The organism is Gelidibacter salicanalis (assembly GCF_007997285.1).
Classification (GTDB): domain Bacteria; phylum Bacteroidota; class Bacteroidia; order Flavobacteriales; family Flavobacteriaceae; genus Gelidibacter; species Gelidibacter salicanalis.
On sequence record NZ_VORX01000002.1, the window covers coordinates 288358 to 346028 of the forward strand.

Here is a 57671-nt window from a genome sequence, read left to right on the forward strand (position 1 = left end):
TTTAATAAAGATAAGTTTTGAGAAACTCCTAAATTACTATGAGCAACTCGCCGAAAGCAAGGATCCATTTTTGGCGGCAAAAGCACAGCGCGTTTTGGAAGCGGGAAATGCAGCTCCAGAACTTAGGGAGGGCTTTGAGAATGCCGATTTGCTCTATACCTATCAGAAGGAAATCAGTATTATTTTAGAGGATTCCTTTAATGACTTACTTACTAAAAACGAAATCAAAACGGCTTCAGTGGTGCTTCATAGCTTGATTTTTAACGCTTCTAAAAGATTCAAAACAATTATTGAAAATGCCGGAGATGATTTTGAATTAGAGATTACCAATCAGCCGCAAGATGATATGTATAGAGAGGCTTGTGCCATTATCCTAAAATTTCATTATGGATATAATATCAATTTTAGGCGCTCATTTTTTTATGAAATCCCTGACACCAACGGCATTTTAAGAACTTACAAAATTTTGTACAATGCAGATTTTGTAGATATTCTAAAAACAGAAAATGCACCAGAAATAACCGATGCCGATTATGAATTGTTGTTGGAAAGCTACGATGACATGGCCTTATGGAAATCGAAATTCCCGCCACAAAGTTATATTTTTAAAGGTTTCACCATAAATAATATATTTGATGTGACGGAAGATCGGTCTATCTCAGAGATCAAATCCAGTTTGTTATCATCACCAAGTAATCAGAAGCATAAATTTACTGAGGATTTTAAACATTTATTTGAATCCTTGTTAAGTCTTAAAGATGTAAAAGTTGGATTTGTAGCCTTTAATCAATCTGAAGAGCAATTTGAACGCATTGCGGGTGATGGGATAGAGAGTTTTTTACTTTTTAATCAAGATGTCGGGTCGTGTAAAACCTTACTTTGTGAAGCGTCCTATAAAGCGCTCATCACTGAAAATGCTTATTTTTCCATCCCTGATGTTGAGAAATATTACCTACTTTCCAATGGGGAAGCACAGTATAAAACCTTGCACGACCACGGCATAAAAAGTGCAGTTTTGGCACCTATTGCCAGCAACGGCGAACTGTTGGGCGTTTTGGAAGTAGTTTCGACTAAAGTGCATGCGTTAAACAGCATTAATGCCAATATTTTAATTGATGTGATGCCCTTTATCGTGGCCTCAGTATTACGAGCCAAAGAAGGCGAAGAAAACTTAATTGAAGCTGTCATTCAGCAAGAATGCACTTCTATCCATCCCAGCGTACGGTGGAAGTTTGAAAAGGAAGCTCGTATTTTTCTCGATAAAAGGCGAACAGAGGCTCATAATGTCTCCTTTGGTGAAATTGCCTTTACAGACGTTTATCCCTTATTTGGTCAGATTGATGTAAAAGGTTCTTCAAATGCTAGAAATCTAGCCACCCGAAAGGACTTAGCCCTGCAAATAAGCTTGGTGAGAAAACTTTTGGCGACGGTATCAGAAACGGAAGGATTGCCAATTTATGAACAGCTCAACTATCAAATGGATGCGCTTTCGCAACAAATGGAAGATCATTTTAAGGTGGATACCGAGCAGGAAATTGTTAAATTTTTTGAAAACGAAATCCATCCCTTGTTTGAATTTATGAAAACTAAGAACGGTGCTATTGCAGATGCCGTAGAAGATTATTTTAAAAAAATAAATGAGAAATTAGGTCTGATATATTACTACCGTAAAAACTACGACGACACGATTGCATTGATCAATAAAAAAATGTCATTTGTTATAGATCAAAAACAAGTGGATGCCCAAAATATGTATCCGCATTATTTTGAACGCTATAAAACTGATGGCGTTGAACATAATATGTATATCGGTGAGTCTATCACCAAACACCAAAGTTTTAATGAAGTGTATTTGTATAATTTAAGATTATGGCAGCTTCAGGTCATGGCAGAAATGGAGAATGAATTTTACAAAAATCAGCACGAATTTCCAGCCACGGTTGATGTCGCGTCGATGATTTTAGTTTACCACCAGCCGTTATCCATTCACTTCAGAATGGACGAAAAACAATTTGATGTTGATGGCACCTACAATGCGCGTTATGAAGTTGTAAAGAAACGCGTAGACAAGGCTTTAATTAAAGATACTGATGAACGCGTTACTACCAAGGGGAAATTGACCATTATTTATTCCCAAAAGGAAGATGAAGAAGCCTACCTTAATTATATCAAGTTTTTACAATTCAAAAAAGTGTTCGACTCGGAAGTCGAGCTTTTGGAATTGGAAGAATTGCAGGGAGTCACAGGGCTAAAAGCCATACGTGTACCTATCTTATATCATAAGGATAAAGATTCAGCTGGCCAACACTACTACACTTATGAGGATCTTATGAGTGAAGTCAAGTCCTAAACGAAGTAATCGTGAGAATGGTTAGCTTCGGGCTGAATGATTAGCATTGCTTTCTCTTCAGATTTTAAGACTTCATCAATATTTGCCGTTGGTGAAAATTTAAAGGACACCGCAAAAGCAATGACCGAGATAATCATTCCCGTCATAAACACAGTATATGTAACTCTCAAGATGCGGTATTTTCTATCCAAAACTTTACCTAAGAAATACAAATCTTTCGTGAGTGAACTATATACATAGTCTTTGTCCTTTAAAAGTTCGTTGATGGCCCATTCAAAATCTTCCAACTTCATTTTATGAAAATTTCCAAAGAAAGTTAAATTGACTTTTTGATTCTCAACATCTTCCTTGGTAAACTCACCACTAGTAATGTTAGGACGTGTGGCAACGATGGATAAAATCATTGAAGTGATGCTCGAAAGCATTAAAATAATGGTAGGAACAATCAAGAATTGATTGGCCGGGTTGTCAAATTTCGCAAACAGGGTAGAAAGCATCAACGAAATAATGATGGCATTTACCGAGAGCAAAATATTTGCTTTGGTATCCGCAATATCGCTCAATTTGATATGGTTTCGAAGTGCCGTTCTGTAAAAAGATTGAATCGCGCGCTCCGGACTGGCATCCTTTGCTTTCGCTTTTAATTGCGCCTTCATTTTTTCTTTCTGACGCCTCTTCTTTTCTTTCTTATTGGATTGAATTAAATCCGCTAAGTTGTCTTCTTTTTGAACCTGCCAATTTTTTAAGGCATAATCCGTGTAGAATTGATGTTTTTGAGAAAGTACTTCTATATTTTCTTTAAGCCATTCTGAAGGAGAATAGGTGCGGACATTCTGTAATTCAAGTTCCTTTCTTAAAAATTCACTGGCTTCATTAAAATAGGATTTTCCAAAGTGTGAGGCATCGGCATCTCGGATAATTTTTGCCAATTCATTTTGAGGCGTATCTTTAAATTTCGTCGCCATGATGCATTGGTTAACCGCATCGATAATCGTTTGATCTACATCTTGTTGTTGTAAAAAGGTAGTCGCAATGCGCACACTTTCTTCTTCATGGCCATCTCTAATTTTGGTATAGCCTGTATCGTGAAGCAAGGCAGCAAGCTGTAATATGGTCGCTTCCTCAGTGCTGATATCTGAATTTTGAATGATTTCATTCGTGCTTTTTAAAACCCTCTTTGTATGCGTAAAATTATGATAAAGAAAAGTGTTAGGTAATTCTTCCTTAAAAAGATTGAATACAAATTCTTCAGTTTTTTTGATGATATCAGTCATAAAATGTCTTGTAAAGTTGGTGACACAAATTACTAAAAAATAAATGAAGTAAATGAACACATTGACGAGTATTTGTAATGCAAAACGTTAAAATCCGTCCAACTACCTGTTATAATTTTTAACTTTAAGAAAAATTTGAGAACGTTATGCTTAGATGGAAAAATGTGATGGATTTTGCCGTTAACGGAAATCCGGAACCCGATAGAAGAGTAGAAAAAACGGACGCTGAGTGGCGTGCGCAATTAACCCCAGAACAATTCAAGATTGCTCGCGGCAAAGGCACGGAAGCTCCAGGAACTGGTGCACTTTGTAGCGTTTATGAAGAAGGTCAGTACAATTGTGTGTGTTGTGATACTCCCTTATTTGATTCGACCATAAAATTTAAATCCAGCTCAGGTTGGCCAAGCTTTACACAGCCCATCAAGGAAAATGCAATTAAATATGAAAAGGATACCGCATTTGGGATGGTGCGGGTGGAAGTGATGTGCAATGTGTGCGACGGACATTTAGGGCATGTATTTCCTGATGGACCAGAACCAAGTGGATTGCGCTATTGCGTTAATTCAGAATCGATGACTATGGACACTTCCAAAAAAATAGTGTAGTTTTATGGAGCAAGCGATGTCAGATATCCCAATGGAAACAATGTTTGTGGGCGGTGGCTGTTTCTGGTGTGTTGAAGCGGTTTTTAATGAGCTTAAAGGCGTTACCAAAGTTGTGTCAGGGTACATGGGCGGGACGGTACCGGGAACGCCAACCTACCGCGAAGTCTGTTCTGGTTTAACCGGACATGCTGAAGTGGTTGAAGTGACCTTTGACCCGACACTAATTTCTTATGAAGATCTACTAGTTGTCTTTATGACTAGTCACGATCCAACCACCTTAAATAAGCAGGGAGGCGATGTGGGCACCCAATATCGTTCTGTTGTTTTTTACAAAGACGCAGAGCAAAAAGGCATTGCTGAGTTAGTGGCTGAAGAGATTGCGCCTTATTATGACGATCCTATCGTGACCGAAATCAGTCCTGCGGAAAAGTTTCATGAAGCCGTTGAAGAGCATCAAAATTACTACAGCAATAATATTACCGAACGCTATTGTAGCCTCGTCATTTCTCCAAAATTGGAGAAATTACGTCAAATGCATGCTGACAAAATAAAAAGTGTAACTAAAATCAAAACAAATATGGAAGTAATTCATAATAAAGAGCAACAGCAATTTACCATGGAAGTAGATGGCGAAACCGCAAAAATAGATTATAAGATGCAAGACGGAAAGATGCATTTGGTGTATAGTGAAGTACCGTTTAATATTCGCGGCCAAGGCATCGGGAAAATCCTTGTAGAAAAAACTTTTGAAAAACTCACCACTGAAGGATATCAGGCAGTAGCCGTTTGTGGCTACATCAAATCAGTAGCTAAAGGCAGTGAAGAATGGAATGAGATCATAGGCTAAACAGTCATTTTACAACACATGAAATTAAACTTAAATAATAAATTCACCACACAATTACCTTCAGATCCCAATCTTGAAAACTCAAGGCGTCAGGTAACGGAAGCTTGCTTTTCCTTTGTTACCCCAAAAAAAACTTCAAATCCTGAATTGGTGCATGTGTCCCAAGACATGCTTCATGCTTTAGGATTTACTCAAGAGGATGCAGCTACTCAAGAATTCTTAGAAGTCGTTACAGGAAATAAGGTTTTAGAGACTACGACACCTTATGCCATGTGTTACGCGGGACATCAATTTGGAAATTGGGCAGGACAGTTGGGAGACGGCCGGGCGATTAATTTATTTGAGGTAACCCATGACGATAAAAATTGGGTGGTTCAGCTAAAGGGCGCTGGAGAAACACCATATTCCCGCTCTGCTGATGGTTTGGCCGTATTGCGATCTTCCATTAGAGAATATTTGTGTAGTGAAGCCATGTACCATTTAGGAGTACCCACCACCAGGGCTTTATCCTTGGCATTAACAGGAGATCGAGTGTTGCGCGATGTCATGTACAACGGAAATCCGGAATACGAAAAAGGTGCAATTGTGAGTCGGGTATCACCCAGTTTTTTAAGGTTTGGCAGTTACGAAATTTTCGCAGCACGTCAGGATCATAAAAATTTAAAAGTTTTGGTCGATTTTACCATAAGAGAACATTTCCCACACTTAGGAGCGCCTTCCAGAGAAACTTACATTCAATTTTTTGCTGAGGTGTGCGCCCGCACGCTCGAGATGATTATCCATTGGCAACGCGTTGGCTTTGTACACGGCGTGATGAATACGGATAATATGTCCATTCTTGGGCTGACTATAGATTATGGACCATATGGCTGGCTCGAAGGTTTTGAATACGGATGGACTCCAAATACCACTGATAATCAACATAAGCGTTACCGCTATGGCAACCAACCCAATATTGGACTTTGGAATTTGTACCAACTCGCCAATGCCTTGTACCCATTAATTGAGGATGCTAAAGCAATGGAAACCATATTGGAAACTTACACCACCAATTTTGAAATACAATCCTTCGCGATGATGCGGGGCAAGTTGGGGTTGCAATCAGATAATGCGTCTGATGTAACGCTAATTCAAGCTTTGGAAGATGCCTTGCAATTGACCGAAACGGATATGACCATTTTTTTTAGAAAATTGAGCGGTTTTAAACCAGATCAACCTTCTGAAGGTTTGCTTTTGGTTACCGATGCGTTTTATGAACTAACCCAAGTTTCTGACAAAATCAGAGCCCAATGGAACGCTTGGTTTGAACGCTATGCTGAACGCTTATTAGCGGAATCTGTTTCAAATTCAGAGCGGGCAGAACACATGAACACCGTCAATCCTAAATACGTATTGCGCAATTATATGGCACAACTCGCCATTGATGCTGCAGATAAAGGTGATTATAAACTCATTGATGAGTTGTTTCAAATGTTGAAAAAACCGTATGATGAACAGCCTCAGTATGAGCGATGGTTTGCAAAACGACCGGAATGGGCCCGCGACAAAGTAGGATGCAGCATGTTGTCCTGCAGTTCATAAGGGGTCTGCGTACATGCCACCATTAAAGTCAACAAAAATATTGAATTTAATTACAGACTAATTTATAAAAATATACAAATGAACACTTATAAAAAAGCATATATAGCCGGCGGATGTTTCTGGGGGATGGAAGATCTTTTCAGAGGCCGTCCAGGAATTAAAGACACAGAAGTAGGATATATTGGTGGAGAAAATGAGCACCCAACCTACAGCGACCATCCGGGACATGCGGAGGGGATTGAAATTACTTACGATCCTGAAACAACATCATTTAAGCAAATTTTAGATTATTTTTTCAGGATTCACAATCCCACCACCGTTGATCGTCAAGGTAATGATGTTGGATCAAGTTACCGTTCTGCCATATTTTTTCAAAATGATGAAGAAAAAGCTGAAGCTGAGGACGTCATCAGCATTGTGAATGCCTCTCATAAATGGGATGGCAAAGTAGCGACCACCTTAGAGCCGTATTCTACCTTTTGGGTGGCGGAACCTGAGCATCAAGATTATTTAGTTAAAAAGCCAAATGGGTATACGTGTCATTTTGAGAGATTTGATCAGCCTTTTATTTGATATTCTAATTAAAAGGGCTTCTATTTGTTAAATGAGCTTAAAAAAGCCCATTAAATATACATGTAATAAAACCTTGTTATAACGTATGCGCAAATTTTTTATGTTAATGGTTCTTTGCAACATCGGTTTTTTAAATGCACAACAACAAGTCGCAAATCCTCCAGGAACTATTAAGCTGAATGATAGTGTTTACATTGATGCTATTCCTGTATCGAATTTAATGTTTGAAGAGTATCTCGTGGTGAAAATGGAGTTAGATGCAAAGGGCTATGCCTCATTTCAAAAATATGCAGAAAACACACCTGATACCGAAATAATAAAGAAATTTCCCATAAATTATATAATACCAAATTTGACTTTGTTATATCAGCATTCTCCTGCATTACTTAAACTTGGTTATGACAACAACTTTCGTTTTAGTGAGCATCCGGTTTTAAATGTACCAAAAATACTTGCCACTGATTTTTGTAATTGGAGGACGGAAATGGTTGCTTATTTATGGCAAAATAATGGTTTTGATTCTGCTCTTGCAGAAATGTCAGATAAAATAAGCTATCGATTAGCAACTAAAACTGAACTTATAGAAGCCTTTGATTTCTTCTCAGAATCAAAATCAACAGTTGATTTTAAAAGAAAATTATTTAAAATAAAAAAAGACGATATCGCTGATAAATATACGCGATTTCCTATTCAGGAAATGACGTTATCCGATGAAGTATATCAAGATGATTCAGGGTATCAGTATACAGGTTTTAGATGTGTATGTGAGGTGAAGCGCTAATTATACAATACACTAAACTGTGCTTTTCTCAGCTTTAGATGGTTGCTTATAAATAGTGTTGTATTTTAGAAGTGATATAAAAAGCGAAGTTATGAAAGCCATTTGGAACAATACCATTTTAGCAGAAAGTGATGCGACTGTCGTGATAGAAAACAATCATTATTTTCCCCACAGCAGCCTCTTTAAAGACTATTTTAAAAAAAGTGAAACCCAGAGCACCTGTCCTTGGAAAGGTGTCGCATCCTATTATACCATAGAAGTTGATGGGAAGCAAAATAAAGATGCCGCTTGGTTTTATCCTGAGGTTTCTGAGAATGCTATAACCATCAAAAACCATGTTGCTTTTTGGAAAGGTATTGACATCCAGCCGTAATGATTTCTCAAACCTCAAAAATCGGATTTGGCGGCGGCTGTCACTGGTGTACGGAAGCCGTATTCCAATCGGTAAAAGGTGTGGCATTGGTAGAACAAGGTTTTGTGGCTTCCACCAATACTGATAGTGGCCTTTCTGAAGCTGTTATCGTTCATTTTAATGGTAAATGCGTTACGCTAAACACTTTGATTGAGATACATTTGCTTACCCATAACAGTAAATCTGACCATTCCATGAGGGGGAAATACCGTTCTGCTATTTACACTTTTGACACTGTTCAGCATAAAAGAGTAGAGGAGATAATGGACGTATTCCAAAATGAGCATGACTACAAATTCATCACCCGGGTTTTACCGTTTCAGTTTTTTGAACCCTCTCGAGAAGAGATCACCAATTACTATTATAAGAATCCTTGGAAACCGTTTTGTGAAACCTACATCAATCCAAAACTTAAATTACTTTTAGAGGAGTTTTCAGAATTTGTTGACCACGAGAAAACGAGTCATTTAAAAGCTTAAAAAAAAACGTATCATGCAAAGCACTAAACTTAATATAAAAAATTCTAAAGGCTTACAATTGCAAGCGTATTTGGAAATTCCTGCCAATCAGAAGCCTCATAATTATGTTATTTTTGCCCACTGTTTTACCTGTAGTAGTTCTTTAAAACCAGTTAAAAATATCAGTAGGGCTTTAACTACACATGGTTTTGCGGTAGTCCGCTTTGATTTTACGGGCTTGGGAAGAAGTGAAGGTGAATTTGCTGACAGTCATTTCTCGGCAAATGTGGAGGATCTATTGGCGGTTAATGCCTATATGGCTGAACATTTTGAAGCACCATCCTTATTGGTGGGTCACTCTTTGGGTGGTGCCGCAGTGATTGTGGCCGCATCACAGCTTGACACAGTAAAAGCGGTCGCTACTATTGGGGCTCCCGCAACTACAGAGCATGTGAAGCGTCATTTTTCGCACCAATTTGATGAAATTGCTGAAAAGGGCGATGTTGAAGTGAATATTGGTGGACGTCCATTTAAAATCAATCAAGAGTTTGTAGAAGATTTTGATAAAACTGATTTGCCTGAAATTACCAAACAACTTCGCAAACCTATTCTGATCATGCATGCCCCCTTTGACAAAACTGTGGGAATTGACAATGCCCAACAGTTATTTGTAAATGCCTTCCATCCCAAAAGTTTTATCAGTCTTAATGATGCCGATCATTTATTATTGAAGGAAAAGGATAGTATGTATGTGGGCAACATGATTGGAGCGTGGGTACAACGCTATTTTGACACTCATGACAACAAGATTTTGGACACTGAAGATCAGCAATTGGTCGCCCATTTAAATTTAAAAGAAGATAATTTTACAACCTTCATTCAAACTAAGAATCATAATTTTGTTGCTGATGAACCTGTTTCTTTTGGGGGCGATGATTTTGGACCATCACCTTACGATTTTTTAAGCGCCGGATTGGCTGCTTGTACAGCCATGACTTTAAAACTCTATGCTGAACGAAAGGAATGGGATTTACAGGAAGTGTTTGTGTACATCACCTATTCTAAAAAACATAGTGAAGATTTAATGCAAGGTCGAGAGAAACCAACGCGGTTTGATCATCTTTTAAAGAAGCTCAAATTTGTTGGAGAATTGGATGAAACCAAAAAAGCGAAATTGGCCGAGATTGCGTCCAAATGCCCGGTACATAAAACCCTGTTAAATGATATTGTTATAGACACAGAAGTCATCGCATAAATAATACAGTTGTTCCGTTCGAGTTGTGACGATAATAAAATACATTTGTAAATAGTACCATAAGAACGATTCTTTCAAAAAATTTAATTTAAAAAAGTGGACAGTTAGCTCATTTAAAAAAGAAGCCATTGAACACGCCTCACATCCCTAAAGTTTTTAAAAACACCAATTGTTAATGAATACGATTAAAAACCTCTCAATCCTCCTTTTTGTTGCTTTGTTATTTAATGCCTGTGCCTCCTATCAGGCACAATATCTCGATAGGGCAGACCAACAAAACGTGTTTCCCGATAAAGAAGTGGACAAAGTATTCTATTTGGTAGGGGATGCTGGTTTATCTCCCATGAATGGTTTGTCTCAAGGCTTGACCGCTTTTAAAAAGTACATTGCAGACAAGGACACTAAAGGTGATTACACCTTGTTTTTGGGAGATAACATCTATCCCGCAGGACTTCCACAAATAGAACATAAATACAGAGGTTCAGCTGAAAATATGCTCAATGCGCAAGTCAAATCTGTAGAAAATTTTGAAGGTCAGACCATTTTTATACCTGGAAATCACGAATGGTATTCTGGAGGCGTTACGGGTGTGCGCTTGCAAGAGCAATATATTAAAGAGGCCCTTGATGAAAACAGTTTTTTTCCTGAAGATGGGTGCCCGCTTAAGAGTATAGATGTTAGTGAAACTATTCAATTACTTATTGTAGACACCCAATGGTATCTTGAAAATTGGGACCGGCATCCGACCATTAATGAAGGTTGTGTCATTAAAACCCGGGAGCGTTTGATGCTCGAATTGGAAGGCGAAATTAAAAAGGCCCAAGGTAAAACCATCGTTTTTGCCATGCACCATCCCATGTACACCAATAGTACCCATGGGGGGCAATTTGCCTTAGAAAAACATTTGTACCCAATGCAAAAACGAATTCCTATGCCCGGATTGGCTTCTTTGGTTACTCAAATTAGGTCGCAAGGGGGCGTGTCTATTCAAGACAGGTATAATGAGCTTTATAACAATTTAATGGATCGGTTGGAAAACTTAGCTACTGAAAATGGCAATATTGTTTTTGTATCTGGGCATGAACACACTGTACAATATATTGACAATGGAAATATCAAACAGATCGTTTCTGGCTCAGGTTCTAAAACTGGGCAAGTAAACCTTAAGACACACGGCGTATTTGCCTACGGGCTTCAAGGGTTTGCTGTGATGACTGTATTTAAGGATGGCAGCAGTTGGGTACAGGCTTTTGGTTCAGAAAATAATACCCCACATTTATTGTTTCAAAAGGAAATATATCCACCAACCAAACCTTACGATTACTCCATTTTACCGGACACATTTCCGAAAGAGGTTGAGGTTTCCATCTATTCAGATGAAGAAACCGATAAGTCGTCAGTCTATAAAATGCTGTTGGGAGACCGTTACCGCAGTGTGTATAGCAAGGCCATCAAAGTTCCGGTTGCCACCTTAGATACGCTGTATGGCGGATTGGAAGTGGTGAGAGCAGGAGGAGGGCATCAAACAAAATCGTTGCGACTTAAAACTAAAGACGGGAGAGAACTAAACATGCGGGCTTTGCGTAAAAGTCCTACCCAATATTTAGAGAAAGTACTCTTTAAAAATTCCTATGTCGCTGATGCCTACGAACAAACGGAAATTGAAAGTCTCATTTTAGATTTTTATACTGCTGCGCATCCCTATGCTTTTATGGCTATTCCTGATTTATCTGATGCGGCTAAAATTTACCATACCAATCCTAAAATTTACTACATCCCCAAGCATAAGTATTTGGAGGAGTTTAACGCGGGTTATGGAGGTCAATTATACATGATAGAAGAGCGTCCAGAAGAGAATTATACAGACGAACGCAATTTTGGATACGCTGATGATATTGAAAGTACTTATGATATTATTGAAAAAGTCCGCAAGGATGAAAAATATAAGATTGATGAAAACGCTTACATCAGGGCGCGCTTATTTGATATGCTGATTGGCGATTGGGACAGGCACCAAGATCAGTGGCGTTGGGCACAATTTAACCAAGAAAATGGCGATAAGTTGTATAAACCCATCCCTAGGGATCGTGATCAGGTGTTTTCTAATTTTGACGGGTCCTTGTTGGATTTTGTAAGAGTCATTTCAGGATCCTCCAGACAGTTACAAGTATATGATGAGAAGCTTAAGGATGTGAAGTGGATGAACAGCGCAGGGGTTAAACTAGATCGGGTTATTTTACAACAATGCACTAGGGAAGCTTGGATTGAGCAGGCCAAATTCTTAGAAGAACATATAACGGATGAGGTTATTGAAAGCGCTTTTAACAATGTGCCCCTTGAAGTTCAGGATAGCATTATTGAAGATATAAAGGTAAAATTGAAAGGCCGTCGCAGCAATATGCAAGACATTGCCAACCGCTATTATAATTATTTAAATGAATTGGTGGTACTGAGCGGAACAGATAAAGATGATTATTTTGAAATTACCCGTTTAGGTAAAAATCTCACCCAAGTTAAAGTATCCCGATTGAAAGATGGTGGCATTAGTGAACCGTTTATTGACCAAACTTTTGATAGTAACATTACCAAAGAACTCTGGATTTACGGCTTAAATGATGATGATCAATTTATAGTTGATGGCAAAGGAAGTAATTTGATTTTTACAAGAATAGTAGGCGGGCAGGGAAATGATATTTATGATATCAAAGAAGGCCGCCGTATTAAAGTATATGACCACAAATCAAAAGAAAATACAGTGTTGGCCAAAAATGGAGCAACCATAAAATTCACTGATGTATATAAATTAAACCTTTTTGATTTTGAAAAAAACAGGACCAAAGGCACGGCGCTCACTCCTGGTTTAAGTTATAACCCTGACGATGGTGTATTGTTAGGCGGTTCAGTAACTTATACGGTTAACGGATTTCAACGCAATCCATTTTCACAACAACATGCGTTCAATGTTAAATACGCGTTTGAAACGGGCGGATTTAGACTAGATTATCACGGGGAATTTGCTAATTTCTTTTATGACTGGAATTTAAGTGTTGGAAGTACCTATACCAACGCGTCTTACACCGATAACTTTTTTGGTTTTGGAAATGAAACTCCTTATGATGCCAACGCATTTGATTATAATCGGGTTAAGAAAAGTATTTACAGCGGACACGTTGAAATCTTAAAACATTCAGCGTTTGGTAGTAATTATGGTTTGAGAACCATTTTTGAAGGCATTCAGTTGGATGCGTCGCCGGACCGCTTTATCACCACTTATCGTGCTAAAAGTGAGGACCAATTTTATGAGCGTCATTATTATGGGGCCTTAGAAGCTGAATATGATTATTTAAGTGCAGACAATAAATTGAACCCAACCAAAGGGATGACCTTTCACTTGGATTTGGGTGCGAGAACCAACCTGCAAGATGCTGGAGAAGTGTATGGATATATCAATTCTGATGTCGGATTTTACAATGCACTAACCAAAGACAAAACCTTGGTGCTTAAAACCGATGTGCGCTCACAATTCCGTTTCGGGAATAATTATAAATTCTATCAGGCGGCAAATATTGGAGGTGATAATGGCTTGAGAGGCTACCGATCAGAGCGGTTTACCGGTAGAAATTCCTTAGTGGGTAGTGCCGATTTACGCTATAGTTTCCCATCTATCAAAACCCGATTATTGCCATTACAAGTCACTATTTTTGGTGGGGGAGATGTAGGGCGCGTTTGGCATAAAGGTGACGGTTCTGAAAAATGGCATAATGATTATGGAGGTGGTTTGAGAATTACAGCTGCCAAATCGCTTTCCGGGATATTCAACCTTTTTACCGGTGAAGATGGCTCTCGATTTACATTTGGCCTAGGCTTTAATTTCTAATTGTATCTTTACAGAGACCTGGACCATGATATGAAGAAACGATTTTATCAAATTATTGAAAATATTATCAAGCTAGAGGGCAATATTGCTTTCTATCCGTCGCTCATAAGTTTATCTGGGTTGGCGTTTGCTTTCTTTATGTATTACTTAGAAAGTTTGGGCGTTTCAAAGTATTTAATTGAAAATGCACCACTTTTAGTCATCAATAATACGGAAACGGCCAGAAGTTTATTGACCACATTTATCGGAGGACTGATATCCATTATGGTATTCAGCTTCTCCTTGGTCATGATTTTGCTTAATCAAGCTTCTAGTAATTTTTCGCCACGCTTGCTTCCGGGGTTGATTTCTAACCGTAGACATCAAATCATCTTAGGAATTTATAACTCCACGTTATTATACTGCATTTTTACTTTGGTCTCTATTACGCCTACCGGCGACAAATACCAACTACCTGGATTTTCGGTGTTATTGGCCATCATTTTTATGACGGTATGTTTAGGAGCTTTTATCTATTTTATCCATTCCATATCTCAACAAATTCAAGTGGGAACTATTATGGATAAAATATTTGATTCCGCCTACGAGCGGTTGAGCAGACTGATCGAAAATGAAAAATCCATAGAAACCCAGTTTCCAGACACCTCCAATTGGAATGAAGTCCTGTCAAATAAATCGGGATATTTTCAAGATGTCAGTTTAAATTCGCTCGTTACATTTGCCAAAGAACACGATCTTAAAATTGAGATTGCTCAAATTAAAGGAACCTATCTTTTAAAAGGTCTGCCGTTGTTCCGATACTCAGGTGCTAAATTGGAAGAAGATGATATTGACTATGCTTTAGGGGCTTTTAACTTTTCGAAGAACGAATTGGTCGAAGAAAATTATGTATTGGCATTTAAGCAAATCACTGAAATTGCCTTAAAGGCCATGTCGCCAGGAATCAATGATCCAGGTACGGCCATTAATGCCATTGACTATATGACGGAATTATTTGTATTGCGCATGAAAAAACGCGATACGAGTTTTCTGTTTGAGGAAGACCAACCTCTTATCAGTATCAAAACGGTCAGTTTTGAGCAGTTGATGTATAATGTGATGGCTGCGATGCGCACCTATTGCAAACATGACATTATTGTAGTGCAGCGCTTGTTTATGATGCTCGAATATTTATTGGGACATGCAGAAGCTTTTGATCAGCAGTACAGAAAAACAATCGTCAAGGAGATTGGTACCTTATATCAAGATGCGATCGCTTATCAGACCAATGAATCGGACCTAGCGGTAATTAAACGGCAGATGCAGCGCTTAAAAACGCTTAACGAATCTGATTTTATCATCGAATCCGAACTTGACATTTAGAAGTTAAACAAAATTAAATACCTTTGAAAAGCTTAAAACTACTTAAGAAATGACTGATGTTACCGATTTAATTAAGCTTATCGCTTTAAAAGAGATCAACCCAACCCAATTTGTTGGTTATAGTAAAACGGTAGGAAGCCCTAATGTTTTTGGAGGACAAGTATTGGCGCAAGCCCTTAATGCTGCTTCAAGGACCATTACCAACAAGCGTGTTTTACACTCCATGCATTCTTATTTTTTGGAAGCAGGAGACTTGGAGCAGCCCATTCTCTATACGGTTAATATCACCAGAGATGGCGGGAGTTTTTCTGTGCGACGGATTACGGCCGAGCAGAACGGCGTGACCATCTTTATTCTATCTGCATCGTTTCAGAATCAAGAGGAAGGTCACAACCATCAAATTAGTATGGATGCCCATGTAAAACAACCTGAAGAATTGATGAGCTGGACGGAGATCTTAGAGCAGTTTGGAGACATGATTCCTAAAAAGATGAAAGGCTTTTTAGAAGTAGAACGTCCGGTAGAGTTTAAGCCAGTTCAAATTGTAAATCCTTTAAATACGGAAGATTTGCCCGCAACTACCAACGTGTGGTTTAAACTGAATGGCGATGCCTCAACAGTGGATCTTGCCATGAAACAACAAATTCTGACCTACGTTTCCGATTATAATATTTTGGGGACGGCCATGAACCGTCATGCCAGTAAAGCACACTGGGGGAATACCCAAACGGCAAGTTTGGACCATTCCATGTGGTATTTTAGAGATTTTGATTTTGACGATTGGATGTTGTATGCTATGGAAACACCAAATTCATCCAGCGCCCGTGGATTAGCAACCGGAAATATTTTCACCAGAGACGGCGTGCTGATTGCGTCAGTGGCTCAAGAAGGTTTGATGCGTCCCAAAAGTTAAAAATTGATTCAGCTTCCTTTAATATTATTGAGTTACATTATTGGTATCCGATAAAGAATCAAGATCGCTGCGCATTTAGTCCCGATGGCTATCGGGCCAAGAATAAAGACTTGTTTGCAACCAACTGACAAACAAGGATTATTTAAATTCAAATCATTCAATCACTTTTGGTAGAAAAAGATATTAAAAAGTTAGGTGTCATTTCGAAATCTCCTAATGTCTTTTGATCTAAAGGAGTTTGTTAAATACTATATATTTTTACCGAACACTAATGAATTTAAATCTATAATAAATTTGATAGAATGCTTAAGATAGGACATAGAGGTGCTAAAGGACATGTTGCAGAAAACACTTTGGAATCTATCCAAAAAGCTTTAGATTTAGGTGTCGACGGCATTGAGATTGATGTGCATTTGTGCCAAACTGGCGAGCTGGTTGTCTTTCATGATCACACTTTAGAGCGCCTTACCGATGGGTTTGGAGAGATTGTCATGAAAACTTTGGCAGAACTAAAGGATTTAAAGGTTAATGAGCAATTCCAAATTCCGACCTTACTTGAAGTATTAGATCTTATTGATAAAAAATGTTTGTTAAACATAGAATTGAAAGGGGACTATACGGCATTTGAAGTGTGTAAAAGCATTCAACTGTATACCGAAACCAAAGGGTGGAGCTTCGATCATTTTTTAGTTTCCAGCTTTAATCATGAGCAATTAACCGCAGTGTTTAATAGCAACAAAAACATTTCCTTAGCCGTGCTAACGGACAATCATCTTGATGAGGCTTTAAATTTTGCTAAAACTATTGCGGCCAAAGCCATTCACCCGCAGTACCATCTTTTAACCAAAGCATCTGTAAAAAACATCCATAATCATGGTTATAACGTCAACACTTGGACGGTCAATAATTATGATGATATCGCTCAATTGAAAGCCATCGGAGTAGATGGTATTATTTCTGATTTCCCTGATTACTTATGAATTATAAAGACGTCCTTATTGTAGGTGGAGGTGCTGCCGGATTTTTTGCCGCCATCAACATTGCTGAACAACATCCAAACCGTAAAGTATCACTGCTAGAGCGTGGCAAGGAAGGTCTGCAGAAAGTGCGAATTTCTGGTGGCGGTCGTTGTAATGTTACCCATGCCGAATTTATACCTTCTGAACTGGTTCTTAATTACCCAAGAGGTGAAAAGGAACTCTTAGGGCCATTCCATCAGTTTATGACGGGAGATACTATCGAATGGTTTGAAAAGCGTGGTGTAGCACTTAAAATTGAAGAAGACGGACGGATGTTTCCAGTTTCTGATTCGTCCCAAACCATTATCGACTGTTTTTTAAATGAAGCCAAAAAACATAAGGTTGAGGTGCTTTATAATGAAAGCGTCAAACTGATAGAACCATCCCAAAAGGACGCAGCAGATGCCATTTCTCAGTTTAAAGTAGAAACGCAATCCAATACCTACCATTGCAATACACTGGTCATTGCTACGGGGAGTAATTCAAAAATTTGGAAGATTTTGGAATCGTTAGGACATACCATATCACCAGCGGTGCCTTCATTATTTACCTTTAATATTACGGACAAGCGCATTGCAGATATTCCCGGTGTGGTGGCGCGAAATGTAGAAATTACGGTGGAAGGCACTGATCTTTTTTCGGAAGGGCCGTTGCTGATTACCCACGTGGGTATGAGTGCCCCGGCAATTTTAAAACTTTCAGCCTATGGCGCCCTCGAATTGGCGGCTCTTAATTACAAATTTGACATTGCCATCAATTTCATCAAACAGTCGTTTGACGCATGTATTGAAGACTTGAAAGCATTTAAATTGGATGTTGGCAAGAAGACGGTTTACAAATCGCCTCAATTTGAATTGCCAAAACGACTGTGGTACAACCTCGTGCTCGCGTCTGATATTGATCAAGATACGCGTTGGGCAGATTTAAACAAATACCAATTGGAAAGTCTTGCGGCACAATTGACCCAAGCTATTTTTAAGGTAGATGGCAAAAGCACATTTAAGGAAGAATTTGTTACCGCTGGTGGCGTCACCCTTAAGGAGGTCAACTTTAAAACTTTTGAGAGCAAAGTGCATGAAAACCTCTTTTTCGCTGGTGAAGTTTTAAATATTGATGCGGTTACTGGGGGGTTCAATTTTCAAAATGCCTGGACTGGCGCCTATATTGTTTCAAGAGCACTATAAAACGTATCAATCTTGATAAGCAACCTGGCTATATTTTAAAATAGTGGCTTTAAATTCTTCAAAATCATATGGTTTTGTGATCACATGATTCATTCCGGAGGCCATGGCCTTTTTATAAATTTCACCAGAATTTAAGGCCGTTAGCGCCAAAATTGGGATTTTGGGATTGAACAATCTAATATGTTTTGTAGTTTCATACCCATCCATATCCGGCATGTTGATATCCATTAAAACAAGATCGTAATCTTTTTCTTTTACTAAGCAAATAGCTTCTCTACCGTGTGATGCCGTATCAGAAATAAACCCAGGAATTTTCTGAACATTTTTCTGAGTGACCAATAAGTTTATCGAATTGTCATCTACAACTAGTATTTTAGTCAGAATAGCATTCGGTTGATCCTTGATGATTGGATTTTCATTATCAATAATTTGTGCAATCTCAAAGTTAATATCAAAATAAAACGTACTGCCTACATTGGGTTTTGATAAAAATCTGATATCCGCATTGTAACTTCTAAGCAGGGTTTTCACGATATAGAGTCCTAAACCGGAACCTGAACTGTTTTTTTCTAAAAAAGTCTTATTTTCAAAGGCATTAAAAATAATATCCCTGTGTTTATGTTGAATACCTATCCCTGAATCTTTAATTTCAAATAGTATGTTAACGTGAGTATGGGTGCGCTGCTGTTCAGTAAGTTTAATAGATACAGACCCTTTTGTGGTGTATCTAATGGCGTTATAAGAGAGATTGATTAGTATTTGACTTAATACGACCTTATCAATGAGTAACTGCTCTCCCCAATTGTTTTTTTCGACATTGGTGTAAAGATTTAATCCTTTTTCATTTGCTGAAACTTTTATTGAACTAGAAACTCTATTGACCAGCTGTAAAATATCGGTGGGTTTGAGATGCAGTGTTTTGTTTTCAAATTTCAATTTAGAGATTTGCAACACATTGTCTATAAGAACTGAAATGTAATTACTAGAAGAAATAAGAGCATTTAAATATCCTTTTCTTTTATCAGGAGATTGCTCCTGCTCAATTAGTGTTGCAAGTCCGTTAATACCATATATCGGAGTTCTGAGCTCATGACTTAAGATTGAAAAAAATTCCAGACGTTCTTTGTCGATGATTTTTAGCTTCTTGTTGGATTCCTTTAACTTTAAATTTATTTTCTGAAGACGTTTTTTGATTTTGTAATAACGAAAAAAGATAATTACTATGGCCCCAAGCAATATAAATAAAACTATCGTAGCCATAAAAAACACTTTTGACAAAGCTTTGTCTTGCTTTTTGGTAGAATTGGCTAGCTGAAGCTGATTTTCTGTGCTTATGATCTTATAGATAAGATCGCCATTTTTAGATAGTTTATTTTGAAATTCCTTAATCGTAACATATTTTAAGGAATCTGATTTTAAAAGGTAATAATTAGCGGAATCTGCGTGTTTGGTGCGTTCGTTAAAATATCTAAACTTATAATAATTTAAAGTGGCAAGTTGGTTTAAAGGAACTGTATTATGTTTCTGTTTAAAATAGATTTGATTAGGATCAATGGTTAATAGGAGTTTATACCCTTCCTCAAATTGCTTCATATTAATTAGGGATAAGGCCTTATAATACGAAAAAGTCATCCTGATTCGTTCTTTTTCAACCCTTTCCGTTTCCAGTAAAAATTCATGAGTGTCTAACCGGCGAAGCGCTTCATTTGAAAATTTTATGGCAACATCATAGTTTCCTACCGCATAATTTCTGATTAGCTTTGAGCCTAGATTATAGAAAATATTAATGCTATTAAGATCATAAGAGTGTTTTAAGGCAATAGGCCCGAGACTGTCATATTTTTTATAGTTTCTGGCGTTTACATAGGTTCTAGACAAATCAGTCAAGATGTGGTCTATCTCTACTTTATCATTGAGGGAGTCAAAAAGTTGAAAAGCTCTCACATAATAGGTTTCTGCAGTTTCAAAACTTTCTATGGTCGAAAAAATATTACCTAGCTCTTGGTTTGTGTTGGCTAATAATACGGGTAGATTTTTCGTTTTAGCGTTGGTCAGATCATCATTTAACAGAAGAGTTGCTTCGTATATACTATCAGCAGCAATAAGTTGGGCTAATCTCTCATTGCTGTAAGTGTCCTTCGAAATGACTTGCGAAAAACTACAATAGGGCATACAGATGATAATCAATATAGAAATTGATTTTAATAAATTCATGATTTGGGGGTATGGATTTATATAAAATATAAGCTAATAAAAATCTTGGCAAAAGTATAAATATTATCCTTATAAGTCTGTTTAATAGAGGTCAATCAGAGGTGATTTTATTTTTTTGTTAGGAAATAAAGAGACATATTCGGTTAAGTTGTTGGACGCTAATAGGGTAGATGAATTTCAGGGACATAATGCGGTGATTTCTACAGATGTCGGATTTCATTTTGAGCGTAAATTAAACCTACAATTGTAAAACGTTTATCTTTGCCCGCTGATACGACTATCATGACTGAAATATATTTTATTCCAAAAAATTATAAAGCCACAATTAGTGAAGGGCGAGTCAGCTGGGAATCCCCTAGCAACATTGCGCTCGTAAAATATTGGGGCAAGAAAAAGGATCAAATTCCGGAAAATCCATCCTTGAGTTTTACACTCAACAATTGTAAAACCATTACTACGTTGAGTTTTAGTAAAAAAGAAACGAACGATGCAGGTTTTAATTTTGAAGTGTATTTAGATGGGGAAGTTAAGGCCGATTTTAAACCAAAAATTCAAACATTTTTTGAACGTGTAGAAGCTTATTTACCATTTTTAAGAGCCTATACCTTTAAAATAGAAACCGAAAACACTTTTCCTCACAGTTCAGGTATTGCTTCTTCTGCAAGTGGGATGAGTGCTTTGGCGCTGTGTTTAATGAGTGTTGAAAAGCAATTGCTGTCAGCTCAAAACCTAAAAGTTGACGAGAACAACGCTTTAAACGCGGCTTATTTTAATCAGAAAGCGTCCTTTTTAGCGCGTTTAGGCTCTGGAAGTGCCTGCAGAAGCATTGAAGGCGACGTGATTGTCTGGGGTGCAACAGATAGCATTGAAGGCAGTACAGATTTGTTCGGTATTAAATACCCGTATCCTGTGCACGATGATTTTAAGCAGTATCAAGATACAATTTTGCTCGTAGACAAAGGCGAAAAACAGGTGAGTAGCACCATAGGTCATAATTTAATGCACAACCATCCGTATGCGAAAAATCGTTTTCAGCAGGCGCATGACAATATGGGTCAACTGAAAACTATTCTAGCCACTGGCGATTTAGATGGATTTATTGCCTTGGTAGAATCTGAAGCTTTAACCTTGCACGCGATGATGATGACCAGTATGCCATATTTTATTTTGATGAAACCCAACACCTTGGAGATTATCAATAGCATTTGGAATTTTAGACAAAAAACAGGTTTACATATCAGTTTTACGCTTGATGCAGGTGCAAATGTGCACGTGCTTTATCCTGAAAAGGAACGCCAAGAAATATTGCAATTTATTAAGAGTGAGTTAGTTGCATATTGTCAAAACGGGCATTATATTTGCGACCAAATTGGTTTTGGCGCCACCCAAAACCAATAATAATGCTTATATTTGCTTATAATTTACTGCAGCCCTAAACTGTAAACTGAAATTTTCAATATGAAAGGACCTCTATTTTACTCTAAAATTCTACTTTTTGGCGAATACGGTATCATCAAAGATTCCAAAGGTCTATCCATTCCATATAATTTCTATAACGGGGCGTTAAAAACGGATGGTCTTGAATCTGAAATTTCCCGAAAATCTAACGAGAATCTTAAGAAGTATGTAGCGTACTTAAAAACGATTAGTCCTGAGCTAGTAACTTTTGACGTTGATACTTTAGAAAAAGACGTTGAGGCAGGCATGTACTTTGATTCTTCCATTCCTCAGGGCTATGGCGTGGGGAGCAGTGGGGCATTAGTGGCGGCCATTTATGACCAATACGCGTTCGATAGAATTACGGTTCTTGAGAATTTAACCCGAGAAAAATTAATGACTTTAAAGTCGATTTTTTCTGAAATGGAATCGTTTTTCCACGGAAAATCTTCCGGATTAGATCCTTTAAACAGTTATTTGAGCATTCCTATTTTAATCAACTCACAAGATCATATTGAGGCAGCTGGTATACCTTCACAAAAGAGTGATGGTAAAGGTGCCGTGTTCTTACTAGACAGTGGCATTATAGGCGAAACAGCGCCGATGGTTAGCATTTTCATGGAAAAAATGAAACAGGAAGGCTTCCGTAACATGCTTAAAAACCAATTTATAAAACATACGGATGCTTGTGTGGATGACTTTTTGAAAGGAGATTTCAAATCATTATTCGGTAACACTAAAAAACTATCAAAAGTGGCATTGAACCACTTCAAACCTATGATTCCTCAGCAATTCCATGCACTGTGGAAAAACGGTCTGGACACCAATGATTACTATCTTAAATTATGTGGTTCCGGCGGCGGCGGGTATATCTTAGGATTTACTGAAGATATTGAAAAGGCGAAACAGTCCCTTAAAGATTACAAACTAGAGGTAGTTTATAATTTTTAAAATTCTGTTGATGGGCTCCCGAGCAACCTTTAGCGGTTTTTCTGTCTTAATGCTTTAAACTTTCCTGTCTTTTATGTTATCCAGAAAACAAAAACATGTCTTACTTAAGTTTTTCAGCATGTTTTCTGTTATTAGAGGCTACAACATTTTGGTGGTGGTCATTGCCCAATATTTGACTTCAATTTATATACTAGCGCATGATTTACCGTTGCGTGAGGTGGTATTCGATTTGAATTTGTTCATGTTGGTCCTCGCTTCAGCATCCACAATTGCCGCTGGATACATCATCAATAACTTTTATGATTCTGAAAAAGATTTAATCAACCGGCCTAACAAATCGATGTTGGACCGATTGGTCAGTCAGAACACCAAATTATCTTTTTATTTTGTTTTGAATTTCTTGGCGGTCGTCATGGCCAGTTACGTGTCGTTCAATACCGTGGTGTTCTTTTCCCTCTATATTTTCGGAATTTGGTTCTACTCGCACAAGCTGAAACGACTGCCTTTTATAGGAAATCTTACGTCGGCAATTTTGACTATAACGCCTTTTTTTGCTATTTTTATTTATTACAAGAATTTTGAGACGGTCATCTTTTTTCATGCGATGTTTCTGTTTTTAATCATTGCCATGCGGGAGTTGACCAAGGATTTAGAAAATATTAAAGGCGATTTGGCCTTGGGCTATCATACGATTCCAGTGAGTTACGGAGAGCCCGTTTCAAAAGTAATGTTGACAGTATTGGCGGTGGTCACGCTATTGCCAACCTTGCTGCTCATTGCTTATTTTGATATCGGTCAGATGAATTATTTCTTTTATTTGAGCACGCTTTTATTAGTGGTATTTGTAATGATGTTATGGAAATCAAAAACGAAAACGCATTATCTTATTTTGCACAACATTCTAAAATTTATCATTGTTGCAGGGGTGTTTTGCATCGTTTTAATCAATGTAGACGTTGTCTTGAATAGGATTTGACGAAAATCGCCATTTCAAGCTCTAAAATAGTGATATAATAAAGTATCTTTGCCTAAAATTTTAAGTCATGAGTAGACATCAAGGGAGTAGTGGAAAAGGAAAATCTTCAGGAAGAGGTCAGAGCAAAAGTGGTTCAACCGCTGCAGGAAGAGGAAGTGAAAGTCCTAAAAGCAAAAGTTATGCTAGAGGGAATGCTCCAGTGAAAAAGGATTCAAAAGATGTTGCAAAACCTTCTTTTGATAAAAAACCAGCGGCTAAAAAATCAAATCTAGATGAAATCCGATTGAATAAATACATTGCCAATTCTGGCATTTGTTCACGTCGTGATGCAGATATGCATATTTCTACCGGAAACGTTACCGTTAACGGGAAGATCGTTTCGGAAATGGGGTATAAAGTGAAATTAGAGGATGATGTGCGTTTTGATGGCGCCCGAATTAATCCAGAAAAGAAGGCTTACGTGTTGTTGAACAAGCCTAAAGGTTTCGCGACGACCACTAGTGAAGGCAAGGGTAGAACGGTTATGGATTTGGTAGCAAATGCTACCACGTCACGTATAAAGCCAATTGGCCGATTGGGAAGAAACTCATTAGGTTTAATTTTATTTACCAACGATGATGTGTTGATGCAGAAATTCACCAACTCGAAAAAAGGTGTGCCTCGTGTGTTTCAAATTGAATTGGACAAGAATTTAAAGTTTGAAGATTTAAAGAAAATCCAAGACGGATTAAATATTGAAGGTAAATTTGTCAGTGTTGAAGAGATCAGTTTTGTAGACGGTCAGTCCAAGAATTTTATTGGTTTGAAAATTAAAAACACGGGAAGTACTATTATTCGGTCAATTTTTGATCATTTAAACTATGAGATTGTTAAATTGGACTGTGTGGCAATTGCAGGATTAACGAAGAAAGATATTCCTAGAGGCCATTGGAAACACCTTACGGAACAAGAAATAAACACCTTAAAGATGCTTCCGTAATTAACGAAGATCTTATAAGAGCTTTAGATAAATTTGGGGAAATCAAAATAGAACGATAAAAGGCTTAAATACAATATTTTAAGCCATTTTTTTATGCAATAAACTGTGGCGGTTTTGGAACTTCAGTAATGAGGTCATATTTTTATCTTTTGCATCTTGTTTTTCTGATTTTTTATAGTTCTTTTGCACTTCATTTACTGAATCCTTGAATCGTGTTTTTACGTTTGGGCTTTTGGGATTTAAGAAGTCAATTTCAAAAGCAACTTATAAGATAAGTCACCAGATTTTAAAGCTTACTTCTAATTATAAACTAGCACACAGAAAGCACCTCGTTTTTGTGAGCATGCCTTCGCATGAACAGATTCAGGTTTGAATATCATTATTTATCAGGAATTTATTACTCTAATTGATTTTTTTTTCAGAATTTTAAAACTTAATAATTTATAATGAATACAAAATATATTGATCTCATCAATCAAACATTTTATTTCCCACAAGATGAATTCAAACTGGAGGATAAAACCCTTCAATTCCATGATATTGATTTAATGAAGTTGGTAGAAGATTATGGGACACCTTTAAAGTTTACCTATTTACCTCAAATATCAAATAATATAGGACGTGCCAAAACCTGGTTTAACAAAGCCATTAAAAAGCACAAATACAAGGGAAAATACCACTATTGCTATTGTACCAAAAGTTCTCATTTTAAGCATGTTTTAAATGAAGCTTTAAAAAATGACATCCATATTGAAACCTCTTCAGCATTTGATATCGATATTGTTGAAAAACTTAAGGAAGAAGGCAAGATTACGGATAAAACTTATGTGATCAGCAACGGCTTCAAAAGGGCACAATACGTGACCAATATTGCGCGATTGATCAACAGCGGCCATAAAAACTGTATTCCAATCATTGACAATTACGAAGAAATTGATTTGCTGTCTCAGGAGATTAAAGGCAAATTCAACATCGGGATTCGGATTGCATCAGAAGAGGAGCCAAAATTTGAGTTTTATACTTCTCGTTTAGGGATTGGTTATAAAAACATTTTGCCTTTCTACAGAAATCAAATCAAGGAAAATAAAAAGGTAAAGTTGAAAATGCTACACTTTTTTATCAACACCGGAATTCGCGATAATGCCTATTACTGGAACGAACTTTCTAAATGTTTAAAAGTATACACCAGTTTAAAACGCATCTGTCCATCATTGGATAGTTTGAATATTGGTGGCGGCTTTCCAATAAAAAATTCGTTGGCATTCGATTTTGACTATGAGTATATGGTGGATGAAATCGTTAACCAAATTCAATTGTTCTGTGAGCAAGAAGAAGTAGACGTGCCAAACATCTTTACAGAATTTGGAAGTTTTACAGTTGGCGAGAGCGGCGGTGCTATTTACGAAGTATTGTACCAAAAACAGCAAAATGACAAGGAGAAATGGAACATGATCAATTCGTCGTTCATTACTACCCTTCCTGATACTTGGGCTATTAACAAACGTTTTGTAATGTTGCCAATTAACCGTTGGAACGACAGTTACGAGCGTGTGTTGCTAGGTGGTTTAACTTGTGATAGTGATGATTATTACAATAGTGAGCAGCATATGAATGCGATATACCTACCTAAGTATAATAAGGATAAACCTTTGTATCTTGGCTTTTTTAATACGGGAGCGTATCAAGAAACAATTGGTGGATTTGGCGGCTTGCAACACTGTTTGATTCCATCACCAAAACACCTTCTGATCGATAAAGATGAAGACGGTAATTTTACTACTAAAATTTTTAGTGAACAACAAAAGAGTGAAGACTTATTAAAAATTTTAGGTTACAACGACACGGATGAGAGCACAGCTACTCAATAAAATCAATATATTTAAACACCAATTGCATTTACTTTAAAATAATAATTATTACACAATGAACAGTAATATAACGTATGCGGGAATACCTGAGGAATATTCCAAATTAGACAATGCCAAAATCGTATTGATTCCTGTGCCTTATGATGGTACAAGTACTTGGCAAAAAGGTGCTGACCAAGGTCCGAAAGCTTTTCTTGATGCTTCTGAAAACATGGAGCTTTATGATATTGAGACAGAGACTGAGGTTTACAAACAAGGTATTTATCTTGCAGATGCCGTTACGGAGAATTCATCACCAGAAAAAATGGTTGATGCCGTACACCAAACTGTCAAGAAATACATTACTCGCAATAAATTTGTAACCGCTTTTGGTGGCGAGCATTCCATCTCTATCGGAACCATTCGTGCTTTTAACGAGTGTTTTGATAACTTGACCGTGCTTCAAATTGATGCACACGCTGATTTGCGTAAAGAGTATCAAGGTTCAAAATGTAATCATGCTTGTGCCGTGTACGAAGCTAGTCAAACTACCAATCTGATTCAAGTAGGCATCAGAAGTATGGATGTTATTGAAACTACAGTAATGGATAAAGACAAAACGTATTTTGCCCATGATATGGTCAACGATGAGTTTTGGATGGACAGCGCGGTAGACCAAATGACGGAAAACGTTTTTATTACTATTGATTTGGATGCTTTTGATCCGTCAATTATGCCATCAACAGGAACGCCGGAACCAGGTGGACTGCTTTGGTATGAAACCTTAGACTTTTTAAGAAAAGTTTTTGCAGAGAAAAACGTGGTAGGATTTGATATTGTTGAGCTTTGCCCAGATCCAGAAGAAAAATCGTCAGATTTTCTTGCCGCTAAATTATATTACAAAATGTTATGCTATAAATTCTTGGACGATAATGTAGAAGATGGGTACGAGAGTACTTTTAACGAATCAGCTTCAAGTACAAACAAAATTTCTAAATTTGATAATGATGAAGACAACTAATAAAGGACATATTTCTAATTTTATTGAGAAATATTATTTACATTTTAACGCTGCGGCGTTGGTAGATGCTGCTAAAGGCTACGAAGCTCAATTAGAGAAAGGCTCAAAGATGTTAGTGTCTTTGGCTGGTGCGATGAGTACGGCGGAAATAGGTAAAATTTTTGCTGAAATGATCCGTCAGGACAAAGTTCAGATTATTTCCTGTACAGGTGCCAACCTAGAGGAAGATATCATGAACTTGGTGGCACACTCACACTACAAACGTGTGCCTAATTACCGCGATTTGACGCCTCAAGAGGAGTGGGATCTGATGGAAAAAGGACTGAACCGTGTTACTGACACCTGTATTCCTGAAGAAGAAGCGTTTAGACGTTTACAGGAGCATATCTTTAAAATTTGGAAAGATGCTGAAGAGAAAGGTGAACGTTATTTACCGCATGAGTATATGTACAAAATGCTTTTGAGCGGAGTGCTTGAACAGTATTACGAGATTGACCTTAAAGATTCTTGGATGTATGCCGCGGCAGAGAAAAATTTACCTATAATTGTTCCAGGTTGGGAAGACAGTACAATGGGTAATATTTTTGCCAGCTACGTGCTTAAAGGAGAGTTGAAGGCAAGTACAATGAAATCTGGAATAGAGTACATGACCTTCTTGGCCGATTGGTATACCGAGAATTCTAAGGACGGCATTGGTTTCTTCCAAATTGGTGGTGGTATTGCGGGAGATTTCCCAATATGTGTCGTACCAATGTTATATCAAGATATGGAACGTACAGATACACCATTCTGGAGTTATTTCTGTCAAATCAGTGATTCTACAACAAGTTATGGCTCGTATTCAGGAGCTGTTCCTAATGAAAAGATTACTTGGGGAAAATTAGATGTAGACACCCCAAAATTTATTATTGAAAGTGATGCTACAATTGTTGCACCGCTTATATTTGCCTACCTATTAGACATGTAATTATGAGTAACAAAAGAGACAATCTAAAACGCGTAATCGTCGACTTTAAAAAATTGACACCTGAAATCCTCTCGTTATTGGTTGAAAAATATCCTGACGGTTATGATGATGACAATATCATTACCTTCAGGAATGCCAATAATGAAATTGTGGAAGCTGTTGAAGTGACGACCAAAGACACCAAGTATTTAGTGAAGGTCAGCACGAAACTTCAGGTGACTATGGAGAATTATGACGAAGATGACTATGAAGATTTTGAAGGCGATGATCCGGATGCAGTTGTAGACCCTGAGTTGGGCGAAGACGATCCTGAAGTTGAGTTAGACGAAGACATAGATTAGTCGATATTAATGGGGATGCTGCCAATGACATTGGCACTATCCCCAATACAATCACATAAAAAAAGTTGCCTATACATGGGCAACTTTTTTGGTTTGAGAGGTTAAATTGCCCTTCAAATAAAAATAAGTTACGCCTAATTTTGCATTCATAAATAATGTAACTTTAACAAGCCAGCCAGTATTGAACTTCCTAGAAAACTGTTTTAAAAGTGGCTAATAATTATAGTGCATAGCAAGGTTAATTAATGGAGGACTAAATACGCTTCTTATGGCAACACAATTTCATTTAGCTTTACCATGTATCAATATTCATAATACCAAGATGTTTTATAAGGACACGCTTGGTGCTGAAATTGGACGCTCAGACGTTAAATGGGCAGATGTCAATCTATTTTCACATCAGATTACCTTTACGGAGTGTGGGCCTTTTAAATTTGACTGTAAGAGTTATAATTTTAATGGTGCTATTTTACCGTCATTTCATTTTGGAGTCATTTTATCGACCGATGAATGGCGCAGGATGCTAGGAAGTATTACAGCCCAAAAGATCCCTATAACTTCCAACGTGAAGTTTTTGGAACATAAGGTGGGCGCGCACGATTCGTTTTTTGTCCAAGACCCCAATGCCTATACTGTAGAGTTTAAATGTTTTCACAAATCTTCAGAAGTTTTTAAATCGTAATATATTCATTAGCAGTTAACGCCCACGTGTAGACCTCATCAAATGGGGTTGCTAAAAGCATCGGACTTGTTGTGGTTAAAATCCGAAACTCAATTAAGCTTTTTACTAAACTAAAAATCACTATGAAAACAAAATTAATAATGTCACTATCAGTGTTTTGTCTTTTTTTAATGTCGGTTCAATCATTACAAACCATTTCTGCAACAGCTAATCAAGAATCTAAAGTCAATGCAGTATATGACGGAAATGAGGGCTATGGTTACAATTTCATCGCCCAACATAAAGATGATGCCACTGAATACACCATGACGTTTCAAAAAGTTAATGAAAACGTGATGAAAGAATTTGATTTGGATGGGGAAGTATATCTCAATCAGCAATTTGAGGTTACATATACCGTTAAAAAAGTGGTGACCAAAGATGAAAATGGATTTGATGAAGAAGATGAAGTCTTTACCATCACAGGCTTAAAAGCACTATAAGAAAACAAAACTTTTCAATTTAAAGGACTGCCATTGGGCGGTCTTTTTTTTAAATAGTTCCCAAAAGAATACAGCATACACTACCGTATACTCGAGTGCTATAATCCACAAATTTTCCGTGTTTCTGGAATTAGCATACGCTAGGTAACTCAAGATAATCACAAACGACCAAACCAACGGAAATTTGTAGTTGGTAAAAACGGATAGGATTATAAGGGTGGCCAAATACCATGGATGAATGGTCGTAGACATAAAAAAATAAATACTTACCACAAATAACATGGAAACCATTAGGTCTTGAAGTGGATTGTTCTTTCTTGAAAAGGTAAATAATAAGACCATTAGCAGCGTTAGGAATGGAATGAATTTACCAATTATAGCAATCTGATTATATCCTGTAATTGCAAAACCAATTTCTCTGGCAAGATAGTATAGACTGGCGTTAAACTCAAAAGTACTAAACCATAGACCTACGGTTTCAGCGTAGTTGTGTACAAATTCAGAAGAATAGAACGGAGCAAATAAGAGTAAAATTGTGATGCCGATAATACTGTAAAACCCTAATAAATGTGCAAAATTTAAATTTGGACTATCTACTTTAAAAGTCTCTAGGTCAGGTGCAGCATGCAACGCATTTTTTCTGACGAAAAATTTAAAAAATAAGGGTAAAATTAAAAGTGGGAGCAGTTTAACAGCTACCGATACTGCAAAAACTACTGCAGCAGTTTTCCAGTCGCCGCGCTGTAATAGATATAAACTCAGCACTAAAAAGAAAATCATGATGCCTTCAAAATGAAGATTTCCAGTAAGCTCAATAATGATAAATGGGTTCAACGCATACCAGAAGATGTGTTTGGTAGGCATGTTTAATCGTTTTAAGAGCTTCATTCCGATCACGAGTGTGCCAATATCTGCGAGAATGATAAAGACCCTGAAGACCACGGCAGCTCCTAAGATGTTCTCTCCTGAAATTAGTCCGGCAATCATAAAAATGAATTGTTTAACAGGAGGGTAATTGGTAAAATGACTAGCGTTGAGCGCCCCCATGCCATTATAGAGTTCTTGAGCCTGGGCCACCGGAAATCTACCAAGACTTATAAAAGATTCTGGTGTAAATAGATAGGGATTAAATCCTTCTAGAATCATTCGTCCGTCCCATATAAACCGATAAAAATCTTGTGACAGGTTTGGTGTTGCCCCTAAAAAAACCAATCGAAATACGACCGTAAGCACGATCAAAACCTTTAAGTTGGCGTTTGTGCTCTGTACTAATTTATAGAACAGAACAAATAGGCCTGTATATATTAGCATTAGTTTGGTGTAATCCGTTCTTACCAAATCGTACGCAAATAGTGCATAGAGCACCAAGCTTAACAGCGCCATGAGCACTGGCGTTCTGTATAATTTTAAAGATGTTGGATTAAACATGCTACAACTTTTGTACTTTGAAAAACGGTTACGCTTTGAGATGAATTTGCAAGATAAGTTGTTTTAAGCATGTAATAAACAACAGAAGTTGTCAAAGTTTATAAATCAAAAAGACCTGAAAGAAGCGCATTTAAAGTGCGATTATCTATCAGGTCTTTTAAAATTTTATATAATGACTATACTTTAGAAGTCAACGATTTAAAAAACACATATCCAAATCCTGTGAATAACATCAAGTGAAATGGAAACAATCCAAAATCGCCACCTTGGTCACCCACCACAAAAGCGCTGTAGAGGCCAAATCCGAAATAGAGCATTAATGCACCTTCAAAAATCACGTTCATGGACACTTTTTTACGCAAGTATTTATTGCCTTTCCAAGTGTCTTTTAAGGTGCTTATATTAAATTTTGGTGTTCTGATAAATTCACTACGTTTCCCAATATGTCCTTCAATTACTGCAATAGAATTATGGAGTGAAAAGCCCATCGCAATAGAGAAAAATGTAAAAAATAGTCCCACATAGGTGAAGAAGTTTTTAAAACCATTGCCATAAATCTCTTTATACATGATCCAATAACACACAAAAAAGATGATGGTGCTCAATACGAAAAAGCTCATAAAGTAGAAGTAAAATCTCAAATGCGCATATTCATTTTTAATGTACAACATAGGGATGCTCAACACGGCCACCAAAAACACATTTAAAAACATGGTACTGTTTAAAAGATGCAGTAATCCGTGAATCTTGGTCTTTGGAGAGATGTTTTTCGATTTTAAAACGCGCCACATCATTTTCCTGAAGTTTTCAGCGCCACCTTTATTCCAGCGGAATTGTTGTGATCGTGCAGCACTAATGACCACGGGTAATTCTGCAGGCGTTTCTACATCTTCCAAATACTTAAACTTCCAGTTTTTAAGCTGCGCTCTATAGCTTAAATCTAAATCTTCAGTAAGTGTATCGCCTTCCCAGTTACCGGCATCAATAATGCAGGATTTGCGCCACACACCAGCTGTCCCATTAAAATTAATAAAATGTCCTTTGCTGTTTCTGCCCACTTGCTCTAATGTAAAATGTGCATCCAAGGCAAATGCCTGAATTTTAGTAAGTATGGAATAATTTCTATTGATATGTCCCCATCGGGTTTGGACCACACCAATTTCTTTATCCTTAAAATAGGGGATGGTCTGTTTTAGCCAATTTGGTTTCGGTAAAAAATCGGCATCAAAAATGGCAATATATTCGCCTTTGGCTATTTTTAAACCTTCTTTCAAAGCTCCCGCTTTAAAGCCACTACGGTCAGTTCTTCGGATATGTTGAATATCCAAACCGGTAGCTTTTAATTTTTCGACATGGTGAAATGTAGTCTCTACGGTCTCATCAGTAGAATCGTCCAAAACTTGTATTTCAAGTTTGTCTTTAGGGTAATCCATCAAAGCGATGTTTTCTAAAAGACGATCCATAACGTACATTTCGTTATAAACGGGAAGCTGAATGGTGACAAAAGGAATTTCCTCAGGATTGGAGAAATCAAAAACTTCAGAGGTATCTTGTTTCTTTTTAGCGGATATATAATTAATTAATAGGTTCAGTTGTGCTAATGAATATAATAAAATAAGGATAAGAGCAATGGTGTAAACAACTATTATTAAGTATTCTAGAATCATTTTTTAAAACTATATTTAAAAATCCAACCTAGGATTTTTACGCCCGCAAAGATAGAACCTTTTATGGTTCCTGATACTTTTGAGACGCCAATTCTTTTTTTATATTTTACGGGGACTTCAGTGTAGGATAATTTGTGTTTGAGCGCCTTTAATTGCATCTCGATCGTCCACCCGTAGGTCTTGTCCTCCATTTGTAAATCTAGGAGTTTGTCATATGTAATGGCTCTAAACGGACCAAGATCAGTGAAGGTGGCGCCAAACAAAACGCGCATTAAAAACGTAGCTAACCAATTCCCGAAATGCTGTTGAGGGGTCATGGAGCCTTTTTCTTGTAATCTTCTGACACGGGAGCCTACGACAAAATCAATATTATCTTCTAGAATTGGTTGAATTATCTTATCTAATTCTTCTGGATAATCACTGTAATCGCCGTCCATAAAGACCACAATATCTGGTTTTTGGGAAAGCTGTGCAATATAGTCCATGCCTTTAAGGCAAGCGTAACCATACCCCATTCGAGATTCAGTTAATACCGTGGCTCCGGCCCGTTGCGCCACTTCAGCGGTACGGTCAGTAGATTGGTTATTGACCACAATCACTTCATCCACATGTTTCGGAATGTCCTTTATGACAAGCCCAATAGAATCAGCTTCATTGTAAGCGGGAATAATGACTTTAATAATAGACATTGGTTGATTTAAGGTGTGGCAAAAGTAACGTTTGTTTTTTAAAATGCTGGTAAACATCCTGACGGTATGTGTTGCCGCTTGAAACACCAAATCTGTCTTTATCAAATGAACACTTCACGGTTATTTCTGATTTACCAAATCCATTAAATCCACATCGTTACCTAATAGAATATCGTTGCTATTGATGCGTCCGTTCATGGAGTCATTCTCCAGTTTCAAGACCCCTCTTGGGCACACCGCGGCACAAATACCACAGCCTACACAACTGCTTCTTACAATGTTTTCGCCCTTTTGTGCATAAGCACGTACATCAATACCCATTTCGCAATAGGTAGAACAGTTGCCACACGAAATACATTGGCCACCGTTAGTGGTAATTCTAAATTTTGAAAACAAACGTTGTTGGAAACCTAACATGGCGGCCATTGGGCAGCCAAAACGACACCAAACGCGATTCCCAAAAATGGGATAAAATCCAACACCAATCACGCCGGAAAATATGGCGCCTATTAAAAAGCCGTAAGATGATTTAAGGAAGTAGGTGTCCACCAAAAAGACATTTTTAGTGCCGCTAAAATAATGCATCCCAATGAGTACCATAATAATCACAAAATAGCCAATGGCACCATATTGGGCATCCTTTGCCAATTCTTTTCGTTTAAATAGCATCACCAAAGCGAAGACAACGGTGAGTAATCCGGCAACGCCAAGGAGAAACACATCTTTTGTTAGCCAATATTTACTGGAATCATTTCCTAAATACGAATAAATAACCGCAGTGGTCATTAAGGTAACAAACACGACCACACTGTGCACTACCCAGCGTTCAACTTTCCAGGCAAATTGACTTTTATCGCTCAAATGACGAAATGGATCTCCTGCGGTTTCAGCAAGTCCGCCGCAACCACACACCCAAGAACAATACCATCGTTTACCGTATTTATAAGTCAAAATTGGAGAGATCACAAAAATTGAAACAATTCCGAAAATTAAAAATGCCAAACCGATATCTCCCGCTTCAATCATGGAATCTACACGATACTTGTCAAAATTGTAAAAGTTGAGAGGCCAAATATTCTTTAAATCATAATACGGTAGGCTAAAAGTTTCTGAATTTAATCGCGCCATAAATTCCGGAATCAGGAAGGCGAAGGCCAGTTGAAAGAACATCACTGAAATGGTGCGTAACTGCTCGTAACGGTTATGGCGGTATTTGAGCATAAATTTATAGCCAAAAACTAAAATAGCGACCGTATACAATGTGCCATACACGAACCATTGACTGGCGGGACCGCCGTTCAGCAATCGGCTTAACGGGTCAAATAAGGCTACCAATCCGCCGTTCGCGCCTCCGTCAGCGGCAAGTCCGAGCCATTCAGCCTTAAAATATAGAACGATATAAAAAAGTGTGAGTACAATCCCTAAGGCCCAACCCCAAAGTCCGCGCGAGGCAATGGATTTAAACCACACCCCATCATTTTTAATCCCTGCCTGTTTGGTTAAATAAGCGTTGTTAGAGAACATAATGGTGCCCGCCGTAATTAATCCTAAGGAGAGGGATAGAAATAGAGGTTTATTAGGAAAATCAACATTAAAAAGTGTCAAGGCCATGATAAACAGTCCCACAATTCCTAATGCCACAGCAATTTTTTGGGTTTTAGAAAGCGTCTGCGAATCTGGTTTCGCTAGAGACATGCTTGAATTTGTTTTGGTACTCATAGTTCGGTATTTATTAGACCTCACAGGTTTTTGATACCTGTGAGGTTTTGTATAGTTATTCTAAAAGAAATCTTTCTTTAATTCTTAATTCTTTATCGTTGTGGACAAATTCAAAATTCTCTCTGTTCTCAAACAAATTAAGCACAAAATCTCTATTCAATAATGTAGGTTGCTTTGATAAAGTTGACTTATAAGAAGAATATTTATATCCTCTGAAATCATCAGTAAATTAGTGATGTGTTGGATTTGTGTGGATATATACAATCAAAGATTTTAAATATGTTTTATCAGTTATTTTAATTCTTGAAAATCTGTCTTTAAATAAACTCCCAGTTCTATCATATGACTTGTTGATCGCTTTTGCATACGCGTTAAAGAGATTTGAGTAACATTGCGAGATTGTTTTTGTCTCAAGATTTTCCTTTAAATAAACCAGCAAATGAAAATGGTTTTTCAAGAGACAGAAGGCCAAAACATCTGAACAAGGGAGAACGTGTTTTTTTAGTAACATCAAAAAATACTCATAATTCCTGTCCTCAATAAAAATAGTCTCTTTATTGTTCCCACAATTATAAATATGATAGTAATTACCTTCTATGAGTGGTTCGTAATTCATACGTATTTTTTAGATGTTGGAAGACCTCACAGGTTTTCAAAACCTGTGAGGTCTCTATCGATACGCCATTTTAAATTGATATTTATAAGCATTATTAATCTCCTCCTCAAAAGTTTTATAAAATTCAGGATCAAAGTTGGCTTCTTTTAAATTTTTGATGACATAATCCGTCGTTCGTTGTTCCGTCAGCCATCGGTCAAACACCTCGTGTCGCATGCGGATTCCAAAGGTATTGATGCCTAAAAAAATGTTGGACGCTTCCTGATATTCTATAGTAATACATTTTTGACCATCGTCATGTTTCCAATGAAAATGCGCATAGCCTTTTTTTGGGGTGGCAAACACCCATCCATACGTTTGATATTCAATATCAAAAAACTTGGCAGAATTAAACCAATGTCCAGGATTATAGGCCATCCGATTTCCGCAGATCGTTTGTGCCAAGGCTTCACCCATCATTCTGCCTGTATACCACACGGCCTCAATTGGCTTGCGATTCCCTATGGGTTCGCGTTGTTGCGCGCAATCGCCTATGGCATAAACATCTTTTACATTGGTTTCTAAATATCTATTGACCAATACGCCGCGGTCTGTTTCAATAGCTGTGGACTTTATCAGGCCAATATTAGGAGAGACGCCTGCGGTCAATCCTACCAAATTGCAAGAAATTGTTTCACCCGTTTCGGCAATGATCACGCCATTGGCATTTCCATGCGCATCAGAAGTGATTTCGCTTAAATTTGAGTTTAAGCGTAAATCGATGCCGTGACTTAAAATATGCCGACCCAGCATGTCTGCATCACCCCTTGGTAAAACGCCATCCCAAAAACGCTCTTCCCGCACTAAAAACGTTACCGGAATCTTACGGGTGTGCAACATCTCAGCCAATTCAATACCAATTAATCCACCTCCAACCACAACTGCGCGTTGGCAAACCTCATTGTTGGGAGCAATAGCTTCTAGCTGGTCCAAATCTTGCTTGCTATACAAGCCAATAACACTTTTTAAGTCTTGACCTTTCCATCCAAATTTATTGGAGATACTTCCAGTGGCAACAATAAGTTTGTCATATTGCATATTTTCGTTATTCTCCAATTGAAGTGATTTGTGCTCCGTATTGATGGCGGTCACCAAGCCAAATTTTAAATCTATCCGATTTTTTTTCCAAAAGGAATCTTCGTAAGGTTTGGTATGCTCGTATTTCATATGGCCCATATAAATATACATCAGGGCGGTTCGTGAGAAAAAATGCTCGGTTTCTGCAGAAATAATGGTGATTTTCTTATCGGATAGTTTTCGGATGTGACGGGCTGCCGTAATACCTGAAATCCCATTGCCAATAATAACGATGTGTTCCATATGGTGACTTTTAGGCTTGATTTGTCGTAGTTTTTTTCAAAACTTAATATTTTAAATTGAGTTTGTTTAAATTTAGGGATAAATAACACGAATGAAATCGGTTTTACATTTTTTATATTTTAGTTTGATAGGATTATTCGCTTCGTGCAGTGCTACAGTAGAGAAACCACAGAAGATTAATGGGGTAAGTTTTGTAGCTTCAAGAGTTGCGGTTGACGATACGCATATGGCACCCTTGCTGCAGATTAATGCTAATTACGCTGCGGTGATGCCTTTTGGCTTTATCCGCGAATTGTCACATCCTGAAATAAATTTTAATAGCGAACGTCAATGGTTTGGTGAAACGGATAAAGGCGTGAGACAGTATATCGAAACGCTGCAAAAAAATCATATGAAAATTATGATGAAACCCCAAATTTGGGTGCGGAAAGGCGAATTTACCGGATTCATTAAGATGGCTCATGAAGAGGATTGGAGACTCCTGGAAGACACCTATCGTAATTTTATTTTGACCTACGCCGAAGTTGCTGAGACTACTAACGTCGACATTTTTTGCATCGGCACAGAATTGGAAGGTTTTATAGCCGCTAGACCGGATTATTGGAAACAGCTGATTGTGGAAATTCGTAATATTTATAATGGAAAGCTCACTTATGCCGCTAATTGGGATGAATATCCCAAAACTCCCTTTTGGGCAGATTTAGATTATATTGGTGTTGATGCGTATTTCCCGTTGAGCGATCAAAAAACGCCGACTATTGCTGAGTGCAAGGCGGCTTGGCAACCCTACCAGCAACAGCTAAAAGCGGTGTCGGAACGGCATCAGAAACCTATTTTATTTACGGAATATGGGTATCGAAGTGTGGACTATACGGCAAAAGCCCCTTGGAAATTTGATCGAGATATGACCGTGGTGAATATGGAAGCACAGTCCAATGCCATGCAAGCCTTGTATGATGCAAATTGGAGTGAAGATTGGTTTGCCGGAGGGTTTGTTTGGAAATGGTTTCATGATCACAACAATGCAGGTGGCGTGAGTGATACGCAGTTTACGCCCCAAAACAAACCAGTAGAAGCCATCATCAGCGCCACTTATAAAAACCATCAACAATGAGAACATTGGCAATAGGAGATATTCACGGCGGATTAAAAGGCCTGCAGGAAGTATTAGAAACGGCGAAGGTTATTCAGGGCGACAAGTTGATCTTTATGGGCGATTATGTGGATGGCTGGAGTGAATCTGCACAAACCGTCCAATATTTAATGGATTTGTCTCAAACCAATGATTGCATCTTTATAAAAGGAAATCATGATACGTGGTGCCAAAGTTGGCTTCTGAATAAAAAGGCGCCAAAAGTATGGTTGGATCACGGGGGAGAAGGCACTATTGAGAGCTATGCTCATTTTTCCAAGGAGGCAAAGAAATTACACTTGGAGTTTTTTAAACAGATGAAGTATTACCATTTGGATGAGGAGAATCGGTTGTTTCTTCATGCAGGATTTACATCGCTTCACGGTGTCAATCAGGAGAATTCTAAAAGTACGTTTTATTATGACAGAACCCTTTGGGAAATGGCCATTACGGTAGATAAACGTATTGATGAAGACTCTGCATTTTTTCCAAAACGCCTAAAACATTATCACGAAATATATATAGGGCATACGCCTACCCTGAATTTCAATTCGGAAGAACCCATGAATGCTATAAACGTTTGGAATGTGGATACCGGTGCCGCATTTTACGGGAAATTATCCGCCTTGGATATTCATTCCAAAGTGTTTTATCAAAGTAAAGCGTTAAGAGAACTGTATCCCAATGAGACGGGAAGAAATCAACAATCTTTAAACGACATTCTAGGCAAGTAATCCTAAGAAATGTTTCTCCTGTAATATGCCAACAATTCTTGAGCGTCGGCGCCAAACCATTTCTTGATATAGATCATCCAAAAATGGTACTGTAATGTCCAAACCCCGTGTTTGCGATACCGTCTTGCTGAAGTTTGGAGTTTTTTATTGATCACCACAAATTGATTTCTCTCAAATAGCTGATTGATCAAGATGTTATCCTCATAAATGATGTAGTTTTCATCATAACCACCAATATCATCAAAAAGCTGTCGGGTAATAAATTGGCTCTGATCGCCACCTCTGCAAGCGCGCCAGCGGAATTGCGTAAGCCAACTCGCCAAACTTAACCACCAATGTGTACTATCAAATTGCATTCTAAAACACCCAGCAGGATTGCCGTTTTTAACTTCGTTAATAATGTAGCGGTCAAAGTGTTTTGGAGGAAAGGAATCCGCATGTAAAAAGTAGAGAATGTCTCCTGTTGCAAGTTGCGCTCCACTATTCATTTGCTTGGCGCGTCCTTTTCCTGATGAAATTAATCGAATGTCGATTTTTAAACTAGTACTATTTGGAAGCGTTTTAGTAGCGTTTGAAAGAGCGTTTAAAATAAACTGTTGAATGACGTCTTGGGACCCATCGGTGCTTCCGCCATCCACTAGAATAATTTCGGAAATAGTCGCATCAATTGCATTACCTACCAAATGTTGAAGCAATCCCGTTATGGTTTCGGCTTCATTTAAAATGGGAATAATGATGGAAATCCTGTCATTCATAAGTTGAAAACCACCATTAAGTAGTTATAGTATAGAATAGCTTAAACACAAAATACTATGAATGTTTTAATTAGTCTTGTTCATTCAATCTCCAATCATAGTCCTTAAAGCTATATCTAGCCTTCGGATTAATTTGAATGTGGCTGTATTGGTTAATAAATCCTATCAGATCAGTTTTGCCATTTAGCTCAAAATCGGAGGTATAAAAATCAAATATTTTAGACAATTTAGGATTATTTTCTGAGATATCATTTTGATTACTATTGATAAATTCCACGGTTGCTTTTTCCAACTGCTCCTCAATTTTTTCTGCAGTAAAAGCATCACGTAGTAATTTAGGACAAGAAATGGAAGCACAGTTGATGGCGAAATGAATTCTCGGTTCGTGTATTTTTCGCAATATACCATGTTCAATGGTGTTCAGCGAGACTACTTTATCTCCAACGTTCACAAAGTCTTTTCCCCAAGGACGACTGATGTCTTTGATACTTTTAATCGGATAATTATCCAAAATCAAATCCACCGTAGCCGCATTGTACAGATTGATGTAATAAGCCAATAGTTCCTCAACGGTCCATTCTGAACTAGGCGCTGTCTTTGCAAGTGTGGTCAGGTAGGCTTTAAGTTGGTCATGATCCTTTTTAAATCCATTATAATCAACAAAACCTTGAGCGTCGACATGTTTTTTCAGTAAAATATCCCAAGCCTTGTGATCCAATTTAATATTAGAATTTGGTGATACCGAACCCAATTTGCCATCTACTTCTTTAACTGTCAATCCTTGGTTACCTATAATTGCGGTGGTCAAATTGCAACTGCTTAAAGTGAATACAATTAGTATTGAAAAGATACATGTGTTGAAGTATTTCATAGGTCTTAGCATTATTGTGTTATAGTTACGCAAAAGATCACAAGTCAGTTTTTATCGGATAGATACTTTGTTTGAGAAAGGTCTTGGGGAATTTATGATCGTCCTCAAACCCTAACTCAATGTCTCTTCCATCATGCGGAATGTAATCGGTCTTAAATAGATAATCCCAAGTACTTAAGGTCAATCCGTAGTTCATACCGTATTTTAAATGGCTTGGCAATTGTTTAGCATGGTGCCAGATATGCATCTTCGGATTGTTCAAGATGTATTTTAAAGGTCCATAATTCCACCCCACATTGGCATGATTTAAATGTCCGATGGTGATGGCGAAAAAGTAAACAATGGCTACATCTTGGGCGTCAAATCCGCCAATTATCGCAATAGGAATGTATTGTAAAGATTTGTAGAGGATGGGTTCCATCCAATGGTAACGCAAATGCCCAGCAAATCCCATTTCTTTAATAGAGTGGTGGACCTTATGGAAATTCCAAAGGCAGGGCACGCGGTGTAAAAGCCGATGGGTGTTCCACTGCACGAAATCAGTGATTAGGAAAAAGAGGAGCAATCCTAACCAACGTGGTAATTCATCCACGTCAAAAACTTGTAAACTGTCTACGTGCCATCCAAAAAATCCGAGGATATCATTGAAAAACTCAGCCGTCGTATTGGAAAGTGCAATCAGGACAATTAAATTCAACAGAAAGAAATTGAAGAACATATAAAACGTGTCCAACCAGAAATCTTTTCTAAAAATCGACTGATCTTTACGCCACGGGAAGGCAATTTCCAAACCCCAAACCACTAATGAAATGATGATTAATCCGTAAAAATAGTTATCCCAGTGGTAGATGTCAATGAGCTCATATTTTAGATAATTCCAATAGCCCGTATAGGATTTTACAATAATGTCGAGGTATTTTTCCATAGTCACAAAACCTCCTGATAAATTCGTTTGAGAGGTTTAAAAATTATAAGCTTTTAATCAATTCCTTAAACAGAACAATCATGTTTGGCTCTGCTTTTTCCGCCATTGCGATAATCTCAGAGATATCTACGGGCTTCAGGTTGTTTGGGTCGCATTCATCGGTCAAAACTGACACCGCTGCCACTTTTAATTTTAAATGGTTGGCCACGATAATTTCTGGAACCGTACTCATGCCCACCGCATCAGCACCTATAATTTTCAGCATTCGATATTCTGCTCTGGTCTCCAATTGCGGTCCTACCACTGAGGCATAAACACCCTTATGAAGCGTCATATTATGAGCAGCAGCAATGCTTTCAAACTTAGAATTGATGTTCGCATCGTAAGGTGCGCTCATATCTGCAAAACGCTCGCCTAATTGCCCAACGTCTTTAAAAGCTAGTGGCGAACTGCCTTGCAGGTTAATATGATCATCAATCAGCATCAATTCTCCTTTTTTATAATCGAGGTTGATGGCTCCTGATGCATTCGAAACGAGTAGGGTATGGATACCTAATTTTTCCATGATTCGTACTGGATAGGTCACATCTTGCAGAGAATATCCTTCATAAATATGAAAACGGCCCTGCATCACAATCACTTTCTTGCCTTCTAAAATTCCATATATTAATTTTCCTTTATGAAACTCGACTGTGGCGGTTGGGAAATTAGGAATGTGATTATAGCTGACTTCGTGCAGAATTTCTACTTCATTGACCAATTGTCCCAGCCCAGTACCCAAAATGATGCCTATTTCTGGCTTGTCAAAACCTTTATTTATTAAGTAATTGGTAGTTTCAATTATATTTTTAATCATCATATGTTGTGAAATTTTTTAAGTTGTTGATAATGCTGCATGTCTTCAAAGGTATCAATATCATTCAATTCTTTCAAAAGGTGAAATTTTGATGCCTGCAAATCTTTCAAGGTGTCCTTTAGAACGGTATCCGTACCCCAAGATTTATTCTGAAACACCTTATGATAAAGTGTTTTCATTCCCAATAAATAATAGCCGCCATCCATTGCAGGTCCTATCACCACATCATTGGCTTCAAGTTGTAAGTAGGCCTCTAAGATAAGATCCGCGTTCAAGTCTAACAGATCGCTACCAATAATCATTACTTTGTTATAGCCCATGACTAATAATTCTGAAAAGGCGTTGTGCATGCGCGCACCCAAATTATCTCCGTGTTGGAGTTTTTTTCTGAATATGGAAGCATCCCACAAATCATCTTTTTCGATATTTTCTGAGTAGAACACATATCTATCCGCTTTAATTTCTTTGGAAATGGTAGCGGTATGCACCAGTAAGAATTTATAAACTTCCAACGCATTTTCATTGCCAATGTTGGCTGCCAAACGCGTTTTGCACTTTCCTAATTCAGGATTCCGAGTAAAAATAATAAGCGCGTTTTTTGAACTTGGAAAATGAAAATCAGTAGCCATTTCATTAGCCTTAGCAGTATCTTTTGAAGAAAGTATGCCCATACAATAAGGGGTGTAGTTAAAAGTTTTATTCGGTATTCAAAGTTAGTCTTTAGGAGAGTGTATCACGCGAACCCAAGGTTAAATTTTATTTAAAATTGGACCGTATACCTTGGTGCCTTTAAGTAGCCATTTACTCCAGGCTTCTGAATAAGCATGCACATTGTCAGTAGGATAACCGTCACTATCAACAATGGTGAAATCTGCATTTTTCCATTCAAAAATACCACCGTAAAGATTGTACACACTAGTGTAGCCTGCTTTTTGCAATTGTTGGGCAATCTTTTCAGAACGGATTCCCAATGAGCAATAGACAACGATAGCTTGGTGTTTGTCTTTAAGATGTAAAGTGGCTTGGTTGATATCAAAAGTGTTATAGCCAACGAAAATTGAATTAGCGATACGGCTTATTTGGTATTCTTCAAACTCGCGTGTATCAAAAATAATAGTATTTGTTTTAGGCATCGCCAATTCCTGTACTGAGATATAAGGTACGTTGTGGTTATTATGCTGTTGTAATAATTCTGCCAAATCATTCTGAGAATGCATTACACAGCTTAATAGTATTAGAATTAATGAGAAAAAAAAACGCATAGTATTTATTTATGAATTTGTTTTATAGCAAGTTATGGTTTAGGTGACGCTTCCTTGGCAGCTGCTTCCTGCGCCTGCGGTACAGCCGTAACAATGTTGAGAGATCATAATGGTACGGCCTTCTAAAAGTTCTTCATTATAGTCAGAAATGTGCTTCACTTTACTATTGACGGGAAGGTTTAACATCTGATTAAAATCACAATCGTATAAATAGCCATCCCAAGAAATGGACAGTGTGTTAGTACACATCACATTTTTAACCGCATTCGGATTGTAAGCTTCTACCAAAGCAAACATATAGTCTTCATAGTTTTCCGAAGCAATCAAATAATCCAAAAATCGGGCAATAGGTAAATTTGTTATCGCAAAAAGGTTGTGAAAATGAATGTCAAAATCCTGTTTTAAGACCTTTTTAAAATCTTTTTCCATGCTGTTTTGATCGCCTGGTAAGAAGGCACCTGAAGGATTGTAGACCAAATCCAATCGTAATTCGCTGTCGGGCATGCCGTAACCTATAGCATTCAAATCTTGTAAAGCGCGAATGGATTTGTCAAAAACACCATCGCCACGTTGTTTGTCAGTTTTGCCTTTAGTCCAATGCGGCATTGAAGAAATGACATGAACATTATGAGCTTTGAAAAAATCAGGGAGATCGTAATACTTTTTGTTTGCCCTAATAATGGTCAAGTTAGAACGAACGATAAAATCTTTAATGCCTGCTTTAGACGCTTCGTCCACAAACCATCTGAAATCAGGATTCATTTCAGGGGCGCCACCAGTTAAATCTAAGGTGTGTGCTCCTGTGTTTTTGATTACTTCCAAACATTGCAACATCGTGTCGCGAGTCATAATTTCCTTACGATCTGGCCCAGCATCCACATGACAATGTTCGCACACTTGGTTACACATATAGCCAAGGTTGATTTGTAATATTTCGAGTTTCTTGGCTTTTAATGGGAATTGGCCTGTTTCAGAAATCTTATCTTTAAACGTGGGTAGCTCTCCGTTCTTAAAAATACCATTTGATAATATTTCAACTTGTCTATTGCTGTTTGCTAATTCGCTTTCGCGATTTTTTAAGGACTTGATCATGTATATATTCAAATTTTAAAGTTTAAGCGTGTTAAGCTTTTACTTTATTCTGTCTGCAACCAACGTTAAGTTGATGGCTGTATTGTTTTAATTCTGAAAATTCCGATTTGCATCGGGATGAGCGATTCACACAAATCTCATAAGTTGTGTGTCTCTAAAAATAAACACTATGTTCTTATTTCAATTATGAGATCCCGATTTGCATCGGGATGAGCGATAATTCGGATTTGATAAATTGGATTGTTCCAAATCAGTTAATCGCTCTTGTCTATTTATAGATCCCGATTTTCATCGGGATGAGCGATAATCCGGATTTGATAAATTGGATTGTTCCAAATCAGTTAATCGCTCTTGTCTATTTATAGATCCCGATTTTCATCGGGATGAGCGATAATTCGGATTTGATAAATTGGATTGTTCCAAATCAGTTAATCCCTCTTGTCTATTTATAGATCCCGATTTTCATCGGGATGAGCGATTCACACACTCCCGATGAAAAATCGGGAGTGGTTCTCTGCTCACATTTCTAATTTATTTACTTTGTTCATCATCTGCACCCCATGCACGAGTGTTGCGCCAGCTTTTATGGCAGCACCAACATGCAAGGCTTCCATCATTTCCTCTTTGGTAATACCACGTTGTAAACCATCTTGTGTGTAGGCATCAATACAATACGGACATTGCTCCGTATGGGCGACAGCCAAAGCAATTAGCGACTTCTCACGGGCTGAAAGTTTGCCTTCTTCAAAAACCTTAGCGTAATAATCGAAGAATTTGCTGCCAAGTTCTTCGTTCCATTCGGAAATTTTTCCGAATTTTTTAAGGTCTGCTGGATCGTAATAAGTTTTTTGCATAGATATTATGGTGTTGGTTATACGTACGATAAAAATTAAGATTCGGTTTTCAGTCGTGAATCTGTGGAAAACTTAACAGGCCTCATGAGTTAATCCACAACGCATGAGCGATTAATCCATCGGACAGTTTAAGCTTTCATCTGTTAATTGTGTTGCCTCGGATGGGGAGAATCCTATTGAGTAACTGTACTTCGAGTTTTTGGGGTGAGTGCATCATGATGTTAAAGTTTTCGATACCATTCCGATACATCAAAACCGTGTGGTTCTTATCACATTTTTGAAACCATTGTTTAAAAATCGGAATCACTCGGTTCTCGCTACAATTCCGATAAAAATCGGAATCACTCGAACGGAGGACTGGGTGGTTAATACACTGTTTTGTGCTCTTTTTCGCTCCATTTTTGAAACGGTTCTAAAGCGATGTCTCGTGCCACTTGCTCAAAATGGATGCTTCGCTTGGCGTAAGGCAATTCTATCTCTTTGTAGATAAATTCGTCGTCAAAATCGATATCTGCCGCATCTTGCTGGCTACACCCATAAAACACTTTGTCTGGCCTGGCCCAATAGATGGCGCCAAAACACATCGGACATGGCTCGCATGAGGTGTATATTTCACAACCTTCCAATTGAAAAGAATTAAGATTTTGGCAAGCATCTCTTATGGCAATGACTTCAGCATGTGCTGTTGGGTCGTTATTGGAAGTGACCTTGTTGTTGCCTCGGCCTACTATTTTGCCATCTTTTACTATTACGCAACCAAAAGGGCCGCCTTCATTGTTATCCATGCCTTTTAAAGCTGCGTTAACCGCTTCTAACATGAATTTATTTTTCTGATCAGTATTCATTTTGTTTTTCGAGTTAATGCCCCCTGTTCTGTAGGGAGTCAATTTTTTAATTATAACAAACATAGTACATGTAAAACGAAACCATGTTAAAATGGATAGCCGATTGCAAAGTTGAGGATGGGCTTGCTCACATCAAAATTAAAACGTTCGCCTTTTGGAAGCGACGGGTCATGAAACGGAGCGGCCAAATCAAATCTGATAACAAAACTCTGAATGTCCACGCGCAAGCCGACGCCCGCGCCCATACCTAATTCACTAATAAAACTACTTGAAAATTTATCCTTGCCATCAAAAACTGGATTTTCTTTAGAATTCCAAATGTTTCCAGCATCAGCAAATACGGCGCCTTTAAAGAATGAGACAATTGGGAAACGGTATTCTAAATTGGCTTCCAATCTGATATTACCTGTTTTGTCAAAATAATTATCAGAAGTGTTGTTCGTATCTTCATTAACATTATAGGTTCCTGGTCCTAAGGAACGAATCCTGAAAGCCCGTATACTATAAGGCCCACCTGCATAATATTGTTTAACAAAAGGCACCACATCAGAATTGCCATAGGCCAAACCGTAACCTGCAAAAACACGTGCAGCAATGGTTTGTTCTTTGCCAAAGTTGAAGTGGTATCTCAAGTCAACATCGGCCTTTGCGTATTGTGCATATTCCAAACCAACAAATGTCTTTGGACCCCCGTTTTCTTCCGACTTTCCGAACAAGCTGATGGAGTTCCCTGCGACATCTAAAGTAAAGTTAAGATATTTTTGATGCGTTTTTTGTACGTCTACCAATTCGTTATAAATAAAGGAATAAGTAAGCCCCGAAATAAATTGCTGTTCAAAACTGCGTTTCAGAAATGGATTTTCAGAGAGGATCGCTTCAAATTCTGGTGAGGAATTCCTTAAATCCGTATAGCTCACCGAAATAGGGTTAATTTGATGTGTCACGTATCTATTGGCATCCCAGGCATATCCAAATAGGGCAGTACCCGAGAGTAACGTGTATAATTTTGTACGGTCTAAATAATCAATACTTACGGAGATCTTTGTTTTTGGGATGGAGTATTTAAAAAAGTCGTCATTAATTTTAATTGGGAAAATGACTCTTGGAAAAATGATCTCGTTTTTCAATCCCAATTCTAAACTGCTATCGCCGAGATTTTTTTCTCCTCCTACTTGTGCTTCATAGCCTATTTTTAATGTGGTATTATAGAGTTCGCCACCACCAAAAACATTGCGGTTGCTATAGGTGAGCGCCAAAGCAGGACCGGTAAAACTATTTGATTTGGTAACCACTTGCAACTCCGCCATGAACGCACGCTTGTTTAATGGCGATAAATAAATATTGGCGTCCAATAGGCCTAAAGTGTCTGTGGCCAAACTGTCAATTTCCTTATATTGAATGTTAACAAATTTATAAGCCCCAATAGTGGAGAGTCGCCGGGCGGTGTTACGCGAAGTTTCAGGATTATAGAGTTCACCTTCTTCCAGTCTTACAAATGGATCTAAATATTTTGGTTTGAAGAAAACTTCTTTTTGAATAAAGTTTTTTTCATTGTAGCGAATGCTGGTTGTAGTGATAGAATCTGCTGTTTCGTAATTAGGATAAATATTGACGTTCGCAATGCGGTAGGGAACGGTTGATTTTTTCGGGACTGCCTTTTTAAGTTTCAGAAATAGATCAAAGCTCTTATTGTCATACCTATTTGTATCTGCTTCAAAAAGCAAAAAACTATCATCAAAATTATAATAACCTTTACTTTTAAGGTTGGTATCTATGCGAAGACGCTCTAATTTCATACTGCTCAAATCAAAACGCATGCCTTTTGTAAAGGGAGTAGTAGCGACCAACCGCTCAATTTCTTGATGGATTGGAGGAGGTAAGGAGTCCAGTTGGTAAGTTTCCATGCGGTAAGGTGTAGGCACATTTACTGTATAAGCTACCGATGCTTTTTGTTCTTCTTCTTCAAATTTAGAGGCAGCTTTACTATAAAAGAAGCCTCTGTTTTCTAATCTGTTCAGTAAAAGTTCTTCTACATCAAAAGCTGAGACATCCGATTGGTAAACCGGCTGCTCTCCAAATTTTTTATACAGCCATTTGTTGATGAACCCTGGATGTTCTTTTTGATTTTTAAAGTAGTAATACAAGCCAGGATACATCCCAAGGATCTTAGAATTAGGCTCCGGACTGATCACGGTTTCCAATTCTAGACGTAAACGATCTTCATTTTTAATTAGAGAATCTGACTCGATAATTAAGTTTGCTCCGGTATATAAGCGCTCCTCCTCAGGTATAAATTTGGCAATACTGCACGAGTAGAAACTTCCTAATATGAAAGTGCTAATGAGAATGTATTTAAGATGTAATTTCAAATTTATTTGTTTTTATGATTAGCTAGCGCTGATGAAATGACTGTACCATTACTTTGATTAAATTTTCCTCTTAATGCATCGCGAGTGCTATTGCTTTTTTTCCTCAATACTTTCATCAACTTCTTCCTCTTTCGCCTTTAATGCTTCCTTAGCAGCTTTCCTATCTTTCTCAGCTTGTTTTTCTTGTTTGGTCTTGGAGTTTACCAAAGAATCCCAAAGCTCATTAAACTTATTAAACTCCTGTGTAAAAATCAAGGCAATTCCACTGATAACAATCTGCCCATCAATGACATTTTCGAATTCATTACGGTGAAATCCTTTGATCCTATAACGACCATTTTCGGTCAATATATATTCAATGCTGACATTGCCAATAATCGGTGCTGCTTCGCCGTTAGGGTTACTGCCCTGCACATCCACTTCACTACCTACACTGACAATTAAACGATCATTAAATAATTTCTTTTGGGCAGCAATATCCAATTGGGTACGGTCTTGCGGCGTACTTCCTTGATAATCCGTATAACTGTCCAATCCGAAATTAAGATCAAAGCCAGAATTGGCAAATAATTTATCTGAGAACACATTCAGTTGGTCTGAAACAGCATCATTTAAATTGTCTCGGGCAATAGAAGCTACACCACCAGTACTTCCGTCGCTGCCAGGGTCTGGATAAAAACGGTTTAAAACCAACAATGAAAATACCTGTCTGTTTAACTCGTCTTCTTGCTGATTAAGTTGTTGCACCCTGCCGTAAACCTGCCCGCCAACAGCACCTTGCTCATCTTTTGGCATGTCGAGGTTAAAGTTGATTTTTGGTTGTAATAATTGGCCATCTATATTAAGATACACGTAAAATGGGAGCACCTGACGGTATTTGCCTTTAGAAGAGGGGTCGAGATTGGAAGACGTTGGTGCCATTAAAGATGATGCAGAGGTCTCAACCTTATAGAGCGCCTTTACATCTAATTTGGCATCAAAAGGGTCTCCTGACCACGTGATACGGCTGCCTGAAACCAAATCGAATTTCCGGTTGACCAAACTGTAAAGATTCAATTCATAATGTCCGCTCTCTACTTCATAAACTCCTGAAAGCGTCAAGTTGCCGTTTGGATTCATGCTGAAATTTAAATCCCCGTCGCCCATGACTTTAAAATTGTCCCCAGTTTTTTCATCAATCACAATAGTGACAGCGGCATCTTTACTAATCTTTAGTAGGGCAGCAATATCAAACCCCGTAATGGTAGCGGTTTTTTCTTCCGTTCGGGTTAGAATAGCATCTGGATTTTCACGATTTACAAAGACGACTACACCATCGCGTTCTTCTACATTAACGGTGGCTGAAGGCATCACATAGGTCACATCAGTATCCGAGCCCACGGTGGCATTCATTGTGATTTTAGGAATCTGTAAATCGCCGGAGATTTTTGCTTCGGCATCAAAAGTAACCTTACCGTAAAGAAAATCGTTGTCTTCTTTTGTGGCATTCAATACTTGAAAGTTATCCGCGGTTAACTGCAAGTCGAAAGTTGGATTGATAAATGAGGCTGTGCCAATATTGCCCGTGGCCACAAGAGTATTTTGGTTTTCATCTACAATGGTGAATTGAGACATGGAAAGACCTTCGTTGTTGATGCTGAGCGTTTCATTGGGAAGTGTAAAAGCAGTATTAAATCTTTTAATCTTAAAATCAGCATCACTAAATTTTAAGTTGCCCGAATATTGTGGAGCGCTTAAGGTACCATTCAATTTAAAATTGCCTGAAAAACTTCCGTCCGTTTCTATTAATTCACCTTGAGAGAAACCGGTTAAGGCGGACATGTTGAATTTGGTAATATCTAAGTTCATATCAAGTACCGCATCTCCAGATTGCGCTACATAATCTCCTAAAAGATTCATATCTATTTCGCCACCCGCGATATCGACATTAAAATCATAACTGTCCATGCCTAATGATTTTGCATCCAGACTGAGGGTGCCCATGTCAACCTGCATAAAGCTCAACTGCTGTATGTCTAGGTCAGCAACAATGCCCGTATTTGTAAATGGATCTTCCAATACAAAAGAGCCATTCAAATTACCAGTAGCCAATTCTTCCGTAGGATTGAGATAATTTAAAAATTCGCTCAATTTAAAGTTTTTAAAATCTGCCGCAATATGTTCCTTGGAGATGGAAGCAAGCTTATCTGTAAGTTCAAAAGATTGATTGTCTCTGCTGAAAAGAAAATCGTTGAATTCTAATTTTTGATCTCTAATCAAAATTTCATTGCTTTCAGGAATGTTCCAGGGCGTTTTATTTAAAACTAAATCTTCGGTCAACACATGAAATCGCAGTTCCTCTCTATTTCCGGTGATTTTACTGCGTATCTGGGTTAAAATCTCGTCTTGATGGTAAGCTGTAAAGCCTAATGACAATTCGTTGTTGGCCTGACTGCCTTCAACTCTAGTTTTCTGTATGTTAAATGGCCCTGCCTTTATGCGATTGAAACCCAAATTAAAGATAAATTTGTCTTTGTCAGTTTCCATAGAAAAGGCCAAACTATCCAATTCATAGCCGCTATAATTAATATGGGGGGCGGTAATGTTGGCGCTAAGTTGGCGCTCTTTCTCATTGAAGTCTACAGATAATTTTACGGTGTCAAGATCTTTAACATTCACTAAAAAAACTTCATTTAAAATAGGCGCTTCAATAATGCGACCTCTTAATTTTAAATTGACCGGATCTGTGATACTATCCGGTAGTTTTTCATCTCGGTAGAAGTAACTAAACACATGACGTTTTAAAGCTTTGGTGAAACTTTGTGGATCTGAATTGGACTGCAATAGGAGATCTACCAATTTATTTTTGATAGATACAGACGTCGTGTCTTTACGCACATGTGCCAAAGCATTCAGGTCGCCAATGAGGTAGGTTTTATTGTCATAAACAACGACACCTTCATCTACAATTGCCGCAACATCATAATTGGTGGCATTACCTTTAAAATCGGCATAGATTTTCATACCAGTCCTAACTTCGCGTTGCATAAGTCCTAAAGCCTGTAAGTCGGCGCCAATAATATTGAGTTCCACATTGGCTTCGGGCGACACAGAATCTAAAATCACCGTACCGTACAAATCCATATTGAGGTTGTAATCTTTATAACTAGACGTCACTTTACCACGGCCATTCTTCACGGCACCTACAATCTTTAAATCAGTAATATCATAATTGTTGTAGGTAAAACTCGAGATATTGGCCTCAATATCGGCATCCAAGTCGTTAATGGTTGTGCCCGTTCCTTTCGTTTTTATGGAGAGGCTTAAGGCTCCTAATTGTTCATTTTGGAGTAGTTCATTCAGTTGATAACCATCAACAGCAATATCTGCATCAAACGCGAGTGTTGCTCCATTTGTTAAATGTCCTTTTACTGAGGCGACTCCTTGAGAAGTGGTCAATACAGCATCAGCATTAAGATCGTTTGGATTGCCTTTAAGATTCCCAACCAACTTAACGTTATCAGGGAGACTTACACCTAAGTCTTGTTCATTAACAAACTTAGTAAGATCTGTACGGGTTGAGATGGCTGAAAAATTTGGAATATCAAACTCAATGTGTTCTGGGTGCATCGCGTTTTTGATTCTCCCATTTGCGGAGATGTGCGTATTGGCCCAATGCGCAGTCATCGTCGCAATATTAATATCAGATAGATAACCACTTGCTTTGGCATTACCAGTCAATAGATTTTTACTCAGTGTATTGAGATACGGATTCTTTTTAAGTTCAGGCTGAATTAAAAAGACATCCTTTAAAGCCACTTGAAAGTTAGACACGCTGAGGTTTATTTTTGAATTTTCTGGGGCTTCGATGAGGGCGGACAATTTGGGGTATTCTAACTGTAATTGCGCCTGAAGTGTATTGTTATTGAGCGCCGTTCTCAGATCAGTTACCTTTAAAGTGGTATCATCAGCCTCAAATTGAAGTTGCAATTCTTTAAGGTCAAATCCGGAAATTTCTTTAAACGTGGAATTTTCAATATGTAGCGTTGCTTTTTTATCTTGGAGGCGAATATTATCCGCCTGTAAGTTCAGGTCGTTAAGAACAATGGCATTCGGATTAAAACTTCCTTCTTTTGCTTCTGCGCCGGCGACAAAATAGCTGAAATTGTTATCCTTAAAATCAATAGATCCAATAGAAATACGCAATTCTGGCCATTCAAAAGCTTGTATGTCTTGCTTAATATCTTGGGTGACCTCCACTACTTTCTGTGTCACAACATTGGTTTCCGTTTGGGTCCGTAAAATTATGGAGGAGTTTTTAAGATTGAAGGTGCTGATTTCAAACCGTAAGGAAGCTAAATCCGCCTGTTGAACTTCCGCATATAGTTCCTTGATGTCCACTTCTGCGGCAATTCGATCGCCATAAGATTGATAGTCAGCGTACACATTGCTCAGAGTAAATTTCTCAAAAGTTAAGGATGGTAATGGTACCTCTTCAGCGTTCGGATCAATAGGGATAGGTTTTTGAATGTATGTAATGTTGGCATCAGTAAGTTCGAGGTTTTTAGCTTCAAAGACCATATGCTCTAAATCTGTAGTTTTCATTTGTGCTTTTAGGGTACCAATTATAAATCGGCTATCAATTCCCGCAACTGCATCGTCAAAAACAACGTCAAAATTTTTAAAATTCAGTTTTCCCAAAACAATATCTAGGGCCGTAGTATCAGTGGCTACAACTGTGGTGGTATCGGCAACAGCAAAAGCATCGATCAGAAATTGAAAATTATAGCCCGAAATGGTGTCTTTTCGACGAATATTAGCGCGAACACCCTCCCAATTCATAGACTCTACTCCAAAACCTTTGCCTTTAATCATTGCCCAAAGTGGCACGTTGGCTTCCAAAGATTTTGAGTACACTAAAGTATCGCCCTGTGTGTCTTCCAAATACAATCCTTCCACTTGAAGATTGCCGCTGAAGGTGAGGAACAGTCTTTCGATAGCTACTTTGGTATTGGTCTTATCGGAAATGTATGAGGTTGCCTTGTTGACAATAATACCCTGCCCCCACGGACTTCTAATAAATAGGATTAGGAGAAATAGAAACAGCAGAATGCCAAGAATAATCCTACCAAGTATTCTAAGGGCTCTAAACTTTTTGCGTTTAGTTGTTTTATTATCGTCGTTGTTCTCTTCCAATTAGCTGTAATGAAGCTACAAATTTATCAAATAAAGCCATTTGGTATGTAGTTAAACCCAATTATTAATGACTCAATTCTCATCCTGACTTAAAATTAACATTTTTAAGGAAATTTCATATTTTTAAGTTAAAGTTCTATTAATATTATTTTGAAGTGCCGTTTGCTACGTATATCTTTACATAAACCAATAAAATAATTAGATTATGATTTTTAAGAAGACTAGTATATTATATGCAGTTGCATTAACAGCATTTGTTTTTGTATCCTCCTGTGAAGATGGGAAGAAGAAAGAGGAACAGATGAGAATTGAAACTGAACGCGTAGAAATGGAAGCTGCGGAAGAAGCACGTATGGAAATGGAGGCCGAAGAGGTCAGAATGAAAGAAGAGGCTAGAGAAAACAGTATTGCAGGTCAGGCGATGAAAAATGAAGATTTAACCACTTTAATGAGTGCATTACAATCTGCAGAGTTAGCAACCATGTTGTCTGAGCCAGGAGAGTACACGGTGTTTGCACCGTCAAACCAAGCTTTTGAAAAGTTGTCACAAAAACAACGTGACAATTTGATGAAGCCAGAAAACAAACAAATGTTGTCTGATGTGTTAACCTATCATGTTGTTAAAGGTGCGATCACTTCAGATAAGTTTGCAGAAGCTATTAAAGGTGCTAACGGATCCTATAAATTCAAAACAGTTAAAGGTGATGAATTGACAGCCATGATGAATGGTGATCAATTTGTGATTAAAGATGCTACTGGTAAGAAAGCGCAAGTAATTTTAGGTAACGTTGAGGCTTCTAACGGTAGAATATATATTATTGATACCGTTTTGATGTCTAAAAAATAAAGTGCATTTTAATTTATAGTGTAAAAAGATCCGACGATAAGTTGGGTCTTTTTTGTTTTTGATTATCCCTGGGTTAAGATGAGTTCTATTCTTCAATTGAATAAAAATTTTAGTGTCCATTTGGTAGTTTAAGTCTTTTCCAAACACTAAACATTAGGATTTTTATGCGCTCTTCCTTTTTTAGCAGCAATAGCACTAATGATCAAAATTTGAAGCGCATGATAAAACATCAATGGCAGGAGCATGATGCCGACAATGGTAGTCTGACCAAATAAGGCTTCAGAAAACACCGTGCCATGAACCAAAGATTTTTTTGTACCACAAAACTGATTGGTAATTTGATCAGCCTGATTAAATTTTAAAACTTTTCCTATCCAGCCGGTTAAGATGTATACCACAAAAAATAATATCATTACCAATACGAGCATTGCGAGCAACTCTAATATACTTACGCTACTGAAAATGTCATCCTCAAATGATTTTACAAAGCTTTTGTAAATGATTAAAAGAATGACAGATTTATCAAATTTGTTGAGCGTGCTTTTACGTTTCTGTGCCCAAGCTCCAAGAAAGCGCCGCAATATTAAACCTAATACTAGCGGTATAACTATTTCAGTGAAGAGTTGAAAATAAATAGAGGAGAATTCAAACGGAACTTCGGTTTGTTTTACAAAAGACAACATCCATAGTGGCGTGAGGAGTATTCCTATAATACCCGAAATACTCGCATTAAAGATAGCTGCCGGTAAATTGCCTTTGGCCATAGAGACCATAACTACAGAGGAAGATACCGTGGAGGGTAGGGCGGCCATAAATAAAAATGCCAACCATAATAATTCGTGCGGGGTGTCCTTTACCAAAGGATAGAATGGTAAAATCAGTAACGGAAACAATAGGAATGTAGAAGCCTGCACAGAGACGTGGAGTTTCCAATTCTTTAACCCGTTTTTTATGGCTTCAGTGCTAAGGCTTAGACCGTAAAAGAAAAAAATTAAAGAAATCCCTAAGCTACTGATTACGCTCATGGGCACAGGACTATCTGAGTTCCCGAGCTGTGGAAATAAATAGGCAAGGAGGATACTTATGATAATAGCAATGACGAAGGGATCAATTCGTAATTTTTTCAGCATGTAAAGTCTGTAGTTTGCTGCAAATATAATGCGTCGGAATTTGATTTATATGTAAAGCTGAAATGTTTTAAAAATTTTGTAGTTACTTCTAATTATGATTCGTAGAACGAAAAGTTATGGGAAATAAAAGCTAATAATGGCGCATATTCAATGCTAAATGAGGTAGGGAAGGGCTTTTAAGCGCAACAAATTTTTGTTTCAGTTAATTTTAATAGGGCCACGGGTTTAATTTTAGCCCATAAAGCTATGACATCATGCCCTATTATAATTTAGAAAAAAGACCTCCAAGAGATAACGGGACCTACATTGTTCAGGTGCTGACAATGCAAGGATATATCAGAAAAGCCAAAGCGGTTTGGGAGGATCAAAAAGGATTTAATGTGATCTCTGCACCATTACAGGCAAACGAATTCATTAAAGCGTGGTGGCAATATTAGATATGTAATGCGGCCATAAATTTCGCAACTTCCTCCTCAAAAGCAGTAATTGGGATTCTGTGTTCCAGATCATGACGTATTGAAATGCTATAATCTTGTGATGTGTGCAATAGGTTTGCTAAGAAATCTAACGTTCCTTTAGGATTAACCACAGAGTCTTGAGACCCCAAAACGAGATGTAGCGTATGTTTACTCGACTCTCCAGTTGTAGGAATGGTTTGATACACGCTTCTATCGGCCAGTGCCGGATTAAATATCAAGCAAGGCAATCGCAGCAATTTAGACAGGTGATAGCCTGCAAATCCGCCCATACTACTTCCTATAATCATATCAATATGAGCATCTTTAAAATGAGTATATAATGAATTGATGCTGTCCGCGTTATTTTCATAATCCAAACTTGGCGATTTCACCGTGCCAAAATGTTCCAGAATGGTTCGTTTCTCTGGGGTTAAGCTGCCATTTAATCCGTGAATGTATAAAATGTTCATGAGGTTAATTCTGTATTGTGGCGTTTTAAA

The 57671-nt window shown here is 37.8% G+C and carries 49 protein-coding genes and 1 pseudogene (1 of these 50 running past the window's edge); 29 read left to right on the forward strand and 21 right to left on the reverse strand.

Features of this window, described 5'->3' with window-relative positions; all coding sequences use genetic code 11:
- Positions 1-2350, forward strand: partial view of a GAF domain-containing protein gene (locus tag ES711_RS04355; RefSeq protein ID WP_146890546.1) — the 3' portion only. The gene continues 35 nt to the left of window position 1, outside the view; 2350 of the gene's 2385 nt are visible here — the last part of the coding sequence; its start codon lies beyond the left edge, outside the window; its stop codon occupies positions 2348-2350.
- Here the strand turns inward: ES711_RS04355 and ES711_RS04360 are convergent.
- On the reverse strand, positions 2347-3624 hold the full coding sequence (locus ES711_RS04360) for a Pycsar system effector family protein (protein ID WP_146890549.1): 1278 nt from the start codon (positions 3622-3624) through the stop codon (positions 2347-2349). The two genes, ES711_RS04355 and ES711_RS04360, sit on opposite strands and share 4 nt — an antisense overlap.
- Before the next feature lie 146 nt (positions 3625-3770).
- Between ES711_RS04360 and msrB the strand changes: the two genes are divergently transcribed.
- The 14 genes and pseudogenes from msrB (at position 3771) to ES711_RS04425 (ending at position 18491) form a co-directional block, all read left to right on the forward strand.
- Positions 3771-4229: a peptide-methionine (R)-S-oxide reductase MsrB gene (gene msrB, locus ES711_RS04365; protein ID WP_146890551.1), complete on the forward strand. Its 459-nt coding sequence runs from the start codon at positions 3771-3773 to the stop codon at positions 4227-4229.
- A gap of 16 nt (positions 4230-4245) precedes the next feature.
- Positions 4246-4785: pseudogene (gene msrA, locus ES711_RS16460) on the forward strand (peptide-methionine (S)-S-oxide reductase MsrA); the annotation flags it as partial.
- Positions 4786-4845: 60 nt separating this feature from the next.
- Positions 4846-5076 (forward strand): GNAT family N-acetyltransferase, encoded by a 231-nt coding sequence (locus ES711_RS16465; protein ID WP_262713416.1) that lies wholly within the window; start codon positions 4846-4848, stop codon positions 5074-5076.
- Between the two features lie 18 nt (positions 5077-5094).
- Positions 5095-6657: a protein adenylyltransferase SelO gene (locus tag ES711_RS04375; RefSeq protein ID WP_146890554.1), complete on the forward strand. Its 1563-nt coding sequence runs from the start codon at positions 5095-5097 to the stop codon at positions 6655-6657.
- A gap of 78 nt (positions 6658-6735) precedes the next feature.
- Complete coding sequence (msrA, locus tag ES711_RS04380) at positions 6736-7230, forward strand: peptide-methionine (S)-S-oxide reductase MsrA (RefSeq protein WP_146890557.1); 495 nt, start codon at positions 6736-6738, stop codon at positions 7228-7230.
- 85 nt (positions 7231-7315) lie between these two features.
- The gene (locus ES711_RS04385; protein ID WP_146890560.1) at positions 7316-8011 is read left to right on the forward strand and encodes a hypothetical protein; all 696 of its coding nucleotides are present in this window, start codon (positions 7316-7318) and stop codon (positions 8009-8011) included.
- 91 nt (positions 8012-8102) lie between these two features.
- Positions 8103-8384: a DUF427 domain-containing protein gene (locus tag ES711_RS04390; protein WP_146890563.1), complete on the forward strand. Its 282-nt coding sequence runs from the start codon at positions 8103-8105 to the stop codon at positions 8382-8384.
- Positions 8384-8902 (forward strand): peptide-methionine (S)-S-oxide reductase, encoded by a 519-nt coding sequence (locus ES711_RS04395; protein WP_146890566.1) that lies wholly within the window; start codon positions 8384-8386, stop codon positions 8900-8902. Before ES711_RS04390 ends, ES711_RS04395 begins: the two co-directional genes overlap by 1 nt.
- 13 nt (positions 8903-8915) lie before the next feature.
- Positions 8916-10136: a bifunctional alpha/beta hydrolase/OsmC family protein gene (locus ES711_RS04400; protein ID WP_146890568.1), complete on the forward strand. Its 1221-nt coding sequence runs from the start codon at positions 8916-8918 to the stop codon at positions 10134-10136.
- Positions 10137-10311: 175 nt separating this feature from the next.
- Positions 10312-14013: a metallophosphoesterase gene (locus tag ES711_RS04405; protein ID WP_146890571.1), complete on the forward strand. Its 3702-nt coding sequence runs from the start codon at positions 10312-10314 to the stop codon at positions 14011-14013.
- 30 nt (positions 14014-14043) lie between these two features.
- Entirely contained in the window at positions 14044-15375 is a 1332-nt protein-coding gene (locus ES711_RS04410) for a DUF2254 domain-containing protein (RefSeq protein WP_146890574.1), read from the forward strand.
- 49 nt (positions 15376-15424) lie between these two features.
- Positions 15425-16288, forward strand: a complete 864-nt coding sequence (locus ES711_RS04415; protein WP_146890577.1) for an acyl-CoA thioesterase — start codon at positions 15425-15427, stop codon at positions 16286-16288.
- 302 nt (positions 16289-16590) lie between these two features.
- Positions 16591-17268, forward strand: coding sequence for a glycerophosphodiester phosphodiesterase (locus tag ES711_RS04420; protein ID WP_146890580.1), 678 nt, complete (start codon positions 16591-16593; stop codon positions 17266-17268).
- Entirely contained in the window at positions 17265-18491 is a 1227-nt protein-coding gene (locus ES711_RS04425) for a BaiN/RdsA family NAD(P)/FAD-dependent oxidoreductase (protein WP_146890583.1), read from the forward strand. Before ES711_RS04420 ends, ES711_RS04425 begins: the two co-directional genes overlap by 4 nt.
- Before the next feature lie 6 nt (positions 18492-18497).
- On the opposite strand, the gene ES711_RS04430 is transcribed toward ES711_RS04425, so the two are convergent.
- Complete coding sequence (locus tag ES711_RS04430; RefSeq protein ID WP_146890586.1) at positions 18498-20705, reverse strand: hybrid sensor histidine kinase/response regulator; 2208 nt, start codon at positions 20703-20705, stop codon at positions 18498-18500.
- A gap of 282 nt (positions 20706-20987) precedes the next feature.
- On the opposite strand from ES711_RS04430, the gene ES711_RS04435 reads away from it, so the two are divergent.
- From ES711_RS04435 to ES711_RS04480, 10 genes are all read left to right on the forward strand, one after another.
- Positions 20988-22103, forward strand: coding sequence for a diphosphomevalonate/mevalonate 3,5-bisphosphate decarboxylase family protein (locus ES711_RS04435; RefSeq protein WP_146890588.1), 1116 nt, complete (start codon positions 20988-20990; stop codon positions 22101-22103).
- A gap of 60 nt (positions 22104-22163) precedes the next feature.
- Complete coding sequence (locus ES711_RS04440; protein ID WP_146890591.1) at positions 22164-23093, forward strand: mevalonate kinase family protein; 930 nt, start codon at positions 22164-22166, stop codon at positions 23091-23093.
- Between the two features lie 73 nt (positions 23094-23166).
- Positions 23167-24069, forward strand: coding sequence for a geranylgeranylglycerol-phosphate geranylgeranyltransferase (locus ES711_RS04445; protein ID WP_146890593.1), 903 nt, complete (start codon positions 23167-23169; stop codon positions 24067-24069).
- A 67-nt stretch (positions 24070-24136) separates the two neighbouring features.
- Positions 24137-25048: a pseudouridine synthase gene (locus tag ES711_RS04450; RefSeq protein WP_146890596.1), complete on the forward strand. Its 912-nt coding sequence runs from the start codon at positions 24137-24139 to the stop codon at positions 25046-25048.
- Between the two features lie 446 nt (positions 25049-25494).
- Positions 25495-26916, forward strand: coding sequence for a type III PLP-dependent enzyme domain-containing protein (locus tag ES711_RS04455; protein WP_146890598.1), 1422 nt, complete (start codon positions 25495-25497; stop codon positions 26914-26916).
- A 55-nt stretch (positions 26917-26971) separates the two neighbouring features.
- Positions 26972-27916: an agmatinase gene (gene speB, locus ES711_RS04460; protein WP_146890601.1), complete on the forward strand. Its 945-nt coding sequence runs from the start codon at positions 26972-26974 to the stop codon at positions 27914-27916.
- Positions 27903-28883 (forward strand): deoxyhypusine synthase family protein, encoded by a 981-nt coding sequence (locus tag ES711_RS04465; RefSeq protein WP_146891517.1) that lies wholly within the window; start codon positions 27903-27905, stop codon positions 28881-28883. Before speB ends, ES711_RS04465 begins: the two co-directional genes overlap by 14 nt.
- A 2-nt stretch (positions 28884-28885) precedes the next feature.
- Positions 28886-29224 carry a hypothetical protein gene (locus tag ES711_RS04470; protein WP_146890604.1) on the forward strand — a complete coding sequence of 113 codons (339 nt, stop codon included), beginning with the start codon at positions 28886-28888 and terminating at the stop codon, positions 29222-29224.
- Between the two features lie 268 nt (positions 29225-29492).
- A complete protein-coding gene (locus ES711_RS04475; RefSeq protein ID WP_146890607.1) occupies positions 29493-29906 on the forward strand; it encodes a VOC family protein in 414 nt (137 codons plus the stop codon).
- 122 nt (positions 29907-30028) lie between these two features.
- Entirely contained in the window at positions 30029-30388 is a 360-nt protein-coding gene (locus ES711_RS04480) for a hypothetical protein (RefSeq protein WP_146890610.1), read from the forward strand.
- Here the strand turns inward: ES711_RS04480 and ES711_RS04485 are convergent.
- The 6 genes from ES711_RS04485 to ES711_RS04510 form a co-directional block, all read right to left on the reverse strand.
- Positions 30383-31816, reverse strand: coding sequence for a mannosyltransferase (locus ES711_RS04485; protein ID WP_146890612.1), 1434 nt, complete (start codon positions 31814-31816; stop codon positions 30383-30385). The genes ES711_RS04480 and ES711_RS04485 overlap by 6 nt on opposite strands.
- A 176-nt stretch (positions 31817-31992) precedes the next feature.
- Entirely contained in the window at positions 31993-33483 is a 1491-nt protein-coding gene (locus ES711_RS04490; protein WP_146890615.1) for a cellulose synthase family protein, read from the reverse strand.
- Positions 33480-34172: a glycosyltransferase family 2 protein gene (locus ES711_RS04495; RefSeq protein WP_146890617.1), complete on the reverse strand. Its 693-nt coding sequence runs from the start codon at positions 34170-34172 to the stop codon at positions 33480-33482. Before ES711_RS04495 ends, ES711_RS04490 begins: the two co-directional genes overlap by 4 nt.
- A gap of 120 nt (positions 34173-34292) precedes the next feature.
- Positions 34293-35891, reverse strand: coding sequence for a 4Fe-4S binding protein (locus tag ES711_RS04500; RefSeq protein ID WP_146890619.1), 1599 nt, complete (start codon positions 35889-35891; stop codon positions 34293-34295).
- Positions 35892-36120: 229 nt separating this feature from the next.
- Positions 36121-36507, reverse strand: a complete 387-nt coding sequence (locus ES711_RS04505; protein WP_246139116.1) for a transposase — start codon at positions 36505-36507, stop codon at positions 36121-36123.
- A gap of 54 nt (positions 36508-36561) precedes the next feature.
- The gene (locus tag ES711_RS04510) at positions 36562-37866 is read right to left on the reverse strand and encodes an NAD(P)/FAD-dependent oxidoreductase (protein ID WP_146890622.1); all 1305 of its coding nucleotides are present in this window, start codon (positions 37864-37866) and stop codon (positions 36562-36564) included.
- 91 nt (positions 37867-37957) lie between these two features.
- On the opposite strand from ES711_RS04510, the gene ES711_RS04515 reads away from it, so the two are divergent.
- Both ES711_RS04515 and ES711_RS04520 read left to right on the forward strand, forming a co-directional pair.
- Positions 37958-38980 (forward strand): glycoside hydrolase family 113, encoded by a 1023-nt coding sequence (locus tag ES711_RS04515; RefSeq protein WP_146890625.1) that lies wholly within the window; start codon positions 37958-37960, stop codon positions 38978-38980.
- Positions 38977-39732, forward strand: a complete 756-nt coding sequence (locus ES711_RS04520) for a metallophosphoesterase (RefSeq protein WP_146890627.1) — start codon at positions 38977-38979, stop codon at positions 39730-39732. The genes ES711_RS04515 and ES711_RS04520 overlap by 4 nt, the downstream gene beginning before the upstream one ends.
- Before the next feature lie 2 nt (positions 39733-39734).
- On the opposite strand, the gene ES711_RS04525 is transcribed toward ES711_RS04520, so the two are convergent.
- The 11 genes from ES711_RS04525 to ES711_RS04575 all read right to left on the reverse strand — a co-directional run bounded on the left by ES711_RS04525 (position 39735) and on the right by ES711_RS04575 (position 54736).
- Positions 39735-40487 carry a TIGR04283 family arsenosugar biosynthesis glycosyltransferase gene (locus ES711_RS04525; RefSeq protein ID WP_146890629.1) on the reverse strand — a complete coding sequence of 251 codons (753 nt, stop codon included), beginning with the start codon at positions 40485-40487 and terminating at the stop codon, positions 39735-39737.
- A 70-nt stretch (positions 40488-40557) separates the two neighbouring features.
- Positions 40558-41295: a DUF547 domain-containing protein gene (locus ES711_RS04530; RefSeq protein ID WP_246139117.1), complete on the reverse strand. Its 738-nt coding sequence runs from the start codon at positions 41293-41295 to the stop codon at positions 40558-40560.
- A gap of 100 nt (positions 41296-41395) precedes the next feature.
- Positions 41396-42283: a sterol desaturase family protein gene (locus tag ES711_RS04535; protein WP_146890635.1), complete on the reverse strand. Its 888-nt coding sequence runs from the start codon at positions 42281-42283 to the stop codon at positions 41396-41398.
- Positions 42284-42326: 43 nt separating this feature from the next.
- A complete protein-coding gene (locus tag ES711_RS04540) occupies positions 42327-43139 on the reverse strand; it encodes a purine-nucleoside phosphorylase (RefSeq protein ID WP_146891520.1) in 813 nt (270 codons plus the stop codon).
- A complete protein-coding gene (locus ES711_RS04545) occupies positions 43139-43810 on the reverse strand; it encodes a TIGR04282 family arsenosugar biosynthesis glycosyltransferase (RefSeq protein ID WP_146890638.1) in 672 nt (223 codons plus the stop codon). The genes ES711_RS04540 and ES711_RS04545 overlap by 1 nt, the downstream gene beginning before the upstream one ends.
- Positions 43811-43888: 78 nt before the next feature.
- The gene (locus ES711_RS04550; RefSeq protein ID WP_246139118.1) at positions 43889-44356 is read right to left on the reverse strand and encodes a rhodanese-like domain-containing protein; all 468 of its coding nucleotides are present in this window, start codon (positions 44354-44356) and stop codon (positions 43889-43891) included.
- A gap of 84 nt (positions 44357-44440) precedes the next feature.
- A complete protein-coding gene (gene arsS, locus ES711_RS04555) occupies positions 44441-45493 on the reverse strand; it encodes an arsenosugar biosynthesis radical SAM (seleno)protein ArsS (protein WP_146890644.1) in 1053 nt (350 codons plus the stop codon).
- 518 nt (positions 45494-46011) lie between these two features.
- On the reverse strand, positions 46012-46347 hold the full coding sequence (locus ES711_RS04560; protein WP_146890647.1) for an arsenosugar biosynthesis-associated peroxidase-like protein: 336 nt from the start codon (positions 46345-46347) through the stop codon (positions 46012-46014).
- A 365-nt stretch (positions 46348-46712) separates the two neighbouring features.
- Positions 46713-47192, reverse strand: a complete 480-nt coding sequence (locus tag ES711_RS04565) for a nucleoside deaminase (protein WP_146890650.1) — start codon at positions 47190-47192, stop codon at positions 46713-46715.
- An 86-nt stretch (positions 47193-47278) separates the two neighbouring features.
- Positions 47279-49561, reverse strand: coding sequence for a translocation and assembly module lipoprotein TamL (gene tamL, locus ES711_RS04570; RefSeq protein WP_146890653.1), 2283 nt, complete (start codon positions 49559-49561; stop codon positions 47279-47281).
- 87 nt (positions 49562-49648) lie between these two features.
- A complete protein-coding gene (locus ES711_RS04575) occupies positions 49649-54736 on the reverse strand; it encodes a translocation/assembly module TamB domain-containing protein (protein ID WP_146890656.1) in 5088 nt (1695 codons plus the stop codon).
- Between the two features lie 205 nt (positions 54737-54941).
- On the opposite strand from ES711_RS04575, the gene ES711_RS04580 reads away from it, so the two are divergent.
- Positions 54942-55583, forward strand: coding sequence for a fasciclin domain-containing protein (locus ES711_RS04580; protein ID WP_146890659.1), 642 nt, complete (start codon positions 54942-54944; stop codon positions 55581-55583).
- A gap of 146 nt (positions 55584-55729) precedes the next feature.
- On the opposite strand, the gene ES711_RS04585 is transcribed toward ES711_RS04580, so the two are convergent.
- Positions 55730-56713 carry a bile acid:sodium symporter family protein gene (locus ES711_RS04585; protein ID WP_146890662.1) on the reverse strand — a complete coding sequence of 328 codons (984 nt, stop codon included), beginning with the start codon at positions 56711-56713 and terminating at the stop codon, positions 55730-55732.
- A 254-nt stretch (positions 56714-56967) separates the two neighbouring features.
- On the opposite strand from ES711_RS04585, the gene ES711_RS04590 reads away from it, so the two are divergent.
- Complete coding sequence (locus tag ES711_RS04590; RefSeq protein WP_146890665.1) at positions 56968-57150, forward strand: hypothetical protein; 183 nt, start codon at positions 56968-56970, stop codon at positions 57148-57150.
- Here the strand turns inward: ES711_RS04590 and ES711_RS04595 are convergent.
- Positions 57147-57641: a YqiA/YcfP family alpha/beta fold hydrolase gene (locus tag ES711_RS04595; RefSeq protein WP_146890667.1), complete on the reverse strand. Its 495-nt coding sequence runs from the start codon at positions 57639-57641 to the stop codon at positions 57147-57149. The genes ES711_RS04590 and ES711_RS04595 overlap by 4 nt on opposite strands.
- Positions 57642-57671: the final 30 nt, after the last annotated feature.

What these genes read in the sequence shown, in the direction of transcription:
- ES711_RS04360 (WP_146890549.1), bottom strand. Translation starts at nt 3,624, where the DNA reads ATGACTGATATCATCAAAAAAACTGAAGAATTTGTATTCAATCTTTTT.
- msrB (WP_146890551.1), top strand. Translation starts at nt 3,771, where the DNA reads ATGCTTAGATGGAAAAATGTGATGGATTTTGCCGTTAACGGAAATCCG.
- ES711_RS16465 (WP_262713416.1), top strand. Translation starts at nt 4,846, where the DNA reads ATGGAAGTAGATGGCGAAACCGCAAAAATAGATTATAAGATGCAAGAC.
- ES711_RS04375 (WP_146890554.1), top strand. Translation starts at nt 5,095, where the DNA reads ATGAAATTAAACTTAAATAATAAATTCACCACACAATTACCTTCAGAT.
- msrA (WP_146890557.1), top strand. Translation starts at nt 6,736, where the DNA reads ATGAACACTTATAAAAAAGCATATATAGCCGGCGGATGTTTCTGGGGG.
- ES711_RS04385 (WP_146890560.1), top strand. Translation starts at nt 7,316, where the DNA reads ATGCGCAAATTTTTTATGTTAATGGTTCTTTGCAACATCGGTTTTTTA.
- ES711_RS04390 (WP_146890563.1), top strand. Translation starts at nt 8,103, where the DNA reads ATGAAAGCCATTTGGAACAATACCATTTTAGCAGAAAGTGATGCGACT.
- ES711_RS04395 (WP_146890566.1), top strand. Translation starts at nt 8,384, where the DNA reads ATGATTTCTCAAACCTCAAAAATCGGATTTGGCGGCGGCTGTCACTGG.
- ES711_RS04400 (WP_146890568.1), top strand. Translation starts at nt 8,916, where the DNA reads ATGCAAAGCACTAAACTTAATATAAAAAATTCTAAAGGCTTACAATTG.
- ES711_RS04405 (WP_146890571.1), top strand. Translation starts at nt 10,312, where the DNA reads ATGAATACGATTAAAAACCTCTCAATCCTCCTTTTTGTTGCTTTGTTA.
- ES711_RS04410 (WP_146890574.1), top strand. Translation starts at nt 14,044, where the DNA reads ATGAAGAAACGATTTTATCAAATTATTGAAAATATTATCAAGCTAGAG.
- ES711_RS04415 (WP_146890577.1), top strand. Translation starts at nt 15,425, where the DNA reads ATGACTGATGTTACCGATTTAATTAAGCTTATCGCTTTAAAAGAGATC.
- ES711_RS04420 (WP_146890580.1), top strand. Translation starts at nt 16,591, where the DNA reads ATGCTTAAGATAGGACATAGAGGTGCTAAAGGACATGTTGCAGAAAAC.
- ES711_RS04425 (WP_146890583.1), top strand. Translation starts at nt 17,265, where the DNA reads ATGAATTATAAAGACGTCCTTATTGTAGGTGGAGGTGCTGCCGGATTT.
- ES711_RS04430 (WP_146890586.1), bottom strand. Translation starts at nt 20,705, where the DNA reads ATGAATTTATTAAAATCAATTTCTATATTGATTATCATCTGTATGCCC.
- ES711_RS04435 (WP_146890588.1), top strand. Translation starts at nt 20,988, where the DNA reads ATGACTGAAATATATTTTATTCCAAAAAATTATAAAGCCACAATTAGT.
- ES711_RS04440 (WP_146890591.1), top strand. Translation starts at nt 22,164, where the DNA reads ATGAAAGGACCTCTATTTTACTCTAAAATTCTACTTTTTGGCGAATAC.
- ES711_RS04445 (WP_146890593.1), top strand. Translation starts at nt 23,167, where the DNA reads ATGTTATCCAGAAAACAAAAACATGTCTTACTTAAGTTTTTCAGCATG.
- ES711_RS04450 (WP_146890596.1), top strand. Translation starts at nt 24,137, where the DNA reads ATGAGTAGACATCAAGGGAGTAGTGGAAAAGGAAAATCTTCAGGAAGA.
- ES711_RS04455 (WP_146890598.1), top strand. Translation starts at nt 25,495, where the DNA reads ATGAATACAAAATATATTGATCTCATCAATCAAACATTTTATTTCCCA.
- speB (WP_146890601.1), top strand. Translation starts at nt 26,972, where the DNA reads ATGAACAGTAATATAACGTATGCGGGAATACCTGAGGAATATTCCAAA.
- ES711_RS04465 (WP_146891517.1), top strand. Translation starts at nt 27,903, where the DNA reads ATGAAGACAACTAATAAAGGACATATTTCTAATTTTATTGAGAAATAT.
- ES711_RS04470 (WP_146890604.1), top strand. Translation starts at nt 28,886, where the DNA reads ATGAGTAACAAAAGAGACAATCTAAAACGCGTAATCGTCGACTTTAAA.
- ES711_RS04475 (WP_146890607.1), top strand. Translation starts at nt 29,493, where the DNA reads ATGGCAACACAATTTCATTTAGCTTTACCATGTATCAATATTCATAAT.
- ES711_RS04480 (WP_146890610.1), top strand. Translation starts at nt 30,029, where the DNA reads ATGAAAACAAAATTAATAATGTCACTATCAGTGTTTTGTCTTTTTTTA.
- ES711_RS04485 (WP_146890612.1), bottom strand. Translation starts at nt 31,816, where the DNA reads ATGTTTAATCCAACATCTTTAAAATTATACAGAACGCCAGTGCTCATG.
- ES711_RS04490 (WP_146890615.1), bottom strand. Translation starts at nt 33,483, where the DNA reads ATGATTCTAGAATACTTAATAATAGTTGTTTACACCATTGCTCTTATC.
- ES711_RS04495 (WP_146890617.1), bottom strand. Translation starts at nt 34,172, where the DNA reads ATGTCTATTATTAAAGTCATTATTCCCGCTTACAATGAAGCTGATTCT.
- ES711_RS04500 (WP_146890619.1), bottom strand. Translation starts at nt 35,891, where the DNA reads ATGAGTACCAAAACAAATTCAAGCATGTCTCTAGCGAAACCAGATTCG.
- ES711_RS04505 (WP_246139116.1), bottom strand. Translation starts at nt 36,507, where the DNA reads ATGAATTACGAACCACTCATAGAAGGTAATTACTATCATATTTATAAT.
- ES711_RS04510 (WP_146890622.1), bottom strand. Translation starts at nt 37,866, where the DNA reads ATGGAACACATCGTTATTATTGGCAATGGGATTTCAGGTATTACGGCA.
- ES711_RS04515 (WP_146890625.1), top strand. Translation starts at nt 37,958, where the DNA reads ATGAAATCGGTTTTACATTTTTTATATTTTAGTTTGATAGGATTATTC.
- ES711_RS04520 (WP_146890627.1), top strand. Translation starts at nt 38,977, where the DNA reads ATGAGAACATTGGCAATAGGAGATATTCACGGCGGATTAAAAGGCCTG.
- ES711_RS04525 (WP_146890629.1), bottom strand. Translation starts at nt 40,487, where the DNA reads ATGAATGACAGGATTTCCATCATTATTCCCATTTTAAATGAAGCCGAA.
- ES711_RS04535 (WP_146890635.1), bottom strand. Translation starts at nt 42,283, where the DNA reads ATGGAAAAATACCTCGACATTATTGTAAAATCCTATACGGGCTATTGG.
- ES711_RS04540 (WP_146891520.1), bottom strand. Translation starts at nt 43,139, where the DNA reads ATGATTAAAAATATAATTGAAACTACCAATTACTTAATAAATAAAGGT.
- ES711_RS04545 (WP_146890638.1), bottom strand. Translation starts at nt 43,810, where the DNA reads ATGGGCATACTTTCTTCAAAAGATACTGCTAAGGCTAATGAAATGGCT.
- ES711_RS04550 (WP_246139118.1), bottom strand. Translation starts at nt 44,356, where the DNA reads ATGCATTCTCAGAATGATTTGGCAGAATTATTACAACAGCATAATAAC.
- arsS (WP_146890644.1), bottom strand. Translation starts at nt 45,493, where the DNA reads ATGATCAAGTCCTTAAAAAATCGCGAAAGCGAATTAGCAAACAGCAAT.
- ES711_RS04560 (WP_146890647.1), bottom strand. Translation starts at nt 46,347, where the DNA reads ATGCAAAAAACTTATTACGATCCAGCAGACCTTAAAAAATTCGGAAAA.
- ES711_RS04565 (WP_146890650.1), bottom strand. Translation starts at nt 47,192, where the DNA reads ATGAATACTGATCAGAAAAATAAATTCATGTTAGAAGCGGTTAACGCA.
- ES711_RS04580 (WP_146890659.1), top strand. Translation starts at nt 54,942, where the DNA reads ATGATTTTTAAGAAGACTAGTATATTATATGCAGTTGCATTAACAGCA.
- ES711_RS04585 (WP_146890662.1), bottom strand. Translation starts at nt 56,713, where the DNA reads ATGCTGAAAAAATTACGAATTGATCCCTTCGTCATTGCTATTATCATA.
- ES711_RS04590 (WP_146890665.1), top strand. Translation starts at nt 56,968, where the DNA reads ATGCCCTATTATAATTTAGAAAAAAGACCTCCAAGAGATAACGGGACC.
- ES711_RS04595 (WP_146890667.1), bottom strand. Translation starts at nt 57,641, where the DNA reads ATGAACATTTTATACATTCACGGATTAAATGGCAGCTTAACCCCAGAG.